The following is a 57671-nucleotide window of genomic DNA, read 5'->3' on the forward strand; positions in this document are numbered from 1 at the left end:
TAAATCCAACAGGCGTTATTCTGTCATTAGGTTCAGCCTTAGTTTATGCTTTGTTCATAGTGATTATTAACCGAAGTAAAATTATCAAAGACATATCAAATACTCTTCTTACATTTTATGCTCTTAGTGTTGGTGCAATTATTTTTATGGGTAAAATAATGATTTCTGACACGGGAATAACCAATGGATTGACAGGGAATATGGCATGGCTTAATTTAATAGGTCTCGCAATACTTCCAACTATTGTTTCAACTGCCACTCTAGCTATTGCTACACGAAATATCGGAGCAACAAAGGCTTCGGTTTTAGGAGTGTTCGAACCGGTTACTGCAATCCTTATCGGTACTGTAGTATTCGGTGAACCTCTGACTACAAATATCATAGTCGGTATTCTGCTTTCGGTTGCTGCTATTACATTTATGATTGCAAAAACGAAAAGATAAATTCAGGAGAAAAACATGCCGATGTTTTCTCTGAAATACCCTTTGTTTCGTTCGAAATGTCAAATATTTTCAGGGGAATAACAGGTGTTTTGTTTTTACAAGTTTCACAACTCCTGTATAATATTAATATCCAGAGATATCATGTGATTTAAGAACATATTTTCACACTATTGTTTTTAATAAATAAACTATATATATGTTCATGAAAATGCATCCGTATGTATGTGGAAATATATACGGATGTAAATTGAAATATATACGGAAGTAATCCGAATTACATTCGGATGTATTTTCAGCATAAAAAACAGAAAGGCACAAAGCTCAGAGAATTTATTTTAACTCTGTGGCTTTGTGCCTTTTATATTCAAGTCACTCTAAAATATACGAAACTTAAATTACAAATTATTTCTGCAATTTGCAATCTGAGCAACGAGACTGAATCTGCTTGAAGAAGTCGTTACCCTTATTATCTACAAGGATAAATGCAGGGAAGTCTTCAACTTCAATTTTCCAGATTGCTTCCATTCCCAATTCCGGATATTCAACGCATTCAATGCTCTTGATATTGTTCTGAGCCAAAATAGCAGCAGGACCACCAATTGAACCCAAATAGAAACCACCGTGTTTCTTACAAGCATCTGTTACCTGCTGGCTACGGTTACCTTTTGCCAACATAATCATGCTACCGCCGTGGCTCTGGAACAAATCAACATACGGGTCCATACGACCTGCAGTTGTCGGGCCCATAGAACCACAAGCCATTCCAGCAGGAGTCTTAGCAGGACCAGCATAATAAATAGGATGATCCTTGATATACTGTGGTAAGTCTTCACCACGATCCAAACGTTCTTTCAATTTTGCGTGAGCGATATCACGGCCAACAATGATTGTTCCGTTCAAAGACAAACGTGTTGCAACAGGATATTTATCCAATTCTGCAAGGATTTCATTCATCGGACGATTCAAGTCAATCTTAACAGCATTGCCTTCACCTGCCTTGCGCAATTCTTCAGGAATCAATTCACCTGGATTTGAATCAAGTTTTTCAATCCAAATACCATCCTTGTTAATCTTACAACGGATGTTACGGTCTGCAGAGCAAGAAACGCCCAAACCTACAGGACAAGAAGCACCGTGACGAGGCAAACGGATGATACGTACGTCATGAGCATAATATTTACCACCGAACTGTGCACCCAAACCAATCTTGTGAGCTTCTTCAAGAACTTGTTTTTCCAATTCGATATCACGGAAAGCACGTCCACCTTCATTACCTGTTGTAGGCAAATTATCATAGAAGCGAGTTGAAGCCAACTTAACTGTCAACAAGTTCTTTTCAGCAGAAGTACCACCAATAACGAAAGCAATATGATAAGGAGGACAAGCTGCAGTTCCAAGAGTTTTCATCTTTTCAACCAAGAAAGGAACCAAAGTTGCAGGATTAAGGATAGCTTTTGTTTCCTGATACAAATATGTTTTGTTAGCAGAACCACCACCTTTAGTTACGCAAAGGAAGTTATATTCCATACCTTCAGTTGCTTCGATGTCAATCTGAGCAGGCAAGTTACATTTAGTGTTGACTTCTTCATACATTGTCAACGGAGCGTTCTGTGAATAGCGAAGATTTTCTTCAGTATATGTTTTGAAAACACCTTCTGACAAAGCTTCTTCATCGCAATATCCAGTCCAAACCTGCTGACCTTTTTCACCGTGAATAATTGCAGTACCAGTATCCTGGCAGAAAGGAAGCAAACCTTTGCTTGCAACTTCAGCATTGCGCAAGAAAGTCAAAGCTACATATTTATCATTGTCGCTAGCTTCCGGATCGCTAAGGATTTTTGCTACCTGCTCATTGTGAGAACGGCGAAGCATGAAAGAAACATCACGGAAAGCCGCATTTGCCATCGCTGTAAGACCTTCTTTTGCGATCTTCAGGATTGGTTTTCCTTCGAATTCAGAAACAGACACATAGTCTTTTGTAAGCAAATAATACTCAGTTGTATCATGTCCGTGTTCGAACATCGGCTGATACTTGAATGAAGGTGTTGCCATATTCTTTATATTTTTATGATATATTATTGGTTTAAATACAATGCTATTTTCATGGCAAACTTAACGAAAAAAGCTGAGATAGACATAAAAAAAATGGGAAATCAATATACTTTCACTATATTCGCAACATTATGGAAAAGTACAGATTTATATTGACGTTAAGTCTTGTTATCCTGTTTATCGGAAAAGTCACTGCACAAGTCAGTCATGGAGGTTCGCCTCTTCCTTTGACTTCATTGCGAAGTACTCAGAATATTGTTTATGAACAGATGCCATATTTTGATGTGGCAGAAGAACTCCGTATTGACTCGCTGAACGAGTCAGACCACAGGAGCGGATTTCGTTTTGCCTATAAATTTATGACAAACTTCAACAGAAGTAATTCTGGAAGTTCATTTATCCTGGAAGACGGGACAAAAGTTTGGCGACTTGGCATTTATTCTCCCGGCGCATTGTCAATCAATGTTTTGTTCAGTGAATATGAATTACCTGCAGGTGCAAAACTTTTCTTATATGACGAAACCCAAACACAAATACTTGGCTCATTCACCAATGAAAATAATTCTGAACTCGACATATTGCCTGTTGCACCAATTACCGGCGAAAGAATAATAATTGAGTATCAGGAACCCAGACTGGCAGAATTTCCGGGAAGACTAACAGTTGGAGAGGTAAATCATGGTTACCGTGATTTCAAAGGAAAAGAACCGGAAGAAGGAAAAGAATCACTTGATGAAATTCCTCCTCTTAGCTGTTATGCAGACAGTTCAAGCAGTTATAATGAACTAGGTCACAGTGTCGTTCTGATGATAATTGACGGAACGACAGGCTGTACAGGTACATTAATAAATAATACACAAAAAGATGGAAAGCCTTATTTGTTGACAGCATCGCATTGCCTGAACAAATCATTTACTATTACTAATCCAGATTACGAGAAAGTTGCTAACTCCATAGTTTGTTTTTACAATTATAACAGTCCGTTGTGTAAAACTATACTCAGAGGAACGGAGGAAATGACAACAGCTTCGGCACATTATAGAGCCGTATCTGAAGGGAATGACATGGCTCTACTAGAGCTTTTAGAGCTTCCTCCTGTTTATTATCAACCTTATCTTGCAGGTTGGAATATCGAAAATGCAGGGAAATCTCCTTTCTTTTGCATACAGCATCCGTCATATTCTACAAAACGAATTAGTCTGACATATAATAATGTAGAACTAAAGACCTTCACAAGCAGTAGCTTTCCTTTTTTTGCCCAATCACATTGGTATATTGAGAAATGGGATATAGGATACACAGCCGGAGGTTCATCCGGTTCTGCCCTATTCAACTCAAATAATAGGATAATTGGGGCACTGAGTGGAGGACAATCAAAAAAAGGTTCACCATATAATGACTATTTTTATTCTCTTTCTAAAATCTGGGACCAGCAAAAAGAAGAAAACAAACAGTTAAAACACTGGCTTGACCCACAAAATACTGGAGCTAAAGACTGCGAAGGGATGAATCCATATTCAAACACGTCATGTTTCAGACTGAGTAATGTTGGAGATTCAGGTCAAAAAGAGAAAATAGAGTGTTCAGCTTATTCTTCAACTGATTCTAGACCTTTGTTTGGAAATAATTCTTCAGGAAATTCCGAATATCTTGAGGAATATTCTCTATCAGGAGATGCGATTCTTCATGGTACTTATATTGTGACTCCAGAAATAGGTAAATCTACTGAGAATTTGAATGTGGAAATTGTTGTTTATGACAGCAACAATAATTCTCCCTATACATTATTATATAGTGAAACTTTCAAGCCTAGTTATCTTAACTTGGAGAATGACTCATTTATTGAAACAAACAAACCACTTGGACGAGCGCAAGAACATTTTATCCGATTTGAAACTCCCGTTAAAGTCAATAATAGATTTTATATAGGTTACAAAATTCAACAAGCATCTGATGAAGTATCTTTTGCAGCGTACAATCTTCCCAAAGGTTGTATAAGTGGAGCTACTACATGGATAAAAGAAAAAGATATTTGGAAAAAATCAACAGAATATGCAGCAGCAGGTTTTGCCACATCATTATATTTGGATCCTGTGATAGAATACAAGACTTTAGTTTCAAACGAAGATGTCACCTCTCCAGCTTCGGAAGATATAATAATCTATGTTGAGAATTCAACAAAAGAAATACGGATAATTTTCCCGGATGAAGAGACTGCAAAAGATTCTTATTTCAGGATTTATTCAATGAAAGGTGAGCTGGTAGAATATTCCAGCAATCTTCAGAAAGAAAACATAATCAATCCTAAAAATATCAACCAAGGCATTTATATTATAAAAGTCGAGGGGAAAAATCAGTCTGTGACAAAGAAAATAGTATTATAGTATCTGTTTTCACCTTGATATTTACATAAAAAGCACTTTTCCTTAAATATTTTAAAGCAAGTTTGATATCCAAATTAAAAAAATGCTGTACTTTTGTCACTTGGTTATGTGTTAGGTAGAAAAGATTAAAAAATATATACAAACATTTTATTTAAACTTACAACAATTATGAACAGAAAGTTTTTATTGCCTTTCTTAGTATTGGCAGCAATTTTGACTTTTTCTTCTTGTTCTAACAAATTGAAACCGTTAGCAGAAGAATACGTTAAAGCAGAACCACAGCCGATGGAAGCTATCGGTGGTAAAGTTCCTGTTACTATCAACGCTACATTCCCAGCAAAATGGTTCAACAAAAAAGCTGTAGTAACTGTTACTCCGGTAATCCGTTATGAAGGCGGCGAAGCTTGGGGAACTTCTTACACTTACCAGGGTGAAAAAGTTCAGGGTAACAACCAAGTTATTGCTTACAAACAGGGCGGCAATGTTACAATGAAATCTAATTTCACTTACAAACCAGAAATGAAAAAATCTGAATTGTATTTGACATTCGACGCTAAAATCAAAAACAAAACTGTTAAATTGCCTGATTTGAAAATCGGTGAAGGTGTAATCGCTACCTCAGAATTGGCAGACGCTGCTACAGCTAACGCTGCTATCGCTGCTGATAAATTCCAGCGCATCATCAAAGAAGCTCACGATGCAAACATCATGTTCTTAATCCAGCAGGCTGAACTTCGCTCTAAAGAGTTGAAGAAAGATGAAATCGCTGACTGGAAAGACTTGGTTAAGAATGCAGACGAAGCTCCTAACCAGAACGTAGCAATCGAAATCCAGGCTTACGCTTCTCCTGATGGTGGTTTGAAATTGAATGAAGGTTTGGCTGAAAGACGTGAAGGTAACACTTCTAAATATTTGGCTAAAGAATTGAAGAAGATGAAAGTTGACGTTCCAGTTGACGCTAAATATACTGCTCAGGACTGGGAAGGCTTCCAGGAATTGGTTTCTAAATCAAACATCCAGGATAAAGACTTGGTATTGCGTGTTCTTTCAATGTACAAAGATTCTGAACAGCGCGAACAGGAAATCAAAAACATTTCTTCTGTATTCAGCACATTGGCTGAAGAAATCTTGCCTCAGTTGCGTCGTTCACGCTTGATCGCTAACATCGAAATCATCGGTAAATCTGACGACGAAATCTCTGCTTTGGCTAAGAGCAATCCTAAAGAATTGAACGTTGAAGAAATCCTTTACGCTGCTACATTGACTAACAATGATGCAGAAAAAGCTACTATCTATAACAAAGCTTCTGAATTGTATCCTAACGACTACCGTACATGGAACAACATCGGTATGATGGCATTCCGTGCTGGTGACTTGGCTAAGGCTGAACAGATGTTCAACAAAGCTAACTCAGTTAAGAACAATCCTGAATCTAACATGAACTTAGGTTTGATCGCTTTGACTAAGGGTGACCAGGCTAAAGCTCAGCAGTTGTTCGGTAGCGCTTCTGGCGTTGCAGAATTGAGCGAAGCTCTTGGTGTTCTTTACTTGAAACAGGGCGAATATGCTAAGGCTGTTAACTCATTCGGTTCAATCAAATCTAACAATGCTGCTTTGGCTCAGATCTTGACAAAAGATTACAGCAAAGCTTCTCAGACTTTGAACGGTGTTGCTAAAGCTGACGCTACAACTTCTTACTTGAAAGCTATCGTTGCTGCTCGTACTAACGATGCAAACGGCGTAATCAGCAACTTGAAAGACGCTATTGCTAAAGACAGCAACATGAAGAAAGAAGCTGCTATCGATTTGGAATTTGCTAAATATGCTACTAACTCAGATTTCACTGCATTGGTAAAATAATAAGATTCCAATAAGATAAAAATAATAAACCCCGGCTGTCCAGAACAGTCGGGGTTCTTTTTTATTATATCCTTATTATTAGAATGCTGCAACTTCCTGAACTTTATACACCATTTCCATCCATACCCAATATCTCAAGGCTTTGCCCAAAAACATTGAAATAGCAACAATCCATACATTACCACGAAGGAAACCAAGAGCAACAGCAATAAAATCACCAATGCCAGGTAAAAAAACGAAGAATGCCATCCATGAACCTTTTCCCTCAATCCAATTTTGCACTTTCTGCAATTTTACCTTATCCAATTTGAGGTATTTCTCAATCCACTCCACTTTTCCCAACATTCCTAACCAATAGCAACTCATTCCGCCAAGGAAATTGCCTAAAGTGGCAGCAATCATACATGGCCAATAAGAAGCGCCGGCAAGAAGCACACCGGTCAAAACTACCTCACTACTGAATGGTAAAATTGTCGCAGCAAGGAAAGAGGCGATAAAAACACCTATGTATCCAAAATCTATAAGAAATTCCATATACGAAGAATGAAGAATATAAAATAAGCAATTAATGACACATTAAACATCCAAAACACATATTTCCCTTTTACAACGGTAAAGAAATGAGCTATGAGAATAGAAGCCGGCAAACCTATAACTTGCAAGAACTCTTCTGAAGACTGCTCGTAAAGGAAGAAAAGGCCAAAAGACCATACAGTCATCAATATAAGGAACGAAAGAAATTGACGTGTTCGCAAATTATCTTCATGCTCATGGGTAATTATATTTATTGAAGCTATAGAAATAAGTATCACTCCATATATTATACCAATCCAATCTGTCCACTCAGAATTAAAAATCTGTAATGGTTGTATCTTAAATAATGTATGATAAGGAATGCTTAATGCTGAATAATCGCTTTGCCAAACACACCAGCCGAATACAAACCAATATATCGTAATAACTCCCATAACTGAAGCCACAAACGAACGTATATTCAGTGAGCGGAATTTATACATTCCAAACCAGAATAATGGCAGAAAACACAATATATAAGTCCAAAGCAAACTTCCCACTCCTATAATAAAAGAAGCATTGAATGCCCTGTATGTATTGTAAGGATTATGATATGAAATAAAAAGCTGATAAATTGCCAACACAAGGCAAAAAACTCCAAACGAAGCTGACTTAATTGGGAAAAAATCCGGATTTGTACTACTAAGGAGCATATAAAAGAGAACTGGCAACAGCGTTTTCTCTCTAATCAGCATTAGTGAATAATTTGCCCTATGAACCAAAAACGCTCCGCCAACCATAAGAAAGAAACCTATCATAAATGTTATTCCTTTCTCTGGCATTATCTGGCAAATATAATTCCACAATGGAGGAGCTGATATTTCTCCATAAACAGGATAACCTATCGAGAAAATATATCCGGCAATCCAACACAAAATACAAGCAATATTAATGAAAAGGAAAATCGAAAGCTTGCCGGTCGTATATCGGGAAGAAAACATAAAAACAAGAGAATTTTATGCAATAAATACTATAAAAAAGAGCTGGGGAAAGACTGGCCATAAGCCATATATTTCCTCCCCAACTCTTTATCTGGTTTATTTCTTACAGGTCAAATCCGATATCACTGCGGAAATATTTCTTATCGAAATCAATCGCTTTTGCTCCGGCAAATGATTTGGCAAGTGCTTCTTCCTTATCTTTTCCGTATGAGCTGACTGCGATAACACGTCCGCCGTTTGTCAGAATCTTTCCGTCTTCTTCTTTTGTTCCTGCGTGGAAAAGAATACTGTCAGTAACGTTTTCCATTCCTGTCATTACTTTTCCTTTTTCATAAGCTTCAGGATAACCACCGCTAACCAACATTACTGTAACTGCAGCGCGTTCGTCCTCTACAAGAGTCTTAGATGCAAGATTTCCGGCAGCAACACCTTCAAGAAGCTCAACCAAATCACTCTTGATACGCAACATTACAACTTCTGTTTCCGGGTCACCCATGCGACAGTTGTATTCTATAACCATCGGTTCGTTCTTGACATTGATAAGTCCAAGGAAAATAAAACCTTTATAATCCAAGCCTTCTGACTTCAGACCTTCAACTGTCGGACGGATAATTCTTTCGTCAACTTTCTGCATGAACACAGTATCAGCAAACGGAACAGGAGAAACTGCACCCATACCGCCAGTGTTAAGTCCTGTATTGCCTTCGCCGATACGTTTATAATCTTTTGCAACTGGCAATACTTTATAATCGTTTCCGTCAGTAATTACGAATACAGAACATTCAATACCATCAAGGAACTCCTCGATTACAACAGTCTTGCTGGCATCACCAAACATTCCGCCCAACATATCGCCAAGTTCTTTTTTGGCTTCTTCCAAAGAATCTATAATCAATACACCCTTTCCTGCAGCCAAACCATCTGCTTTAAGAACATAAGGAGCTTCAAGCTGTTCAAGGAAAGCATATCCTTCCTCCAGATTCTCTGCAGAAATACTCTTATATCTTGCAGTAGGAATATTATGACGCATCATAAATGCTTTTGCAAAGTCCTTGCTACCTTCAAGCTGTGCACCGGCTTTGCTTGGACCGATAACAGGAATTCCAGCAAGTTCTGCATCGTTCTTGAAGAAATCATATACACCTTTAACAAGTGGGTCTTCAGGACCGACTACAACCATATTCACGTCATTTGCCAAAGCAAATTCCTTGATTGCAGGAAAGTCGTCAGCTTTGATATTTACATTTGTTCCAGCCTGAGCTGTTCCTGCATTTCCCGGAGCAATAAATAATTTATCTACTTTCGGGCTTTGTGCTATTTTCCAAGCAATGGCGTGTTCTCTACCGCCTGAACCTAATAATAAGATGTTCATATTTTGAGTTTTTAAGTTTTTGAGTTTATAAGTTGACAAGGGAACGAGGGAACGAGTTAACAAGGAACTATATTAAGAATATATTCAACTCTACTACTTAACTCCTTGGTTCCTTAACTTCTCAATCCCCTATCCTTATTTCAAATAATCATCGAAATAACGAGTTATTTTCTCATGCAAATGAGGTCTGTCCTTGCCTATTACATTGTGCTCATGTCCCGGATATACGAAATAATCAGGATAAGTATTTGCTTCAACACAAGCTTTCAGGAAGCCGAGGCTGTGCTGCCATACTACAACCGGGTCGATATCTCCATGAATCATCAGCAAATGACCTTTCAGGTTTCCGGCTTTCAACTTAAGATTTGCATTCTTGTAACCTTCCGGATTCTCCTGAGGACGGTCCATATATCTTTCACCATACATGATTTCATATTTACTCCAGTCAATAACCGGACCACCAGCAACTCCAACCTTGAATATATCAGGATATGTAAGCATAAGGTTTGTTGTCATGAAACCACCATAGCTCCATCCATGAACTCCGATACGGTCAGCATCAACATAAGATTTCGTTTTCAGGAATTCCACACCTTTCACCTGGTCTGCCATTTCATTCACTCCAAGATTTCGGTGAATTACACTTTCAAAATCAAAACCTCTGTTTGCCGAACCACGGCTATCAACTGTGAATACAACATATCCGCGATTAGCCATATAAATATCCCAACCGCTAACGCCGCCCATCCAGTTTCCTGTTACCAGCTGAGCATGCGGACCACCATATACATACACAATTGTCGGATATTTCTTTCCAGGAACCATATTTCCCGGTTTTACAATGAAATAATTCAAATCTGTTGTGCCATCGGCAGCCTTTATTGTGCCACGTTCCACTTCCGGCATTACATAACCTTCATAAGGATTCTTTGCCGTAAGAATATTCTTCAGAGTCTTGCCCTTTTTAGTTTCGATAATATCAATGTTACGAGGAACATTCCAAGATGAATAATTGTCAATAAGATATTTTCCGTCGTGGCTTAACATTGTGTTGTGAACACCAACTTTCTGTTCGCTTGGCGACATACACAACAATGCTCCTTTCTTGATATTAAGCTTCCATGTCTTTACTGACAAAGGATTGTTAGATTCAGGCAAATCAGCTGAAATAGGTTTAGTTGCCGATATAAACAAGTTGTCACCTTTTTCGTCGAATCCCAAAACATCACTTACAATCCATCTGCCTTCTGTCAGCTGACGGACAAGAGTTCCATCTGTGTTATAAAGATACAAATGGTTGAAACCATCACGCTGGCTCTGCCAAATGAATTGCTCAGGATTCTCAGGCAAGAACAATACCGGCTGTTGCGGCTCAACGTAATGTTCATTCTTCTCTGTAAACAAATCTGCGTCCTTACTTCCTGTTTCAGCAGAATAACGAACCAAATGCATTTCATTCTGTTCACGGTTAAGCTCCGCTATATAGACGTATTTGCTATCCGGACTCCAAGCTACATTTGTTAGGAATTTCTCTTTAGGTGTTCCAGTCTTCAACCATGTTATCTTTCCTGATTCAACATTATATATTCCGACTGTTACATGATGACTCTTCATCCCTGCCATCGGATAACGGCGAGGATTCACAGTGGCACATCTAGCTGTTATATCAACCAGCGGATAAGGTGTAACCATTGACTCGTCCATTCTGTAGAATGCAAGCTGTGAACCGTCAGGCGACCAGAACAATCCTTTGTGAATACCAAATTCGTTCTGATGAACGGACTGACCACAGACAATACCTTCGCCTTTCTCATCAGTAACAACGCTTACTTTATTCTCAGGAGAAAGAACTCGGACGTTGTTGCCTTCAGTAAAAGCAAAATAGCCGGTAGCCGGACAATATTCATAGTTTGCACCACCTTTGTCCATATTATAAGAACGTTCCACCTTGTTTTCCTTGTAATTATAATGTACAAGTACATTATGGGCACGGAAACTCAGAATTTCCTCTTCTTCCTGATCCGGAACGGAAATTCTTGGCATATTGCCGATAGTTTTCAGACCGGCATCTTCCAAAGCCTTATTCATTGTCTGCAAAGTGGTGACACACTTCAAGGAATTCTTACCCTGGCGAACTGCGTCGCCCATAATTACAGAATCACCTTTGGTGTAAAGATAACTATCACCACACCATTGAAGCTGAGGAACAGATTTCGGCACAAAACGGCTATAATTCTTGCCGCCCGGAATCAAGTCCTGCAAGCCCAAATCCTTACTCTGAGCCACAGCTATCGAAGCACAAGCTATGGCACAGAGACAAACCAAACCACTTTTTCTTAGTTCCATCTTCTTTTCTTATCCTTTCTATCTTCTCTTTCCTTATATTTCATCTTGCCCGGTCCGGAATTTCCCATTCTCTTGACTCCAGGGCGTGAAGAACGGCGAACTTCTTCATCTTCAGAATACAATGCTGCAAAACGACGTTCAGGACGGTCTGGCTTCTGGTTTCTGAAATTAGACGCACCTTTTGATTCTCTGCGATCCTTACGTCTGTCATCATCATCAGAATTGCGATTACCTTTCTTAGCTTCATTTTCAGCCTTGTTTTTCTTGAATTCTTTGTTTGTTCCTTCAAATATTTCGTAGCAGCGATATTCGCATTCCAACGAACCGTTCATAAGTTTGCAACGCTCAGACGGGCGAAGTCCAATTTTGTCGAAACACTCATCCTTATATGAAAGAATCCATGCCTTATAACCCATGAACACATGTTTCAGACGCTCGCCAATCATAGAATATAAACCAAGAAGGTCGCGGCTCGAAATACGTTCACCATAAGGAGGATTTGTCACCAAAATACCTGGCTGCGGAGCCGAAGTCATCTGCTGGAACGGCAAAGTTTTCAGGCAAACATATTTAGTAAGACCTGCACTGCGGACATTCTCCATTGCAATGTCGATAGCCTGCTGAGAAATATCAGAGCCATAACACATAAAGTTGAATTCTCTTTCCTGAGAATCGTCGTTATAAATTCTGTCGAAAAGTTCACGGTCAAAATCAACCCATTTTTCAAAAGCAAATTCTTTGCGGTGAACACCTGGAGCAATATTCAAAGCAATCATCGCAGCTTCAATAAGCAATGTTCCAGAACCACACATAGGGTCAACAAAGTTTGACTCGCCTTTCCATCCGGTTTTCAGAATCATACCGGCAGCCAAAACCTCGTTAAGAGGAGCTTCAGTCTGGTCAACTCTGTAACCACGTTTGTGAAGACTCTCACCAGAACTGTCGATAGACAACGTACAATCATTGTGAGATATATGAATATTGATAAGCAAATCAGGATTATTGACTCTCACTGACGGTCTTTTCTGTCCGTTTTCAACGAAATAATCCACAATAGCATCCTTAGTTCTGTATGCTACGAATTTAGAGTGGTTGAAATCTTCGGAATAAATAACCGAATCGATAGCAAAAGTCTTGTCGTTGGTTATATAATTTTCCCATTTGATTTTTTTCACCTCTTTATATACAGTGTCCGCGTCCTTCGCTTTAAACTTATATATCGGCATAAGTATTCTTAGAGCCGTGCGGCAATAGAAATTAGCCTTGTAAAGAAGTTCTTTGTCGCCATAGAAAGAGACCATGCGTCGGCCTGTCTGTACATCGGTTGCGCCAAGTTGAATCAACTCTTGTGCTAGCACATCTTCCAACCCGTAAAGGGTTTTAGCAACCATTTCAAATGAATTCATGTTTTGTTTTTGAATTTGTTAATATATATACTTAAGTCTATAATCTCAATTTCTTAGTTACCACATAAGAGCCACGCGGAATTCCATTGTCGGAGGATTCACATCAACAAAGAAATCACTGAATGTTGAATAGAAAGCTATTGAACCCGGAGAATAGTCGTAGGTGTAAGTTTCAGTCCAGAAAACTAGATTTCCCTGATCATCCATAGCTTCCTGATGCAAGACATAAGGAAGTGGAGTCTGAGTTTCAATACCAACATTTGTGTACAGATATGCTGAAACCAAACCGTCTGTATAAATAAACTCATCAATTTCCGGAACTTCAAACTCATAAAAGAATCTTGGGTTGGAGCCATCCTCGTTCTGCATAATCTTCCAATCTCTGGAATCAACAGTGAAAGTCAGAATTTTCCAGTTGGTTCCCGGTCCGGCAGGACCTTCAGGTCCCATCGGCCCTTCACACGATGCAAAAGTCATCAGAAGGGCAAACAAAAAGAATACTATTTTTTTCATATATATCAATAACTGTATGTATTATCTGCAAAGATAAAATTTTATCCCGTTATTTTATTTATAAATGGTAAGCTTAAACCAAAAAATGTCAGCAATAAGTTCAAGTCACATGCATAAAACCTTTCTTATTCGCAAAATAAAGGAAGCAGCGATAAAAGCTGTTTTAATAATCATCACACAATCAACCATTTGCATTTTCAGCATTTTTCAGCTGCATGGAAAAGTTTTTTCATAATATATGAAACAAAAATTTCACAATATATGAAAATAAAATTCCACAATATATGGAAAAACTTTTTCATAATATATGGAATTTTGAGAAACAAAAAACATCAGAATGCCAACTCTATATATCAAAAACTAACATAAAATAGAAAAACGATATTTATTACTGAAAAATTTCCTTAATAAGACATTTGCAAACGAAAAAAATATTACATTTGTGACGTGAAAAAAGGAAAGGTTAATAAATACCATTCACGCTATCTTTTACTTAGGTGGAAAAATAGAGAAATAAATAATAGTCAATCATTTTTTAATTATTAATCAAGATGGCAAATTTAGATTTAAGCAAGTACGGTATTACCGATGTGAAGGAAATCGTTCATAATCCTTCTTATGATGTACTGTTCGCTGAAGAAACAAAAGCAGGTTTGGAAGGTTTCGAAAAAGGACAGGTTACAGAATTGGGTGCTGTTAACGTGATGACTGGTATCTACACAGGTCGTTCTCCTAAAGATAAATTCTTTGTAAAGAACGAAGCTAGCGAAGATACTGTATGGTGGACTTCAGAAGAATACAAAAACGATAACAAGCCTTGTTCAGAAGAAGCATGGGCTGATTTGAAAGCTAAAGCAGTAAAAGAATTGTCAGGCAAACGTTTGTTCGTTGTTGATACATTCTGCGGTGCAAACGAAGCAACTCGTTTGAAAGTTCGTTTCATCATGGAAGTAGCTTGGCAGGCACACTTCGTAACTAACATGTTCATCCGCCCAACAGCTGAAGAATTGGCTAACTATGGCGAACCTGATTTCGTATCTTTCAACGCTGCTAAAGCAAAAGTTGAAAACTACAAAGAATTAGGTTTGAACTCTGAAACTGCTACAGTATTCAACTTGAAGACTAAAGAACAGGTTATCCTTAACACTTGGTACGGTGGTGAAATGAAGAAAGGTATCTTCTCTATCATGAACTACTTGAACCCATTGCGCGGTATCGCTTCAATGCACTGTTCTGCTAACACAGACAAAGAAGGTAAGAGCTCAGCTATCTTCTTCGGTTTGTCAGGTACAGGTAAGACAACTTTGTCAACAGATCCAAAACGTTTGTTGATCGGTGACGACGAACACGGATGGGATGACGAAGGTGTATTCAACTACGAAGGCGGTTGCTACGCTAAAGTTATCAACTTGGATAAAGAATCTGAACCAGATATCTACAACGCTATCAAACGTGACGCTTTGTTGGAAAACGTTACAGTTGATGCTAACGGTAAGATTGACTTCGCTGATAAGAGCGTAACTGAAAACACTCGTGTTTCTTACCCAATCTACCACATCGAAAACATCGTTAAACCAGTTTCTAAAGGTCCTCACGCTAAACAAGTTATCTTCTTGTCAGCTGATGCATTCGGTGTATTGCCTCCAGTATCTATCTTGACTCCAGAACAGACTCAGTACTACTTCTTGTCTGGTTTCACAGCTAAATTGGCTGGTACAGAACGTGGTATCACTGAACCAACTCCAACATTCTCTGCTTGCTTCGGTGCTGCATTCTTGTCATTGCACCCAACAAAATACGGCGAAGAATTGGTTAAGAAGATGGAAATGACTGGTGCTAAGGCTTACTTGGTTAACACTGGTTGGAACGGTACAGGTAAACGTATCTCTATCCGCGATACTCGTGGTATCATCGATGCTATCCTTGACGGTTCTATCAACAGCGCTCCAACTAAGAAGATCCCTTACTTCGATTTCGAAGTTCCAACTGCATTGCCAGGTGTTGATCCAGCTATCTTGGATCCTCGCGACACTTATGCTGACGCTGCTCAGTGGGAAGAAAAAGCTAAGGATTTGGCTGGTCGCTTCATCAAGAACTTTACTAAGTTCACAGGTAACGAAGCTGGTAAGGCTTTGGTTGCTGCTGGTCCAAAATTGTAATTACAATAAACCAGAATATAAAAAGCGTAGGGTTTTACCTTACGCTTTTTTTATGCACTATTTTTTATACCTAATTTAGATTTTTTATAAATATTAAGGTTGTTTCATTAATTCTTATTATATTTGCAGCATAAAATATCTTAAACTGATAAAAACAGACCTGATGCTATATAGATTATTTTTGATAATAAGCTTGATTTTCAGTTTGTCTTCCTGTGGAGACGACGTTGCTTATCGGATAAAAGGAAAATTCTCCAATCTTGATAATCAGACAATTTATGCTGTTTTTGAAAATGATAAAGAAAATGTCGTTGACACTGTGGTTTGTGACAAACCTGGTGTTTTTAAAATAGAGCATAAATCCGGCGATTTTGACCGCGTTACGCTCATGTGGGAAAATAAAAGTTATTGGATAACCGCATTTATTGAAAAGGGAGAAAAAATTGAGATTGAGGGTAATGCCTTGTATCCTGCATTACTTAAAGTTAAAGGAGGCAAACTGAATAATGAACTGACCAAAGTCAGACAAAAAGATAGTGCCTTGTGGCGTGAACAAGCTGATATAAAACGTTCACTTGAAAATACTGGAATAAGTTCTATTGACAAAGCGGACCTGATGGCTCGCCTTGCAAACGTAAACTTGCAGATAAACGAATCGGTGATGGAATATATCACTAAAAATCCTGATTCGGACGCAGCACTTATACTTATACAATTCCTGTATATGAATCCGGAACATTTGCGTTATCTGGACAAAGCACTGTCTCTTATCCCGACAGAACACAGGGAGAACCGTATTTATAAAGAACTTGAAGAATACAGTATACGTTCTAAAAGAGCTATGCCTGGTTCGACAGCTCCAAATTTCTCTGTTAAAAACATTCATGGGGAAATAGTTTCTCTCGATTCAATCGAGAATAAATATACTATGCTTATTTTTACAGCACCTTGGATGGATATATATCTTGCAAAACAAGATTTATTGAAAGAACTTGCCAATCATTTTCCAAAAGAGCAGCTTGAAGTTGTTATGATTAGTTTGGATAATGATGTCAAAAAACTAAGAGAGCTTCTTGAGCATAGTAATGTCCATTGGAATCTGGTAACCGACTCAGCAGGTCAGGCAACACAATTGCTGGACTTGTATAACATAAGCTCTTTGCCCCGTTGTTTTCTTATTGACAAGCAACACAAAATACAGGTTAAGACAGACTCGGGTCCGGATATGCAAAAAGAACTGGAAAAGTTCTTAAAATAAAGATATTGCTTATTTAAGACATAGGAACCACAAATCCTATGTCTCTGTATTTATTTTGTTAACTTGATTACTAACTAAAAACCAGACTTAACTATGTTAGTAAAAACTTTTGCCGCTGCTCTGCAAGGTGTATCAGCTATTATCGTAACAATAGAAGTGAACTGCACAAAAGGTATCCAGTTCATGCTTGTAGGATTGCCGGATGTCGCAGTCCGTGAGAGTCACGAACGTATCATATCCGCACTTCAGGAAAGTGGATACAAATTTCCCAGACACAGAATAACCATAAATATGGCTCCGGCTGATATCAGAAAAGAGGGAACAGCCTATGACTTGCCTCTGGCAGTCGGTATTCTTGCTGCTGCCGAACAAATAGACTCCTCACGGTTGGAACAATATATGCTGATGGGCGAGCTCTCTCTAGATGGCAGCCTGAAGCCAATAAAAGGGGCATTGCCAATAGCAATAAAAGCCCGCGAAGCTGGTTTCAAAGGACTTATCCTTCCATACCAGAACGTAATGGAGGCAGCAGTGGTAAACAAACTTGAAGTTTATGGAGCACACAATGTTAAGGAAGTATTGGAATTTATGTCCGGCAACGATGTGCTGGAACCTACGATAATTGATACACGAAAAGTATTCTACGAGCATCAGCTCATTTTTGAAAATGATTTCTCTGAAGTTCGCGGACAGGAGAATGTAAAACGAGCATTGGAAGTGGCTGCAGCAGGTGGTCACAATGTTATTATGATTGGTCCTCCAGGCAGTGGCAAATCTATGCTTGCCAAGCGTCTGCCTTCAATCCTCCCTCCTTTCACTTTGGCTGAATCTTTGGAAACTACAAAGATTCACTCTGTTGCTGGGAAGTTAAGCCGTGAAACATCACTGATGACTTCCCGACCGTTCCGTGCTCCTCATCACACAATTTCCAATGTTGCAATGGTTGGAGGCGGCACTTATCCTCAACCGGGAGAAATAAGTCTTGCCCATAATGGAATATTATTCCTCGATGAATTACCGGAATTCAGCAGGAATGTTCTGGAGGTTATGCGTCAGCCTTTGGAGGACAGAATGATAAACATTTCCAGAGCACGATTCTCTGTGGACTATCCGGCAAGTTTTATGCTTATAGCCTCCATGAATCCTTGCCCGTGCGGATATTATAATCACCCCACACGGCAATGTGTATGTACTCAAGGAGCAGTGCAGAAGTATATGAACCGCATTTCCGGTCCGTTGCTGGACAGAATCGATATCCAAGTAGAAATAGTTCCTGTACCGTTCGAAAAAATATCAGAGCAGCAACCAGGAGAACCAAGTTCTGCCATACGAGAAAGAGTGATGAAAGCTCGCGCAATACAGGAAGCTCGGTTTAAAGATTGTCCGAATGTGCATTGCAACGCACAAATGACAACAAAACATCTGCATGAATATGCTGTTCCTGATGCAGCAGGACTAAGCCTTCTTAAAAATGCAATGCAACGACTCAATCTCTCAGCAAGAGCTTACGACAGAATTCTGAAAGTTTCCCGAACCATAGCCGACCTCGACGGATGTGAGGATATCGAATCAAGACATTTCGCCGAAGCTATTCATTACAGGAATCTGGACAGGGAGAGTTGGGGAATGTAGTATTAGTTGACGAGGTAACAAGGTGACGAGTTGACAAGATAATAAGTTAGCGAAGGGAACAAGGTTTTATCTTATTTATTCATAAACTTGTATCTGTAGCCTCATCAACTTGTCTCTAAATAATATTATTTAAGCAATTAAACCAAACTTATAACGTTCTGTATAAAGCTAAATGTTTACCTTTGCAATTTGTAATAAAGCACTGAGGTTGCTGTGAAGATACAAGTTAACATGTAAACTTATAAACTCACAAACTTAAAAACTAAATAAATATTAATTACTTTATACAACGTATGAGAAACTATAAACTAATCAACAACGTGCTGGGCTGGATAGTCTGCTTGATAGCATCGGCCGTTTATTTGATGACTATGGAGCCGACAGCCAGCTTCTGGGACTGCGGCGAGTTCATCTCTTCAGCCTACAAACTGGAAGTAGGCCACCCGCCTGGAGCTCCGTTCTTTATGCTGACAGCAAACTTGTTTACACAATTTGCATCAAGTCCGTCAACAGTGGCAATAATGGTTAACACTATGTCTGCTCTGTTCAGTGGTCTTACAATTCTGTTCCTGTTCTGGAGTATTACACATCTTGCCCGAAAGATTATTCTTCAAGGAAAAGAAGAAATGACAACAGCACAGATGATAACAATCTTAGGTTCAGGATTGGTTGGTGCATTGGCATATACATTTACAGATACATTCTGGTTCAGTGCCGTTGAAGGTGAGGTTTATGCTTATTCTTCATTGTTCACTGCCGTAGTATTCTGGCTGATTTTGAAATGGGAATCTGTTGCAGACCAGCCTCATGCAGACCGTTGGATTGTTCTTATAGCATATCTGATGGGATTGAGTATCGGTGTTCACTTGCTGAACTTGCTCTGTATTCCGGCAATAGTTCTTGTTTATTATTACAAGAAATGTGCAAACCCTACAATGAAAGGAACCATCATTGCATTGCTTGTTTCATTTGCAATCATTGCTTTGATGATGTTCGGTGTTGTTCAGGGATTGGTTGAAATATGCGGTTACTTCGAACTTCTGTTCGTGAATGTTCTTGGTATGCCATATAACACTGGCGTATTTATCTATGCAATTGTTCTGGCAGCAGTTCTTATATGGGCAATCTACGAAACAATGCGTGACAAGGTTAATCCAATGGCGTTGCGCATTTCATTCCTGTTGTCTGTTATACTTACAGGTATTCCGTTCATGGGTAGCGGTTACGTAATTGCTATTATCCTAATTGCAGCTCTTGCTGCTTTCTTGTTCATGAACAAGAATTTGAACCTGAAGATGATCAACACTGTGTTGGTTTGTCTGATGGTTGTTGTTGTTGGTTATTCTTCTTATGCACTAACTTTGATTCGTGCAACAGCCGATACACCAATGAACCAGAACGCACCTCAGGATATTTTCACATTGCGTACATATCTTGCTCGTGAACAATATGGAAAAGTGCCTCTTATTTATGGTCAGACTTATGTTTCTGAAGTAAAACGAGTAAATGAAGGTGGCAATTGCGCTCCTGTTTCAGAACAAGGTGTTCCAACATGGACTAGAGTTATAAAGAAAGATGCAAATGAGAAAGATAAGTATTATATTTCTCGCTACGAAACAGACTATAAATTCGTAGATGAGCTTAATATGCTTTTCCCTCGTATGCACAGTAGTGACCCAAATCATGTAAGCGCATATAAGGAATGGGCTCAGATAAAAGGTCAGCCTGTTAAGTTTACAAACTGCGGTGAGACCAAGACTGTGATGAAGCCGACATTTGCAGAAAATATCCGCTTCTTCCTTTCTTATCAGCTCAACTTTATGTATTGGCGTTATTTCATGTGGAATTTCTCCGGACGTCAGAATGATATCCAGGGACATGGCGAGATAACACACGGTAACTGGATTACTGGTATAAAATTCATTGACGAAGCTCTTGTTGGTCCGCAGGATAATATGCCATCATCTATTGCTGACAACAAAGGACACAATGTTTACTATATGCTTCCTTTGATCCTTGGTTTGCTTGGTCTGCTTTATCAGGCATATTCGGGAGAAAAAGGTATTCAAGGCTTCTGGATTACATTCTGCCTGTTCTTTATGACAGGTATAGCAATTGTGCTTTATCTGAATCAAACTCCATATCAGCCACGTGAACGTGATTATGCTTACGCAGGTTCGTTCTATGCATTCTGTATATGGATTGGCTTCGGTGTAGCAGCTTTGGCAAAAGCTTTGGAGAAATATGGAAAACTTCCGGCTATGGTTGCAGCTTCAGTTGCCACAGTTGCTTCATTGTTTGTTCCGTTGCAGATGGCTGCCCAAAACTGGGACGACCACGACCGTTCAGGCCGTACCGTAGCACGTGATTTCGGAGCGAACTATCTGGAATCTTGCGAGCCGAATGCTGTTATCTTCACTAATGGTGATAATGATACATTCCCTCTTTGGTATGCTCAGGAAGTTGAAGGTATCCGCACAGATGTCCGCGTATGTAACACAAGTTATCTGCAGACAGACTGGTATATCAACCAGATGAAGAAACAGGCATACGAATCTGACGCATTGCCTATATCATGGAATTATGAAGACTATGTTCAGGGAACTCGTGATGCTGCATACATTCTGCCTATCACCGACAAATCTGTAGATTTGGGAACAGCTCTTGGTTTCGTCCGCAGCAATGATCCTAAGTTTAAGAAAGTTCCTGGAATCGATCAGGAATTGGATTACATTCCATCAAACACTTTGACATTGGACATCGACTCTGCGGCAGTTGCCAACAGCCCTGGTTTAAAAGATGCTGATATTCCTTCAATCCAGAAACAGATGGTAATTGACCTTAAAGGTAAGGACTATCTTGGCAAACATGAGCTGATTATTCTTGACATGCTTCAGAACAATAACTGGCAACGCCCGATGTATTATGCAATCACAGTAAGTCCGGAACAGTTTGTCAAGATGGATCCATACTTCCAGCAGACAGGTTTGGCTTATCAGATTGTTCCTCAGAAGGTGAAAGGAACAAATAAAGCTCTGAACACAGAGAAAATGTATGATAACATCATGAACAAGTTCAAATGGGGCGGAGTTGACAAACCTGGTGTTTATTTGGATGAGAATGTTCTTCGAATGTGTAAGACTTACCGTACAGTTCTCTTCGGCAAACTTGCTGCAGCATTGATTAACGAAGGAAAAGACGATAAGGCTCTTAATGTTCTCGACAAATGTATGGAAGTTCTTCCTCCGGAGAATGTTCCTTTGGACTATTATGCTCTGTCTATTGCTGAATTCTATTATGTGCTCGATCAGAAAGAAAAAGGAGCAAATCTATATACAGGAATTGCAGACGAAGCTATGAGAAATCTGAACTGGTATTTCCGTTTGAAACCATCGCAGTTCGCTTCTGTTGCAAATGATGTATATGAAAATCTTGCCGTATTGCAGGAAGTTCTCCGTGTAAACGAGAAATACAATCCTGAATTCTGCAAGAAATATCAGGAAGAATTCGATAATTATAGAATGGCATTCCAGTCTTTGCATCCGGAAGGAAATGAATAGAAGGAGCAGAGGAGTCAAGGAGTTAAGTAAATTACTTCTTGACTCCTTGATTTCTTAACTCCTTAACTTCTCAATTTTCAACTTTCAATTCTCAATTAAAAAATGTTCATCGAGCAACCTCCATTTTTCTATCGTCTTTTGTTTCCAGGTGCTATATGGAGGAAACCAGGAAAAAAGAAATGTGTTTATCTCACATTTGACGACGGACCAATTCCGGAAGTCACGCCTTGGGTTTTGGACATATTGGACAAATACAATGTAAAGGCTACCTTTTTTATGGTAGGCGACAATGTAAGAAAACATCCAGATATTTTCCGTATGGTTGTTGAGCGCGGGCACTCTGTCGGGAATCACACATTCAATCACATTCAAGGTCTACGTTATCTCACACGCAACTACCTTAAGAACGTCGAAAAGGCTTCAGAGTTGATTAATACATCTCTGTTCCGTCCACCTCACGGACATATGCGCATTCCTCAAACATTATTTCTGCAAAGAAAATACAAAATAATCATGTGGGATGTTGTAACGCGCGACTACAATTCAGCGCTTTCTCCAGAACAAGTTCTCAACAATGTGAAACGATATACACGCAACGGTTCAATAATAGTATTCCACGATTCGCTGAAAGCAGAAAAGAATATGCGTGAAGCAATGCCAAAGGCGATTGAATGGCTGAAAAGTGAAGGATATGAATTTTTGAAGTTGACGAGATAACGAAGGTTAAAGTTGACGAGTTAACAAGTTGACAAGGAAACAAGAAAATAAAACTCCTTGAATACTTAACTCCTATACTTCTTAACTACTTAACTCCTTTCCCTCATCTATGTCTCTACTACAACAAATAAAATCAAAAGCACTGGAATTAGGTTTCTCAGCCTGCGGAATTGCTCCATCATATGAAGCAAGCAGCGAAGCAGAATATTTCGACAAATGGATTGCAGCCGGTAATAATGCCGGTATGGAATATATGAGAAATCATCGAGAAATACGCCTTAATCCGGACGGTCTTGTTCCCGGAGCCAAAAGCGTTATATCCGTCGCATTGAATTATTATCCTAAAACCAGACGACCGGAAGAAGAACCTCATATCGCATATTATGCTTATGGGAAAGATTATCATATTGTAGTTAAAGATATGCTTCGCCAGCTATGGAAAGAGATTCTCCCTCTTTATACGGGCGACAACACCCCAGAAGCTAGAGTATTTACTGATTCAGCCCCGATATTAGAAAGATATTGGGCATGGCGTGCAGGCCTCGGTTGGATTGGTAAGAATACAAATCTGATAATTCCGGGGAAAGGCTCTTTCTTCTTTCTCGGTGAAATCGTCACGACATGGGAAATTGATGAATACGACAGTCCAATCCCTTCCAAATGTGAGAACTGCCAACGCTGCCTGGATGCATGCCCAACAAATGCATTAACTAAAGAACGAGTATTAAACGCTAATCGTTGCCTTTCTTATCTTACTATCGAACATCGGGGAGAATTTCCTTCCGAAATATCCAATTTACTTGGAAACCGAATTTACGGTTGTGACACTTGCCAGAAAGTTTGTCCGTGGAACCGCTTCGCTTCTCCAACCAACATTGATGATTTTTCCCCATCTGAAGAACTTCTATCATTATCAAAAGAAAACCTTCAGTCATTTTCCAAAGAAGATTACAACAGAGTATTTGCAAAATCTGCTGTAAAAAGGGCAAAGTATGAGGGGTTGATGAGGACGATAGGGGTTTATTTGAGGAATTATAATGATAAAAATTCTTGAATATAAAATGTAATTTATATTCATTTTATAATATATCCACAAAGAAAACCAACAACCTTTCGCAAAAGAAGAATATAATTGTATATTTGCCAAGCTCGCATACAAGAGTAAAAACAACTTTATATAACTTGCGAACATATAAAATTATAATCTCATAAATTCAAAATTAATATCATGAAAAAAGTCCTTTCCATTTGGCTTTTAGCCTTCCTATGTGTGCTTACAGCCACAGCCAGCGACCTGAAAGGGAAACTTGAATCCCTGAAAGGAATAAGCGGTATTGAGAAACTCGAAACAGAGTTGTATCCGGAGAAATATCTTGTACGGATTGAGCAGCAAACAGACCATGATAATCCTTCTGCCGGAACATTCAAACAGCGTGTAGTAGTTTTCCATGCCGGATTCGACAGACCAACAGTACTTGTAACAGAAGGTTATGGCGGTGCTTATGCCTTGAATCCTAAATATCAGGAGGAACTTTCAAAGTTATTCAACACTAATGTTATCTTCGTTGAATATCGCTATTTCCTTGAATCAACTCCTGAACCTAAAAATTGGGATTATCTGACAGTTGAAAATTCTCTTTACGACCTTCATAACGTGGTAAATACTTTCAAGCAAATTTATAAAGGTAAATGGATTAGTACTGGTATCAGTAAAGGAGGACAGACAACTATGTTCTTCCGTACTTATTTTCCTGACGATGTTGACTTCTCCGTTCCTTATGTCGCTCCATTGAACAGGGCTGTTGAAGACGGACGCCACGAGATATTCCTTCAGAAAGTCGGAACTGCTGAAGAAAGAAAAAAAATAGAAGATTTCCAGATTGAAATCTTGAAACGTAGAGATAATATCGTTCCAATGCTTGAAGCATATACAAAAGAAAAGGGTTATGAATATAGAATACCTATGGATGAAGTTCTGGATTTTGCTGTTCTGGAATATCCTTTCGCTTTGTGGCAATGGGGAACGCCTGTTTCTACTATTCCTGACTTAAAATCAGATGACAAGACATTGTTCAACCATCTGATGAAAATAAGCGAGCCTTCATATTTTGCCGAAGGACAATCAACCATTTCTTTCAATGTTCAGGCAGCTCGTGAACTTGGATATTATGGTTATGACATCGAACCGTTCAAAAAATACTTATCCATCAAGTCTGCCAAAGGATATCTAAATAGGATAATGCTTCCTAAAGAACTTGTTGACAAAGTTGAATTCCGTCCGGAATTATATAACAAAGTAAGCAAATTCCTCAAGGAGAATGACCCTAAAATGATTTATATCTATGGCGAAGTTGACCCTTGGAGTGCAACAAGAATTCCTGATTTTGAAGGTAAGAAGAATCTCCAAATTTATATCCAGCCAGGCGGAAGCCATCGCGCACGTATAAGCAATATGCCGGATGATATGAAAGAGAAAATAATGAATCAGATTGAGGAATGGCTGGCAGAATAAAATAACAAACAATGAATTTCCAAATTCATTTTCTTCATCCAGTTAACACAATAATTTAAACCGAATATAGTATTCAAAATATCGGCTCACCTAGGTGGATTAATTTACCCACCTGGATGAGCCGATATTTTTATAAGCATTAGTTAGGGATTTTATTATATTGATAAGAATAAATTATTACTTAAAACCAACCATCATAATACTTCTCCCCAGCCTCATCCCCAGCCTTCAACGGCTGAATTATAAAACTATATTCCCAAGCATGTGGAGTTATCGTATATTCCGAATGAACATGAGCGCCCCAAGTATTATCACCACCAACGCCCATCTGTAAATGGTCGATATTGAGCCAAACCATATCTTGCTTGGTTACACTTCCACCATGATGTCTTTCAACATTAAACGGACGATATTCTATATCTGACTGCGGGAAATTCCATGCACTTACATTAAGTAAATCAGAACCGGAAATCATAATTCCTTCACCGTCTTTATTTCTCAGGGAAACCCAGCGGACATCTGTTTTATTTCCGGTTTCCTGTGCACGGACATATGGATGATACTGCTCCCAGACTTTGGAAGAATATATTCCGACCAAAGCACTGCTCTTACGGTCCCAATAATTCTCATGCGGTCCTCTTCCATACCAAGTCATTTCTTCATATTCAGGAAGAAGAATCATACGCATACCAAGACGTGGCATTTCAGGCAATTCCTTATCTCCAGGAATAAAGCTGTTGGTAACTTTTATTACTCCTTCAGGACGGATTTCATATGTCACCTTCATCTTTGAAGCCTGTTCTTCCAATGTATATAAAGCTGAGACTACGGCATTGCCGGATTCGTTCTTTTCCAGCAGAATCAAATCATCCAAATGCGCATTCTTTCCGGCATCTTTCCACGTGCGACAACGCTCTGGTGTTCCGTTTGCTACATCATTGTCCGTAAGTCCACGCCAGAAATTAGCCTGCAAACCTTCTTTTATAATATTCTTACCATTATATTCCAACATTGTAATTTCACCATTTGCAGATGAAAATGCAACCTTGAAGTCTTTTCCGGAAATAAGGACTCCGTCATTATTCTGCTGTGAAACCAGTTCTCCCACACTCGGTTTCACAACCGTAGTTCCTTCTTCATAAGGCAATCTCCACTGTTCATAAGCAGCAAGATGGTTTGCCGGTATCATCGGTTTGCTATTCTTATATTTAGCCTCTATTTTCAAGAAATATTCTTTACCTTTCTCAGGTGTGAATTTGAATGGAATAAGAACTTCCTTACTTTGACGTGCGGCAATTTCCGGGAAATCCATAACTCCTTCATCTATACATTTTCCGTCAGACTCAACCGCCCATCTCATACTATAATCAGACAATCCGATAAAATCATGCCAGTTAGTTATCTTAACCTTATTGGCAGAGAAAGGAACAGGCTCGAAATGAATATACTGATATATTTTCTTCACTTCATAAATATGCGGATGAAGCGAGCGGTCAGAAGCAACAAGTCCATTGGCACAGAAATTGGAATCATTAGGCACGCCTACAAAACCCATGTCTCCGCCAAATGCCCATATATCATTGCCTTTGTCATCTTTCTTGGCAAAGGTCTGGTCAACCCAGTCCCAGATAAATCCGCCTTGCAACTGGTCATATTTATATATCAATTCCCAATAGTCATTCAAATTACCCACGCTGTTACCCATAGCATGTGCATATTCACACAATATCAAAGGACGTGCATCACGCTGGTTTATATGGCGGCGCAAAGCCCAAACACGTGCATACATCGGGCAATAGATATCAGACTTTCCTTCATATCCTCCACCTTCGTATTGCACAGGACGAGTCGGGTCTGTCTTCTTAGTCCAGTCATATATAGTTTCGAAATGTTTTCCATATCCTGATTCATTGCCCAATGACCAAGTCACAATTGAAGTAAAGTTTCTGTCACGATGAACCATACGACCCATTCTTTGCATAAACGCTCCTTCCCAATCCGGATAATTGGCAAGAGTTTTATCCTTATGACTCATCATTCCGTGACTTTCAATATTGGCTTCGTCAACAAGATACAAACCATATTTGTCGCATAAGCTATACCACTGATAATTGTTGGGATAATGACAGTTGCGGACAGAATTGATATTGAACTGCTTCATAAGCCTTATGTCTGTCAACATACTTTCCACATCTATCGTACGTCCTTTCACATTATTATGCTCATGTCTGTTCACTCCTTTAAACAGAACCGGAACACCATTTATCAATTGCTGGCCATTCTTCATTTCAACCTCACGGAAACCAAAAGGATGAGCGAAAGATTCAAGCGGTTGTCCTGATTTGTCAAACATATTGACAACCAATGTGTACAGATATGGAGTTTCTGCTGTCCAAGCCGATACATTCTCCAATGTTTTACTTCCGCTAAAGACAGTGTCGTTCTCCGATTTTATATTCTTTTCTTCAGTAAACAAAACTTTCCCTTTATCGTCGAGAAGTTTCATTTCCACTTTCTGTCCGGACTGAGGATTGGCAATAAATATCTCAGTGTTGAAAACTCCATCCTTATATGCGTTTTCCAATCCTGCCGTAAGAATAAAGTCTTTAACTCTGCTCTCCGGACGAGCATATAAATAAACATTACGTTCTATGCCGCTATATTTCCAATAGTCCTGGTCTTCCATATAAGAGCCATCGCTATATCTGAAAACCTTAACCGCTAATTTGTTCTTTCCTTTCTTCAGCAATTTAGCGATATTGAAATGAGCCGGTAAACGGCTGTCCTCACTATAACCTGCAAGTTCACCGTTAATCCAGCAATAGAATGCTGATTCAACTCCTTCAAAATCGATGAATATATCCATACCTTTCCAACTCTGAGGCACTTCAAATTCACGCACATAAGCACCAACAGGATTATAGTCGGCAGGGACAAACGGTGGATTCGTCGGGAAAGGATAAGATACATCTGTATAAATAGGAGCATCAAAGCCCTGAAGTTCCCAGCTTCCCGGAACTTCTATATTTTTCCACTTCTTTACATTATATCCGGGTTTATGGAAATCTTCCGGACAAGAAGCATTATTCCTTGAATAAAGGAATTTCCATGTGCCATTTAATGATATACGCCTTTCAGTTGCCGTATTAACTTCAAATCGCTCAACATCGGGCAAACTTTGCTGAGCCAAAGCCGCATCCTCGTTCACAAACGGGATGAAATGGGCATTCATAGGCTCACGGTTAATTGCATTGATTTTAGGATTTTGCCAAGGTTCGTTCTCCGCAAACAGATGGGAAGAAAAAACAGTTAACAAAGCCAGAATACTAATCTTCAGTTTATTCATAATCATATCGAAATAAGTGTGTTTACATTTAGCTGACTATTTATGTTTTACAAAGTTAAGTAATGGAAATATAAGATACAAGACGACAAAAAAAGAGCCGCAAAAAAATTTGCGGCTCTACATTATATTAAGCTTGTTTGTTTGCTCGTTTACGTTCGTTTTCGTCAAGAATTATCTTACGCATACGCATATAATTCGGAGTAATCTCAACGTATTCGTCACCCTTGATATATTCAAGAGCATCTTCAAGACTGAATATTACAGGAGGAGCCAACGAAACTTTATCGTCAGAACCTGAAGCACGCATGTTTGTCAGTTTCTTTGATTTTGTTACGTTCACAACCAAGTCGTTGTCTTTTGTATGCTCACCAACAACCTGACCTGCATAAACCTCATCACCAGGAGCGATGAAGAAACGTCCGCGAGACTGAAGGTTATTCAAAGCATAAGCAAAGGCTGTACCTGTTTCCATTGCAATGATTGAACCGTTCACACGGCGTTCGATTTCACCTTTCCAAGGCTGATATTCCAAGAAACGGTGTGCAATGATAGCCTCACCGGCAGAAGCAGTAAGAACGGCATTGTTCAAACCGATAATACCACGTGAAGGAATATTGAATTCAAGGTGCATACGTCCGTTCTTGCTTTCCATCATTGTCATCTCACCCTTGCGCTTTGTAACCATATCAATAATACGGCTTGAGCATTCTTCAGGCAAGTTTACTGTAAGCTGTTCAATAGGTTCGCACTTCTCTCCGTTGATTTCCTTGATGATTACCTGTGGCTGACCAACCTGCAACTCATATCCTTCGCGGCGCATAGTTTCAATCAACACAGACAAGTGAAGCACACCACGACCATAAACCAACCAAGAATCAGCTGAATCTGTAGGAAGAACACGCAAAGCAAGGTTCTTGTCCAATTCTTTTGTCAAACGGTCAAAGATATGGCGTGAAGTCACAAACTTACCATCTTTACCGAAGAACGGAGAGTTGTTGATTGTGAATAGCATTGACATTGTAGGCTCATCAATTGCAATTGTAGGAAGAGCTTCCGGTTCTGCAGCATCAGCAATTGTTTCACCAATTTCAAAACCTTCGATACCGATTATTGCACAGATATCTCCAGATTTAACTGACTCAACTTTTGCACGTCCAAGACCTTCGAAAACATTCAATTCCTTAATCTTAGACTTAACCATAGAACCGTCGCGCTTACAAAGCATAATATCCTGTCCTTCGCGCAATTCACCACGATGAACACGGCCGATTGCAATACGGCCAACATATTTTGAATAGTCCAAAGAAGTGATAAGCATCTGTGACGGACCTTCAATAACTTCAGGTTCAGGAATATATTCTATGATTGCATCCAAAAGAGCAGTGATGTCTTCTTTAGGCTCTTTCCAGTCTGTTGACATCCATCCCTGCTTTGCCGAACCATAGATTGTAGGGAAATCAAGCTGTTCCTCAGTAGCATCCAAATTGAACATCAAGTCGAACACCATTTCCTGCACTTCGTCAGGGCGGCAATTCGGTTTGTCAACCTTGTTTATCACTACTATAGGCTTCAGACCAATCTGAATAGCTTTCTGCAACACAAAGCGTGTCTGCGGCATAGGACCTTCAAAAGCATCCACCAAAAGCAAACAGCCGTCGGCCATATTCAATACACGTTCCACCTCGCCACCGAAATCGGCGTGTCCCGGAGTATCAATGATATTGATTTTATAACCCTTATAATTGATAGACACATTTTTGGCAAGGATTGTAATACCTCTTTCTCGTTCCAAGTCATTGTTGTCAAGGAACTGGTCCGGCTCTGCCTGTCCTTCACGGAAAAGCTTTCCGGCTAATAACATCTTATCCACGAGTGTTGTCTTACCGTGGTCTACGTGTGCGATAATCGCGATGTTTCTTATCTTTTGCATTGAAGACTAATTTATTGACTACAAAGGTACGAATATTTGACGAAAATCTGAAAAGTGTTTTGAAAAAAGAGTGATATACAACATATAAATTAGTTGAGTTTCGCTTGTGGGTATTGCAAAACAAAATGCTAAATACAAAAATTACAATTTGAAATTTATCAATAAGTTTCAGACAATCACGAACATCTTTTGGCTGAAAGCCTTTAATTTTACAGCACAGGGCAACGCCCTGTGGTTCAATGTATATTCCATACGTAAGCCCTGGAGGGGCGGAACTGAGTGAAGTTATGCCCTTTCAGGGCGCTTAAGTATGTGACGGTCAAAAACGTAGGGCGCTGCCCTACGCTGTAAAATTAAAGGCTTTCAGCCAATATTTAGATAACAATAGGTAACTATATATTCTTAAAACTAAATCTCAGTTCTTACAAACTAAGCTTAAGTTTTTATAAACTAAGATTGAGATTTTAAAAACTAAGGCTTAGTTTTAAGATTGGGGAAGGATATTCAAAACATAAAGTGCTGTCCTACGCTTTAAAATCCAAAGCTTTCAGCCAAATGTTTGTCCATTAAAGGCGACTTTATATATAAAATCTGTATTGAAGCGCTTATCATATAATCATTATATAAATCACAACAGTTCCTAAAAACAAAGGCATTTTATGGAAAAATCACTGATTTAGCACTACCTTTGCATTTAGAACTAAAAAAAACGAACAAACTATGTCACAATTATTTTCTTCAGACCTGCCTTATAAGGTGGCAGATATGAGTTTGGCTGATTTCGGTCGTAAAGAAATAGAAATTTCTGAACACGAAATGCCTGGATTGATGGCTTTGCGCCAAAAGTATGGAAAAGAAAAGCCATTGAAGGGAGCACGTATCACTGGCTCACTGCATATGACTATTCAGACAGCCATCTTGATTGAAACATTGGTTGAATTAGGTGCTGATGTACGTTGGGCAAGCTGTAATATTTTCTCAACTCAGGACCATGCTGCTGCCGCAATTGCTGCAGCCGGAGTTCCGGTGTTTGCTTGGAAAGGCGAGAGTTTGGAAGAATACTGGTGGTGCACTGAAATGGCATTGCGTTTCCCTGGCGGAAAAGGTCCTCATTTGATTGTTGATGACGGTGGCGATGCTTCATTGCTTGTTCACATGGGTTATCGTGCTGAGGACGATGCTGAAACTATCAACCGCAAAGGCAGCAATCACGAAGAACAGTGCATTCTGGACACACTGAACCGCATATTGAAAGAAGATCCGACTCGTTGGCATCGCACTGTTGCCGAAATGAAAGGTGTTTCTGAAGAAACAACTACTGGTGTTCACCGTTTGTATCAGATGATGGAAAAAGGTGAATTGCTTGTTCCGGCAATCAACGTCAATGACTCTGTAACTAAATCAAAATTCGACAATCTTTACGGTTGCCGTGAATCTTTGGCTGATGGTATCAAACGTGCAACAGATGTTATGATTGCAGGTAAAGTTGTTGTTGTTGCCGGTTATGGTGATGTGGGTAAAGGTTGCTCTCACTCAATGCGTTCATACGGAGCACGCGTTTTGGTAACTGAAATCGACCCAATCTGCGCATTGCAGGCTGCAATGGAAGGCTTTGAAGTTACAACAATGGAAGAAGCTGTAAAGGAAGGAAATATTTTCGTTACTACAACCGGTAACTGTGATATTATCACAATCGAACATATGGCTGCAATGAAAGACCAGGCTATCGTCTGCAACATCGGCCATTTCGACAACGAAATTCAGGTTGACAAACTTATCAACTATCCGGGTATTAAGCATTTGAACATCAAACCTCAGGTTGACAAATATACTTTCCCTGACGGTCACTCAATCTTCCTTCTTGCTGAAGGTCGTTTGGTGAACCTTGGTTGTGCTACCGGTCACCCATCATTCGTGATGAGTAACTCATTCACAAACCAGGTTTTGGCTCAGATGGATTTGTGGCAGAAGCCATACGAAGTTGGTGTTTACCGCTTGCCTAAGTATCTTGACGAAGAAGTGGCTCGCCTTCATTTGGAACGTATCGGTGTCAAGTTGTCAAAACTTACACAGAAACAGGCTGATTATATAGGAGTTCCGGTTGAGGGACCTTATAAGGCTGAGCATTATAGATATTAATTAAAGAGACAAGTGAACAAGTTGACAAGAGAATCAGATAAAAAATCCTTTCTTGTCAACTCGTCAACTTGTTACCTGATTTGCATCTTTACTTTCAAACCTTTCTCATAATGAAATACGCAATCCTCTCCCCTTTCTACCCCTATCGTGGCGGTATTGCCCAATTCAGCGCAATGCTATACAAGACTTTGGAAAAAGACGGACACGAAGTGAAGGCTTTTAACTTCAGCAGACTTTATCCGGATACTTTGTTCCCGGGCAAAACACAATATGTGGAAAAAGGAGATAATGCGATTGTGATAGAAAGCGAGCGTGTACTCGACAGCGTAAATCCTCTTTCTTATTTCAAGGCTGTTGAGGCTATAAAGAGATTCAATCCGGATGTTCTGATTATTAGTTATTGGATGTCGTTCTTTGTTCCCGGATATGCTCATATAGCAAACAGAATGAAAAAGCATTGCAAGGTTGTTGCCCTTATTCATAATGCTATACCTCATGAACCTAGATTCTTTGACAAGCCAATGGCAAAACTTCTGTTCAGTCAGTGCCACAGTTTTATTGTTCTCAGCGAAGCTGTTGCTGACGATTTGAAGAGTTTATGTCCTAAAGCAAAATATATCTTGAATCCTCATCCGCTATATAATCATTTCGGAGATAAAATCAGTAAAGACGAGGCTTGCGAAAAACTTAATATAAGTAAGGAAAAGAAAACTTTGCTGTTCTTCGGATTGATACGCGACTATAAAGGTCTGGACCTTCTGATTGAAGCTATGCACAATCTTGGTGACGACTTCCAGCTTGTAATTGCAGGAGAATGCTATGGCAGTTTCGACAAATATCAGAAAATGATAGATAATTCACCGGCAAAAGAAAGGATTCATGTTTATAACCAATATATTGCTGATGATGATATTCCTCAGTTCTTTTCAGCTGCTGATGCTCTGATATTGCCTTATCGTTCGGCAACTCAAAGTGGAGTTGTATCTATTGCATATCATTATAATATTCCTATGATTAGTACACCGGTTGGAGATTTTGGTCAAAGTATCGGGAAACCGCAAACAGGAATAGTTGTCACTGATATTAACTCTGATTCTATAAGGAAAGGTATTGAAGAATTATTCAGTAATGATAAATACAATCTTTGTCTTGAGAATATAGGGAAAGAAAAAGTTTCTCTATCTTGGGAAAAGCTTACGGAGAAGATTGAAGTAATGGTTAGGTAAAAAACAGAGGAGTCAAGGAGTTAAGAAGTCAAGGAGTCAAGAAGTTTTTTATTAATCTACTTAACTACTTGACTCCTTAACTACTTGACTCCTTATTTACTTTTCTTCAACTCCATATAAACTGAATACACCGCAGCCGCAATCACCATAATCAATATCAGGAAGCTACTGTAAGCCTCAACATTTGCAGCAACAATATATCCTTCAGGACGGAATTCAAATACAATTTCGTGTTCTCCAGCAGGAATACGCATCGCACGCAGAATCCAGTCTGCACGGAAATGTTCGGCAGGTTTACCGTCAATTGTAGCTTTCCAGCCTGGCTGATAATATATTTCAGAGAAAACAGCAAGCTGTTCTTTTTCGGCAGAAGTCAAATATGTAAGCTTATTAGGACGATAAGATTCCAGCTCAATCATCGCAGTTGAATCAGATTGTGGAGTGAAGCCTTCGAGAGCTGAAGCAAATCTCTTATCCACAATTGCTGTTGTATAAGGCTGATATTCATCCAATGCTGTTATTTCCTCATCTGCATTCTCAACAATCTTTACAGAAGAAACAAACCAGGCATTTCCATACGAGAAATTATTAACCAAAGGCGGCTGCTGAGGATTATAGATTATATATTTAGTATTCAGCATATTCAAGACCTTACATTTTGCGAATGTAGGATTGAAATCCGCCATTGTCTTCACATGCTGGAATGCACCAATAACAGAATCTATTTCCGACTGCAGTCTGTGGTCAATCAATTCCTGATAACGGCGCAATTTGGCTGCATGATAACCTCCGATTGAATGATGATAATATGATGTAGAGGTTTCGAGGAACGGATTGTTAAGATTCAATACTCTATAGTTAGTCTTATCTTCCAGAATAGCTTTATCGGCAGCCGACATTGCAAAGTGTTCCTTAATCTGCTGAGGATTTACATAATTTGAATCGTTCAGATAACGGCGGTCAACAGTCCATAAGTCAACCAACACCAAAACAGCTATAAGAGCAGAAACAACAAAGCCTACAGTCTTCTTATTTGCTGCTTTATTGTACCAGAACAACAAGGCTGCAGCAGCCACAATAAACAACAGCGAACGCAATGCATCGGCAGAAGCAAGCGAAGCTCTGTCTGCAATCAAGGCATAAAGGAACTGCTCCGGCAATTTATACAGAGAATCATAATCCGACTGGAAATCCAACAGCGCTGTAGGAGCAAGCCACAATATAAGTGACAAACCACCAGTAATAGCCAATGCGCCTATCATTCCTTTCTTGAACAATTTATCCTCAACTTTTCCTTCCATTATCTCCTTCAATCCCCAGAAACCAACCAAAGGAGCAACAAGTCCAGGAATAACCAATGCCATTTCTACAGTTCTGAACTTATTATACATCGGCAGATGATGGAACATAAAGTCGTTGAACCAATCCAAATTTCTACCCAAAGCCAGTAAAGTCAGGAAGAATGCTCCGGCAAACATCCACCATTTCATAGGATTGCTGATAACAAACATTCCAAGGACGAAAAGGAAACATACGATAGCACCGAAATAAACAGGTCCGGAAGTGAATGATTTGTCTCCCCAATATGTTGGAGCCTGTATTTCTTTTCCTACCTGTGCACCCGCAGCTTTTGCTGCCTGATAAAATTCAGAATCCTGTCCTAATTTTCCACCAGAGCCACCGCCGTAAGCATTAGGAACAAGAAGTGTAAGCAACTCGCCTTTTCCATAGCTCCAGGCAAATGCATAATCTTTGTCCAAACCTGAAGAGGCTTTTCCTTCTTTCTTTGTGTTGTCTGAATTTATTGTAAGTTCTGAAGCTCCACGAATTGAATGTTTACTCAAATCCCACATTGCATACATATTTTTGGCTCCAGGAAGAACTGCAAGAATTGAGCAGGCAATAAATATTGCCGTTACTTTTCCCAATTCTGCCAATTCCTTGCTTTTCACCTTTGCCACAACAAAGCCTGCATAAATAAATACACAGAGAAGCATCAGATAATATGTAATCTGTGGATGTGAATTATTTACTGACAAAGCAACGCCTAACAGGAATAATACAGAACCCCAAAGATATTTACGTTTGAAAAGAAGTGCCATACCGGCAAGAGTAACCGGCATATAAGCTATTACATAAGCCTTTGTTATATGACCGGCTTCAATTATAATAATGTTATATGAGGCCAATGCAAATGCAATAGCTCCGGCAAGCGAAAGCCACCAACTTGCTCCCATAACACACATCAGAAGATAGAAACTAAGCAAACCAACGAAAACCATGCTGGCATCGAAATAGCCCAACGATTTCAATGGAGCTTCCAAAGATTTGTACTTAGGAAGATCCGGAGCCGGATTTCCATATCCTGAGACATACGGCATTCCGCCAAACATTGCATCAGACCAAGCAGAGAATTCTCCAGGTGATGCTGTTTTCTCATATTGTTCCATTTGGCTGTTTCCCATTCCGTCCGCCTTCAGCATATCGCCTTGCTGAATAACTTTTCCGTCAAGGACAGCCGGAGAAAAATAAACAACTGTCAACACTAGCAATACAAGGATGGCAGCCAGATGTTTTCCCCAAGTCTTTAGTAATTGTTGCATATTGTTTGTTTTTAATTAATTGCTTTTATTATATGACCTTCTTCGTCACCCATTTCGCATAATAGAAACGAACGGCAAACCAAAGATGCATAAGCATGGTTGCAAATGTACCATAATAATTACACATAATTGCATAACGTTCTTTCAAAGAAGCCTTTCTTTGCTGACTGCTTAGTCCGGCTTCCAGGAAATTACTTAAAGTAAGACGAGTGTTGAACACTCTTTTCGAAGCTTTCAACACGCGGATACACCAGTCATAATCGGCGCAAAGCGGATAAGACAGGTTATATGAATCCGTAACTGCCTTTCTTGCTATAAAAGATTGATGGCAAACCAGCATTCCCCAACGGAACTTCTGCCAGGTAAGACGTCTCGGAGCCTTCAAACGGCGCATTCCTATTATTTTTCCGTCTTTATCGGCTATTGCAGTCTCTCCATATATTACATCAGGCAGATTCTTCAACTTTGACATTTTCTGTACCATAAGCTGGATTATGTCAGCACTAGGCAGATTGTCGCCGGCATTCAGAAACCATACATAATCACCTGTGGCATTTTGCAAGCCTTTATTCATGGCGTCGTACAAACCTTTATCCGGTTCGGATATCCAATAGGTAATTCCAGATTCATATTGACGGATAATATCCAATGTCTTATCCTTGGATTTTCCGTCTATTATTATGTATTCAATATTTGGATACGACTGACTGAGAACACTCAATATAGTTCTCTCAAGCCATTGCTCTGCGTTATATGTTACAGTAATTATGGAAAACTTTGGTGATATATTATTCATAATATTCAATTATACAAAAGTTTGAGTGGCGAAGATAATCAAAATTACTCTTCCATATCAGGCAAGGAAGGCAGTTTTGTTCCGCAATTCTGACAATAATGAGCTTCTATATCATGACCGACACGGCCACAGCCGGGACATTTCCTGTTCCGTAGCTTTTTCTGTTGGCTCACCATTGTTGCCGATACAATTCCTGTTGGTACAGCGATAATCGTATAACCAATAAGCATTATAATAGCAGAAATAAAACGTCCTATTGGTGTTACTGGTGTTATATCTCCATATCCAACAGTTGTCATCGTTACTATTGCCCAATAAATACTATTCGGAATATTATTAAACTGCGAATTTGGTTCTGTTCCTTCAAATATATACATAATCGTTCCCATGGATGTCACAAGAATAAGCACGAAGAAAAAGAAAACCGAAATCTTCGGTGCACTAATCCACAAAGAACGTAAGAGCAGATTTCCCTCATTTATAAAGTTAAACAGCTTGAATATTCGGAATATTCTTATCAGTCGGAAAGCACGTATAACCAAAAGATATTGCGCTCCGGTAAATATCAGACTTAAATAAACCGGTAATATCGACAATAAATCCACTATCCCGAAAAAACTGAGGATATATTTCCTAGGTTTGGGCGAACAATATATTCGTACAAGATATTCGAAAGTAAAAAAAGCCGTGAACAAATATTCCAAGGCACGCAAAATCCAAAACGAAGTGGAAGTGAACCAGTTCATACTGTCCAATATAATCACAAGGACACTGGCTATAATAAAACATACAAGAACCAGGTCGAACAACCGTCCTTTCTTGGTATCAGACTGGAATATTATTGTATATAATTTCTTCTTTAATGCCTGATTACCTAAAAATCCCAAGCACTTAGCTTTACATTTCAAAATAAAACCAAACATAAATTGCGAACCTTAAAATATTTATCGTTTGCCTGCAAGCAAACGCTCATACAAAGCTATATATTTCTGCGCAACAATATCTTCAGAATAACAAGAATTTACCTTATCAACACAAGCCGTAGATATTCCTTCTCTGTCCGGATTATCCAAAATCCATCTTATACCTTCAGCCAAATCCTCTGCAGATTTATACTTAGCCACATATCCGTTCTTTTTATGGTCTATCATTTCAGGAATTCCTCCAATCTCAAAACCTACGCATGGAGTTCCGCATGCCATGGATTCCATGATGGTGTTGGGGAGATTTTCCTCCAACGATGAAGTTACAAACAAATCAACAGCATTATATAAATCTGCAATTACCGTTTCTTCGGTTAAATATCCCATTGGATGAATTGGTACAGGTATTAACTGCTTAATCTCAGACTTTATATTACCAAATACCACCAATTCTAAATCATCTTTACGAATAAACGATAAAGCTTTCAACAAATAATCTACACCTTTTCTGGTATCAGTAATATTCAATGCTCCAAACAAAAGTAATTTCTTGTCTAAAGGCAAATTAAACTTACGTCTGGATTCATATTTATCCTTTCTCTTGAAAATACTTTGATCCACAGTATTTGGTATATCCAATACATTCTTATTGATTAATAAAGCACTTTCTTTTGCTCTCCCAGTAAGCCACTTACTACAACCAACAAAAGTGATATCCGCATCCTTATATATTTCTGCTTTATTCAAGAATATTTTAGTTGACAAATCATTACCTGATTTATTACCTAAATAAAAACAAGAATTGCATTTCTTATGATACTTATTACAGTCACGTGCATGATGACAAATACCAGTGCAAGGCCACATATCATGCATTGTCCAAACTATAGGTTTACCTAATGCTGATAATTTTCTTATATCTGACAAAGAAAGAAATCCCTGATTTATCCAATGTAAATGAATAATATCAGCATTTCTCACTTCCTCCATCTTACTGATATCTGTTCCTGTATTTGCTATTGAAACACGAAACAAATCAGCTCTATTTAACTTATTGAACAGAAATATTATAATACGCTCAAAATAAAAACGGAATTTGTTTATTTTCCGCCTAAGCCAAGTATTATTTACCGTAATATATTTATCATCTCCCTCCGATTTGTCTCTTACAAGCATAGATGTGTCTATACCATTCCTGATAAGGGATGATCTTAGACGATCGGCGGCAACGGCGGCTCCGCCGGTGCGGGATGAGGTGTTAAGGAGTAATATTTTCATTATTTACTTTCGATAATTCTTTGACATATATCTAAAATAATCACTACAAGATATAGGGAAAAATAATGCTCTCATAACTGATAGAAAAACATTCTTTTCTACAGTATGAAAAATTCTATTTCTTAGTTTAACACATTTTATTTGAAGCAACACAAAATATAATATTGAAGATTTACTATGATATTTTGCTAATGCTTTTGCGTTTCTTAAAGATTTAGTATCCGTTTCAATCTCATTCAGAAAAATAGATAATGTAGTAAAGTATTCTCTAATTATAGGATATAATTCTACATAAAACAAAAATGTTCTTCTTATAGAATAAAAAATATTCAATAAAGTTTTATTATAATTTTGTGCAGGGCAATAAGTTGCAGCCAATATATGACGTCTATTATTAACTAGCACTTTATCACAAAATTGTACTTTTTCATAAGCTGCAGCAACTATCTGAATAAGCTTATCATAAGTATAATAATTCATCCATTTATCCAAATTTGGTATCTTATCTAATAAAGATCTTTTTATTAACAAAGTGTGTCCAGGAGTCATCCCTACATACATCATTCTTTCTATGGTAAAATTCGGAATTCTAGAATCAAAATGAACTTTTATATTTTCACCAGTAGCAAATGGCCTTGAAAATCCTGAAGACAACCAATTCTCTCCAATAGAATTTAATTGTGTTTCTATTTTATCTAATTCCCAAATATCATCTTGATCTGATATTGCGATATATTCTCCTTTTGCCAAAAGCATAGCTGAAAAGAAATTTCCATTTATACCTTTTTTCTCTTTATTAATATTTAAACGTATATATGGATATTTTACCAAATATTCCTCTATAATCTTAATAGTATCATCTGTAGAACCATCATCTTGAATAATTATTTCATATAAAGGATACGTTTGATTAACAATAGAATCAAGTTGTTCTCTAATATATTTAGCACCATTATAAGTACACATTACAACAGACACTTTCTCCATAGTAATAAATATCTTACCAACCTCTTATAAGAAAAGAAGTTATTTTTAACTGCCTTGTTATTAATCTCTTTATTATTTAGAATATATTCCGGATGATTCAAAGGAAACTTCATTTCCTCAGATTCCACGTACAACTTATCAGCCTTTTTGGTTGTGTGTGTTGCATTAGGATCACCCAATCCTATATTCGTCACCATATTAACAGACGGATATATTGAAAGTTGGTTTTGTAATCTCAAACTATAATAATAGAAAACTCCCCAAGGGTTCAAACCTCCTTTATGAGACAATGCATCAGGTATAAAACTTGAGAAATATATCTCTTCTAATTTATTAGAGAAGAGTGATGAATGTCTTTGAGGATACTTGTTCCAAAATGGAAAATCAACATTTACATTTTTCCAAACCCTGCGCCAAGTTGCCCATCCCCAAATATGAGTTATATTACAAAAGTCATAACTATATCCATCTTTTACTATTCCTGGTAAAAAACAATTACCTCCTATATGCCCAATTCTTTCATCGTCTTTATATTTTATCAAAAGCTCCTCACAAAAACGGAAAAACGATAAATCAGGCAAACAGTCATCCTCCAATATAACACCATATTCTTCTTGCTCAAAAAACCATGTAATAGCAGAAGATATAGCCTTTTTACATCCTAAATTTTCGTTCCTAAACAATGTCTTAACCTCACAAGGCCAATCCACAGAATCAATTATACTCCTTGACTGACGACATAATTCTGCCTCTTCATCTTTTCCTGGCCTAGGAGCATCAGCCGCAACATATAACCGGGAAGGTTTTATTTCCCTTATTCGCTCAAATACGACTTTTGTTGTATCCGGGCGATTGAATATTAGGAATAATATTGGAGTGTTGTACATTTTCATTTTCTTTTTCCAAAACGTGACAAGATAAAATCTTTTACACCAGAAAGATACGCAAATAATAAATCATATTGCTTTTCTTTGATGTATTTTAATGAATTATGAGGCACTATCAATAATATATGATATAAAATTGCATAATATCTTTTCCATGCCTCCAGATTTCGTCTGTATAATAATAATCTGTTCCTAGAATTATAATAACAAACCAAAGGAGAATTCTTACCCGTACTACAACTACCTATATGCAAGAGTTCCACATTAGGTTCATATAACAATTCATAACCCGCTTTTTTTAAATGTAAAGACAAATCTATCTCTTCTGAATATAAGAAATACATTTCAGGCCATCCTCCAACAACAGATAATGCTGTTCGTCTTATTAAGACAGCTGCTCCATGAATAAGTGAAGTTTTTTCTTTAACTTTACTATTTTCTCCAAGAATATTAGTTCTATAATGAATTCTCATCAGATACTTATCCAAACTATCACAACCAAGATAGTTATAAGAGCCATCTTTATTAATTATTTTAGGAGATACTGCTCCGATGGAAGAATCCTCTTCCATATCTTCTAATAACAGAGAAAAACAATCTTCTTTTATTATTACGTCATTATTAATAAAAAAAAGATATTCTCCACTAGAATGTAAAACACCTAAATTATTTCCACCTGAAAAGCCTAAATTATTATTACTTCGAACAAACTTAACCCATGGATATATATTTTCTAAATATTCTATTTCATTTTTTTCTGATGCATTATCCACAACAATAACTTCCCAATCCTTTTTCTTATAATTAGATAAAGAATCAAGAAAACTCCTAGTAAATAGCCAAGAGTTATAATTTACGGTTATTATTGACAACTTACACATTTACACATCAATTTATCTTTATTATTTCCAAAGGTATACCTTTTAATCGTGATGCCAAAATAGAATAACTACTTCCTTTTGAGCCCAATATTTTAATTGTTGATGCCAACGAATAAAGTTCAACTAAAGCTTCAACAATTCCATCTACAGAACCTCTTTCAACTTTATTGTTTACGGTAAAAATTCTTTCACCAAAATGCTTAACCAACGTATTTTTTTCTTTTTCAGAATCCGAAGCCAGGTAAAACATTATATCAGGGTCTTTGTCTATTTCTTTTTCCATCTTTTCTATAAACAATGACAAAGGACTGTTTTTTATAGAAACAATATTATCCGTTCTTCTAATATGAACACCTATAGTTTTTCCTTTCTTCAAGCATGAAATCCTTTCATCAATTTTCTGTAGATTAGGTTTGGACGGCTCTAGCATATCAAACAGACATTCATATCCTGGTATTTCACCCCAATAAACAAGATAAGGATTTACCGATTCATCCAACCATTTAGGTATAGGTCCAGAGCCTCCATTATCATATATCCTTTTCTCATAAATCAAATTATCAAATAAACATCTTTGAATAATTCCTGGTAACCACAGGTTCCTTTTTCTAGGTCTGTCATATATATAATGATACCATTTGGCATCAATAACCTTTACATTATTAAGAGAATCTGATATATTAAATAAATCATGAAAATTAGCGCCCATTCCCCAATCTCTAAACCAAAGGATTTTAAGATTAAAGTCTTTACGCAGACAATAATTTATAGACGAAGTTATTGCCAACATTCTGTTCCCTAGTCCTCCTATTGGAACCAATGTTAATTCTTTATTATTAGAATTGAATATCATCCTATCTGTTTTTCTTCAACAAATACCACAAACATTCCTTAAACGTCACAGAGCGGCTAAGCCACATTACCATAACATACAACAAAGATGCTACTAGTATTTTGGCAATGATTAATATATATATGTTTTCTATTGCCTTCGTCACATACCACGTTGCCAACATAACAAAAAAAGCAATAACGGCAAAAGCTCCTATATCCTTTAGTGCATGAATCAACGGTAATCGTATTTCCTTAAATAAAAAATAATGCCAAACCAGAAGCCATAGAACATTTAACGCAACATAGGCTTTTATCATCATAGCTATTCCATATGGATAAAGCAGTAAAATCAAAGCAAGTTGTAATAACCCTAAAACAACTGTATTCCATAAATAAATATCTGATTTACCTTTACTCATCAACAAATTGGAATACAAACTGACTATCGGAAAAAAAGCTCCTCCAATAGCCAATACCTGCAATATCAATGCAGAAGGCAGCCATTTGTCAGTAATCATTATTGTTATCATCTCCGGAGCAATCAAGGCTAGGCCAAACATAGCCGGGAAAGAGATAAAAGATGTGAATCGAAGCATTTTGCGAAAAGCTCGTCTTTGACGCTCCGTATCATCAGATATTTGCGAGAACATCGGTAATGCAACACTTCCAACCATCCCTGAAATCAGTGAATGTCCCATATAATTCCATTTGTTTGCCTGATTATATTGTCCGACTTCATTCTCTGTATAATATCGACCAAGCACAATAGAAAATATATTATTGTTCAGATGAATAAAGATATTTGTAAACAACAATTTACTACTGAATCCTATCATTTCTTTTATTGGGGAGAAATCAATATTAAAAGATGGCCTCCAAGGACATAGGAACCAATATATTATTGTCAAAGTCAATATATAAACGATACTCTGAGTTGCAATTCCCCAATATGAAAACCCATTATATGCCAATATTATACCAACCGTTCCAGATACGGCTAAAGCAACAAACGTTGCCAATGCTTTCTGCTTAACCTGCATATTTCGGAACATATAAGCACTGGGCACCATACTTAAACTTGAAATAAAAAAGCCTATAAACAAATATCTTGACAATGGTATAAGTTCTGGTGTTTTATAAAAATCAGCTATTAAAGGAGCTGAGAAAAATAATATCCAATACATGCAAAAACTCAACCCTGAGCTGAACCAAAATACAGCATTATAATCTTTTGATGTAACCTCAGCTTTTTTAGCCAAAGCAACCGTAAACCCACTCTCCTGCAGCGACGCCGCTATCAGCGAGAAGATAGTCAACATCCCCACCATTCCATAGTCCGACGGTTCCAGAAGGCGGGCAAGAAATATACCAAAAAGGAGATTCAACAACTGTTGTGTGCCGTTATTGATAAGTCCCCAAAACAATCCTTGAGCGGTCTTATTTTTTAATGAATCTCCCATTTATACGATATGATGTCTTTTGAATATTTTCAAGATTAATTTGTAGTTGACCAAAGACTATTTAAGTCACACTCGTGACCTAATCAGGTCACAGCCGTGATTTAATTTCGCCACAGCTGTGACTTAAATAAACCACAACTGTAGCAAAACTAGAATATAAAGATATAATTATTGTCTATTTTATTATTTACCAATACAATGGTATTCGAAACCATATTCTTTCATCTCCTCTGCGTCATAAATATTGCGTCCGTCAATAACCAGAGGGTTTGCCATAAGCTTATGTATTGCAGTCCAAGACGGAAGGCGGAACACTTTCCATTCAGTAAGCATCAATAAGGCATCTGCCTCAACTACTGCATCATACATATCTTTGGCATATTGTATGGAATCGCCCAATCGTCTTTGGGCTTCCGGAATAGCAACAGGGTCGAACGCCGTAACAGTGCATCCGGCTTCCAATAGCTTTTCAATTACGACTAATGAAGGAGCTTCGCGCATATCATCTGTTTCCGGCTTGAAAGCCAATCCCCATAGTGCAATCTTTTTACCTTTAAGATTATCGCCAAGCTGTTTCTGCAATTTCTTGAACAAAATAGATTTCTGCTCATTATTAACATCTTCTACGGCTTGAAGGATTCTCATCGGATAGCCATTATCTCTTGCTGTTTTCACCAATGCTTTCACATCCTTAGGGAAACATGAACCGCCGTAACCGCAGCCGGGATAAAGGAAACGCGAACCGATTCGGATATCCGAACCTATTCCCTTTCGGACCATATTTACGTCTGCACCAACAATCTCGCAAAGATTGGCAATATCATTCATAAAGCTTATTCGTGTTGCCAACATTGCATTTGCCGCATATTTAGTCATTTCGGCTGAAGGGACATCCATAAATATGACACGGAAATTGTTAAGCAGGAACGGGCGATAAAGTCGGCTCATCAAATCTTTTGCCTTTTCAGACTCAACACCGACCACGATTCTGTCCGGACTCATAAAGTCCTTTATCGCAGCTCCTTCCTTAAGGAATTCAGGATTTGAAGCTACATCGAAAGTCAAGTCAGAACCACGTTTGTCCAATTCCTCTTGTATTGCTGCGCGGACTTTCTTTGCAGTCCCAACTGGAACTGTACTCTTAGTCACAACCAGCAAATGTTTGTTCATATAGCGGCCCACAGTGCGTGCCACTTCCAGAACATATCTCAAATCGGCACTGCCATCTTCATCCGGAGGCGTACCAACTGCACTAAAAACTACTTCAACCTCATTCAGGCAAGACGATAAATCAGTCAGAAAATGCAAACGTCCGGCTTCCTTGTTGCGCAGCACCATTTCTTCCAATCCGGGTTCGTATATTGGCAAAATACCTTTATTCAGATTATTTATTTTCTCTGAATTTACATCAACACAAAATACTTCCGTTCCCATCTCGGCAAAACATGTGCCGCTGACCAAACCAACATATCCTGTTCCTACTATCGCTATTTTCATTTTCAGTATTTATTTTAGTTGACGAGTTGACAAGATAACTAGTTGACAAGGTGTTTTGATATTATCTCCTGATGTCTTGTCAACTCGTCCCCTCGTATCTGTTATCAATTTTCATTTTTACTCGCCTCATACATGCGAGTAATGATATCCACAACCTTCATTCCTTCAAGAACATTGGTTGTTATAGGCTCGTTATTTCCTTCCGAAAGGACTTCCACCACATTGCGGATAACGAAATTATGATTCTGAGCCGAACCTTTGTAAGGCCCGTAATCATTTCCCGGATTGGTTGGAGCCAGTTCCGGCATTTCATAATCCTTGATATGGCAATATTCCACTTCGTTCATATACTGACCGCCAATTTTCACGCTACCGTTTTCGGCAACAATCAGAATACTGCTTTCCATATTCTTACCCCAAACAGATGTTGAGAAGCAAAGATTTCCCATTCCACCGTTTACGAAATCGAACGATACAATACCTGAATCCTCAAAATCTGTAGTCTCAGAATGATTGAAGTCTCTCATTCTAGACTTGATATTAGTTATATCACCGAAAAGCCAGTACATTATATCAATGAAATGAGAGAATTGGGTGAACAATGTTCCTCCGTCCAAATCCTTCGTTCCATGCCAGCTTTCAGGTTTGTAATAGCGTTCGTCGCGGTTCCAGTAGCAATTAAGCTGAACCATATATATTTTCCCAAGCTTTCCGCTTTCTATCATATTCTTTATCCACACAGAAGGAGGAGAATATCTGTTCTGCATGACACAGAAAGCTTTCTTGTTATATTTTAGAGAAGTAAATATAATCTGCTCAGCATCTTCCTTGTTTAAAGCCATAGGTTTTTCAATCACCACATGATAACCTGCCGACATTGCCTTTATTGCCATCTGTGCATGATATCCGTTAGGCGTACAGATATTAATAACATCAACATCTGGACGCGCTTCAATCAGCGAATCAAAAGAAGAATAAAAATCTGCATTATAAGCCTCTATTCCTAAAGATTCTTTCGGCTTGATATCACATAAAGCTATCAGCTCAGCACCGGAATCACGGGTAATCATTTCAGCATGGCGTTTACCGATGTGACCGCAGCCAACAACAGCAAAACGCACCTTGTTGCTAATTCTGTCCATAACTACAAATAGTTTCAATAATATAATCCACCTCATCGTCTGTCATTTCCGTATGAATAGGCAATGACAACACCTGCTGTGTAAGCTTGTCTGCAATCTGCAGAGAGCTGCCTTTTCTGGCAAATCCATAAAAAGCTTCCTGTTTCTGCAACGGCAGAGGATAATAAATCATAGAAGGAATACCTTTCGATTTAAGATAATCCTGCAATCCGTCTCTCATCCCTTCTTTAACTTTCAATGTATATTGATGATATACATGGGTTGAGTACGAACTTACTGACGGTATTTCCCACATCGGATTTCCGCTCAATGATGCGTTGTAACGCTTCGCCACTGAAATTCGAGCTTCATTAAACTCATCAAGATGCGGCAATTTTGTTCTTAACACAGCAGCCTGCAATGTATCTAAACGAGAATTGCAACCTAATATTTTATGATGATACTTTATTTGTTGTCCGTGCGATGCAATCATCCTCATTCTCTCAGCCAAACGGTCGTCCGAAGTCATCATCGCTCCACCGTCTCCGTAACAAGCCAAAGGCTTTGACGGGAAGAATGATGTTGTTCCGATATGCCCTATTGTTCCTGCCATTTTCCTTGTTCCATCAGGGAACGTATAGAAAGAACCCATTGACTGGGCATTATCTTCAACCACATATAGTCCATACTGTTCAGCAACTGCCATGATAGGTTTCATGTCGCAACACTGGCCAAACAAGTGAACAGCAACTATAGCCTTAGTTCGAGGAGAAATAGCTCCTTCAATAAGATTTGGATTAATATTGAATGTTTCCGGATTTACGTCCACCCAAACAGGAATAAGCCCAAGCAAAGCTACAACTTCTGCTGCTGCCACATAAGTAAAAGCCGGAACAATAACCTCATCACCAGGACGTAAGTCGAGAGCCATCAATGCTATCTGCAAGGCATCCGTTCCGTTTCCACACGGCACGACATGCTTCACACTCATATAATCAGCCAGTTCAGCAGAAAAATCCTTTACTTCCGGGCCGTTTATGAATGCACTGCTGTCAATTACCTTTTGCATTGCTCCGTCAATTTCAGATTTTAATCTGAGATATTGGCGGTGCAAATCAACCATTCGTATTTCCATAATTATAAGGGGAATTAAGGACTCAAGGAGTTAAGAAGTCAAGGAGAGAGTTTTTTGAAAACTTTCTTCCTAAACTTTTTAACTCCTTAATATCCTTCTTGCTTGAGTGATTATATATTATTTCACTTCACTACCCGGTTTAACTTCTTTTTCCGGAGTGATAACAGCAAGTTTACCATCAAAGTTTTCTGCTGAAAGAATCATACCTTCAGATACAATACCTTTCAACTTACGAGGCGCAAGGTTGGCAATGAAACAAACCTGTTTACCAACCAATTCTTCCGGTTTATAATGCTGGGCAATACCTGAAACGATTGTACGTTTTTCCAATCCGTCGTCAATGCGGAACTGCAACAATTTATCTGCCTTCGGAACTTTTGTACATTCCAAAACTGTTCCCACACGGATATCCAATTTCATGAAATCATCAAACTCAATGTTTTCACGAATTGGCTTTGCTTTATAGTTTGCTTCTTCGTTTGCTTTCTTAGTGTCGAGCAATTTCTGAACCTGAGCTTCGATTACGCTATCTTCAATCTTTTCAAACAAAAGTTCAGCTTTTCCCAACTGATGTCCGGCTGGAAGCAAGTCTGTTGAACCAAGTCTGTCCCAACCAAGAGGCTCAACATTAAGCATCTTGTTCAATTTCTCCATGCTGAAAGGCAAGAACGGTTCAAATGCAATAGCGAGATTTGCTGTAATCTGCAATGCAATATTCATGATAGTTGCCACACGAGCCATATCTGTCTTGGCAAGCTTCCAAGGTTCTGTATCTGCAAGATATTTGTTACCGATACGCGCAAGGTTCATAGCTTCCTTCTGTGCGTCACGGAAGTGATATGTATCAAGTAAACGCTCAACATTAGCCTTAACATCTTCGAAATCTTTCAAAGTCTGACGGTCGTAGTCAGTAAGTTCGCCAACTTCAGGAACTTTACCTTCGAAATATTTACCTGTCAACACCAATGCACGGTTTACAAAGTTACCAAGGATAGCAACAAGTTCGTTGTTGTTGCGAGCCTGGAAGTCTTTCCATGTAAAGTCATTATCTTTTGTTTCAGGAGCATTTGCTGTAAGAACATAACGCAAAACATCCTGCTTGCCCGGCATATCAACAAGATATTCATTCAACCACACAGCCCAGTTGCGTGAAGTTGAAATCTTGTCTCCTTCAAGGTTAAGGAATTCGTTTGCCGGAACATTTTCCGGAAGATTATATGAGCCTTCAGCCTTAAGCATTGAAGGGAACACAATACAGTGGAACACAATATTATCTTTACCGATGAAGTGAACCATCTTAGTTTCCGGGTCTTTCCACCATTTTTCCCAGCTGTCTGGCAAAAGCTCTTTTGTATTTGATATATAACCGATAGGAGCATCAAACCATACATAAAGCACTTTACCTTCTGCGCCTTCTACCGGAACAGGAATACCCCAATCCAAGTCACGGCTCACCGCACGTGGCTGCAATCCCATATCCAGCCAGCTCTTGCACTGACCGTAAACATTAGGCTTCCATTCCTTATGATTTTCAAGAATCCATTCACGCAAGAACGGTTCCCATTTATCCAAAGGCAAATACCAGTGTTTTGTTTCTTTCATCACCGGTTTGCTTCCGCTGATAGCAGATTTAGGATTTACAAGTTCAGTAGGGCTCAAAGATGTACCGCAAGCTTCACACTGGTCACCATAAGCCTTTTCGTTTCCGCAATGAGGGCAAGTACCAGTGATATAACGGTCTGCAAGGAACTGTTTTGCTTCTTCGTCATAATACTGTTCGCTTGTTTTCTCAATGAATTCTCCCTTGTCATACAATGTGCGGAAGAAATCAGAAGCCATCTGGCGGTGAGTTTCAGAAGTCGTACGGGAATAGATATCGAAAGAGATACCGAATTCCTCAAAAGACTTTTTGATTATATTGTGATAACGGTCAACTACGTCCTGCGGAGTGATGCCTTCCTTCTTTGCACGCAAAGTGATAGGCACACCGTGTTCATCCGAACCGCCAATCATCAACACTTCCTCTCCTTTCAAACGGAGATAACGGGCATAAATATCGGCGGGCACATAAACACCTGCCAAGTGACCGATATGAACCGGTCCGTTAGCATACGGCAAAGCCGTAGTTATCAATGTTCTCTTAAATTGTTTTTCCATGTGTTATGTTATCTATTTAGTTTACAAAGGTAAGGATTTTCCAGTAAAACGCCGCAGTGTTTTTCCGAAAACACTACGATGTTTTTTTCAAAATGTCAAGTATTTTTGCAAAAATGTCAAATATGTATTTTCAAACACGGAATAGTATGGAATATTCGGCTAAGCAAATTGAAAATGAGCTTAAGGAACTGGGCTCTGATGATAAAGCAAAACATTTGAGCAGATTCTTTAAAACCGGGAAAGGAGAATATGGCGAAGGCGACAAATTCCTGGGAATAACGGTTCCGCAAACTCGAAACATAGCCAAGAAATATATCGGACTGGATTTTGATGGAATATCAGAATTAATCAATAGCGAATGGCACGAAGTCAGGCTATGCGGCTTGATGATTCTGGTTTTACGTTTCAAGAAGAAATCTACAACAGACAATGAGAGAGATGAGATTTACAGTTTTTATCTGAAACATACGAAATGTTGCAACAACTGGGATTTGGTGGATTTGAGTTGTCCGTATATAATCGGCTCATATATTCTGAACCGCGACAGAAGCATTCTTTATCATCTATCCGAAAGCGACAATCTTTGGGAACAACGTATTTCCATTGTTTCAACGTTAACCCTTGTACGTAACGATTCATTCAATGAAGCACTGGATTTATCATTGCGACTTATGAATCATAAGCACGACCTAATACACAAAGCTATCGGATGGGTGTTGAGAGAAGTGGGCAAAAGAGACAGGAAAACCCTTACAGACTTTCTGAACATTCACCGCAAGAATATGCACCGTACAACGCTGAGATATGCCATTGAACATTATAGTCCGGAAGAAAGAAAAGCATTTATGGAATAGGGAACGAGGGAACGAGTTGACAAGGGAACAAGGCTACAGTTTTTTCCTTGTCAACTTAGGAATATTACAAAACTCAAACCAATATTCTAAAAAGTTACAGATTGAAACAATATAATAAGCAAAAGTTCAATATTAGTTTATATCGAAAGCTATATTTCTATCTGAATATTGGCTGAAGGCCTTTAATTTTACAGCGTAGGGCAACGCCCTACGTTTTTGACCGTCACATACTTAAGCGCCCTGGAAGGGCATAACTTCACTCAGTTCCGCCCCTTCAGGGCTTATTATAGGGTATACATATTGAAACACAGGGCGTTGCCCTGTGCTATATAATTTAAGGCCTTCAGCCAAAAAATACCCGTTGTTATCTGAAACTTATTAATAAATTTCTAATTGTAAGTTTTCTAAATTCAATATTTAGTTTTGCAACACCATCCAACTACAACAACCAATGTGAAGGATTAAGCTTCACTTTCTCCTTCCATATCTGGAAGTGCAGGATTGTAGCATTGCCATCCTCCGTATCAACAAATATCTTTCCTAGAGATTGTTTGGTGGTAACTTTATCGCCAGCCTTGACATAAACCTGGCTCAAATTACTATAAACAGTCAGATAATTACCATGACGAACAATTATAGAATTGTTATATCCCGGAACAACAAACACACGTGTCACTTCCCCGTTAAACACAGCCCTAGCATCAGCTCCCGGAGTTGTCTGTATATCAATTCCGCTATTGTTGGTACGCACATATTTCAAATCCTGATGCTGCTGTTCGCCAAATGTAGCCACAACTGTATATCGTCCGGTAACGGGATAAGGCAAACGACCTTTGTTGGACGCAAAACTTCCGGACAATTGGCGCTCTTCTTTTGTCATCGCATAGCCGCCTTTACTTTCGGCAACTCTTTCTTCAGATGCAGAAGTCTGGTTTCCCTGTTTCTTTCTGCGCGCGCGTTCTTCTGCTTCAGCCTTAGCTATTTCCTCAGCTATCTGCTTTTCAATCTGACGGTTCAAAGCCTCAGCCTGTTGGCGTTTCTTACGCAACTGAGCCTGCAAGTCTTTTTTCTTTTTATTGAGGGCGTTTACTTCGTCCTTCTGATTTTTTTCTTCTATCTGTAATTTCTGGTTTTCCTGTTCGCGATTAGCAAGCAAGGTCTGCTTTTCCGAAACAGTTTTCTGAAGCGAAGCTTTTTCTCCTTCAATCTTTTCCTGCTGTTCAACTATTGCGCTAGCCTGCATTTTCTGCCAATCTGCATATTCTTTCAAATAACGCATACGGCGATAGGATTGGGCGAAATCTTCCGCAGAAAGAATAAACAGCAGTTTATCCAGCGAACCTTTACGTCTGTACATATTCTGAACCGACTTGCCATAGTTTTTCTTTCTATCATCAAGTTCCTTTTCAAGACGCTCAATTTCTTTTCCTTTCTCTGCTATCTGGGTATTGATTGCCGAAACCTCCTGACCAAGCAGACTTATCACTTTCTTTCTGGACAATATTTGCTGCGAAAGCAGATTAAGCCTGTTCAACGAGTTTTTTGCAGATGTACTTGTTTCTTTCAACAACTGGTTTGTCATCTCTATTTCTTCAAGCGCTTTTTTCCTTTCATTCTCAAGCTGACGCACTCTTTCCGAGCGCTGTCCGAATGCAGGGCACGCCAAAACAAAACAAAGAATCAACCAACTATATTTCATATCCAAAAACATTACATCAAAACTTCAACATCTTCAGCAACTGCTCCGCAGTAACCCTTTCATATTTGGAAGGTACAGATGTATTAATTTTTAAATCCTTATCAATTTGTATACGTGAATAAGAGAGAGACAAACCTCCCACATTTCTACCGTCAACCACGACTCCTACATTTCCGTTCATCGGGAAAAGTTTATTTCCCTGAACCTGGAAATCCGAATAGTCCCAAGTCAACACAAACTTGTCGCTCGCATCTGATATTCGTGATGAAAGCAGTTTGTTTTCTTTATCAACATTAAAACAATATCTTATATCAGCTCTGTCCTCAGCCACAAATTCAACAGTCTGAGTGTTCTTTTTCATCAGAAAACGGTTATACTGCTTTGGACCGAAAGTTTTCTCTCCGGGAACAAAAATACTGTTTATGAACAATGCCTGTAAATTATAGAAATCAAAATCGACAGTCCACTGTTTCTTCATAGCTGAATAATTCTCAGCCAAATATCTTTTTCCCATTCTGTCGATAAGTCTGATACTGTCTGTTGTCAGTTCAAGTCTGAATACTTCAATACCAAGAAATGGTTGCACAGACAATTGTATCAAACTGTCTTTTATCATCTTCAAATCAACTCTTGAGCTGACTTCCTTATCAGGCATTATCACATCAGCACGCAAGCGTGCCGACATTGTACGGAAATCTAAAGATTGCTCCTGAACTGCTGTCAGAATTTCCTTCTGCTCCTTGAACTGCTTTGAATCTTCGCCGCCAACACCTTTTGAAGAACGACAGCCGGAAAATATCAAAGCAAAACAAATACCGACCAATAAAATATTTAAACGGAATCTGTTCATAATTATTCTTTTTCCTCAATATACTTTTCTTCCTTTATTTTCTTGTCTAGAGTCTTTGACTCTTTACCCATTGAGCGAGCCTTTTTCCACTGTTCAACGGCTTTGTCCTTATCTCCGTTCATGAACAGGATATCACCATAATGGTCAACCAACTCAGCACTGTTTGTCGTATCTTTTGATATGGCACTCTCGATATAAATCTTTGCCAGTTTATAATTTCCCTGAGTAAAGAAAATCCAGGCATAAGTATCAAGATATGTAGCATTGTCCGGTTCCAGTTTTATACACTGCGCACTCATTCGTTCCGCACGTTTCAAATCCTTCTTTTCAAGAGTAAGGAAATAACTGTAGTTATTCAGAACAACCACATTCTTGTCGTTATATTTCAAAGCCTCGTCATACGCCTTATATGCTTCAGGCATATTGTTCATCTGATAATGCAAATCTCCTATCTGTCCGTAGAAATCAGACATAAGTCTTCCGTTTTCCTTCGGAATCACACCCAGTCCTTTACGATAGACATCCAATGCTTCTTCATATTTTTCCTGCTGGAAATAACCAATTCCCAAGTAGAAATAATATTCCGGAGATTCAGGGAACAGTTCGATACATTTATTACAAACACGGACAACCTCGTCTATATCTTCAGTACGCAATGCCATATTCAGCAACTGCTGCCATGCGCTCTGATTCGTCGGTTCCATTTCAGTAACAAGGCTGAACTGGAATTTAGCCTCATCATTCTTTTTCTGAAGCATAAGCAAACTGCCGTACATCAGTTTGAGATTTGTATCCTGAGGATGCTGTTCCAAAAGTGTAAGGAATAAAGTATTAGCCTGCTCAATATCCTGTTTTGTCTGTTGCAGACGTTGGATATATCTGGACAATATTCCGACTTTAGTTTCAACATCAAGTCCTTTGCTCACCAAAGCATTACGCACCTCCTTCTCTGCAGCTTCCTTATTACCGGTTGCCTCATAATAATTCGCCATAGATACTATGTAACGCGAATCTGAAGGATTAATCTCGTGAGCCTTGGTATAAGCTTTCAATGCTTCATCAAAATTGTCCTTTTCCAAATACAAGTCACCGAGCAAAAGCTGGTATCTTGATTCGGCAGGATATTTATCCGCCAGCTTCTGTATTTCAGCAAAAGCCTTATCTTCTTCCTCAAGAGAAGAATACAATTTATATTTCTGCAATGACAAAGCTTCATTCATTCCCATAATGCTTTCCAAAGCATCATATGCTTCGATTGCTTTTGCCAGCTCGCCATCCTGAGCCAAAGCCTCAGCCAGATAATAACGCAACTCGGCTTTGTCTGGATACCTTTCCACCAAAGCCTCATATTCGGCTGCCGCATCGGCGAACATTCCCAGATTTCCGGAAACATTGGCTAGAGCCATTCTATAAGTCATATTATCGGAATCACTATCCACTGCCTTACGTAACATTTCAACTGCCTTGTCTGCCTTGTTCATCTGAACATAAAACAAAGAAAGCTCATACATCACCGGGGCAGCAGTTGAGTCGAGCGACAAACAATAGGAGAACATGTCATACGCAGCGTCATACTTTCCTGCCTGTTTCAACTTCAATCCCTCGTAATAAAAGTAGTCAAATTTCCTGTTGTTTGAAGCCAGCACGGACAATGAAACCAGGAAAAGAGAGATTGTTATTATTTTTCTAAACATATTATCTGTATTTTAAATCACTGAAGTTCGCGATTTACCCAACATTAAGGTCAGACAGTCCGCAGATACACATCATAGAATAAAAAACTTTGTCAAATTGTTTTCTGCCAGCTTCAATGTTGAGCATTTAGCCAATCGCAAAAGTAAGATTTCTTTTTTAATACACAAAAGAAACTAAGTCCTCAATATTTATACAACTACAACTCACACATTAACAGCACAAAAAGCTGTTAAAAGAAGTATGTATATTATAAATTTCTTACAACCTTTTTCCTTGATTATTTCCAAAATAAAAATATAAATTCCAACTTTCAAACCTGCCATATTACAATTCATCCATGATATTTAGCAATTCGTCTAGTTTCTTATTAACAACAAATTAAATAACACTATATTCGTTTGAACTAAAAAATGAAGGCTTATGAAAAGATTGTTAATTATGTTGATAGCAATTATTGCTAATGTAGGGTTGACACAAGCTCAAACAACAGACAAGGAAGAAAGAGCAAGATTACGTCAAGAACGTAAAGCCGAACAGGAAATATTGGATTCTTTACTTTTTGAACAATCCAAACAGTCTATAGAAAACAAAAAATTCGTTTTGGAAGCAGACAGAGTTATGTTCAAATATGGAACAACTGCCTATGTTACATCAAACACAAACTTTGTCATGGTGAACGAAGACAAGGCAACTGTACAGATTGCATTCAATGTTCCTGTTAGTGGACCAAACGGTATTGGTGGTATAACTGTTGACGGACTTATGTCGGACTTCAGTATGAAAGAAGACAAGAAAGGAAATCTTTCTGTCGAATTCAATGTTTCCGGTGTCGGTATATCAGCTCGGATTACTATAAGTCTGCCGAAAGGAAGCAGTACAGCTACAGTAAATGTCTTGCCAACATTCAATTCAAACCGGCTCACATTGTCCGGTCATATATTGCCTCTTGAGCAAAGTACAGTTTTCAAAGGCAGAGCATTATAATCAAGTCTGAAGATTTTCGGCTCGGCTTACAGTAAACAAGTTGACAAGGTTTTTAAACACAAATACTCCTTGTCAACTTGTATCAGAAGCCTTGTCAACTATTAAAATAATAATTAAATACTATGACAATGAATATTAAAAATCTAACAGCACTATTACTCGTATTATTTTCTATAACAGCTTGCGAGAAAAACCCGGATATGAGTGAAATGGACGGAGATTTTACCGTTTACACTCAATACGACCCGGATTTCAAGTTTTCAGAAGCTTCAACCTTCTATCTGGCAGACAGCATACTGGTTGCCGGTCAAGGATTGAAAAATGAATATTGGAAAAATGAAAATGCGCAGGAACTTATTTCCCAAGTTGAAAGTGAAATGGAACAGCGAGGTTATACTCGTTGTATGGAAAAGGATTCTGCAAATGTAGGTATTCAGATGACTTATATTGAAAACGATGTCAATATGACAACATTCGTCGGCAGTTACTGGGACGGATGGTGGAATCCCGGATATTGGGGACCATATTGGGGCGGTGGATGGTATATGTCGTATCCTGTTTCATACCAATATACAACAGGTGCTATAGTAATGGAGATGGTGAACTTGAGTAACGTTGACAAAACAAAAGCCTCAAGTACTAACCGTTTGCCTATTGTATG

The 57671-nt window shown here is 38.6% G+C and carries 40 protein-coding genes (2 of these 40 running past the window's edge); 15 read left to right on the plus strand and 25 right to left on the minus strand.

Annotated elements, in window-relative coordinates; translation table 11 throughout:
• A protein-coding gene (locus ACYIAR_RS08685; protein WP_480328871.1) for an EamA family transporter crosses the window boundary here: on the plus strand, window positions 1–443 show its 3' portion. It extends 448 nt beyond the left edge of the window; only the last 443 of its 891 coding nucleotides appear in the window; the start codon falls outside the window, past its left edge; its stop codon occupies window positions 441–443.
• Between the two features lie 402 nt (window positions 444–845).
• Here ACYIAR_RS08685 and ACYIAR_RS08690 read toward each other — a convergent pair whose 3' ends face one another.
• On the minus strand, window positions 846–2495 hold the full coding sequence (locus ACYIAR_RS08690) for a fumarate hydratase (RefSeq protein WP_480328873.1): 1650 nt from the start codon (window positions 2493–2495) through the stop codon (window positions 846–848).
• A 131-nt stretch (window positions 2496–2626) separates the two neighbouring features.
• On the opposite strand from ACYIAR_RS08690, the gene ACYIAR_RS08695 reads away from it, so the two are divergent.
• Both ACYIAR_RS08695 and ACYIAR_RS08700 read left to right on the plus strand, forming a co-directional pair.
• Window positions 2627–4879: a T9SS type A sorting domain-containing protein gene (locus tag ACYIAR_RS08695; protein ID WP_480328875.1), complete on the plus strand. Its 2253-nt coding sequence runs from the start codon at window positions 2627–2629 to the stop codon at window positions 4877–4879.
• Window positions 4880–5047: 168 nt separating this feature from the next.
• Entirely contained in the window at window positions 5048–6739 is a 1692-nt protein-coding gene (locus tag ACYIAR_RS08700; RefSeq protein WP_480328877.1) for a tetratricopeptide repeat protein, read from the plus strand.
• Between the two features lie 78 nt (window positions 6740–6817).
• On the opposite strand, the gene ACYIAR_RS08705 is transcribed toward ACYIAR_RS08700, so the two are convergent.
• The 6 genes from ACYIAR_RS08705 to ACYIAR_RS08730 form a co-directional block, all read right to left on the minus strand.
• The gene (locus ACYIAR_RS08705; RefSeq protein WP_480328879.1) at window positions 6818–7273 is read right to left on the minus strand and encodes a YqaA family protein; all 456 of its coding nucleotides are present in this window, start codon (window positions 7271–7273) and stop codon (window positions 6818–6820) included.
• Window positions 7258–8253, minus strand: a complete 996-nt coding sequence (locus tag ACYIAR_RS08710) for a hypothetical protein (protein ID WP_480328881.1) — start codon at window positions 8251–8253, stop codon at window positions 7258–7260. The genes ACYIAR_RS08705 and ACYIAR_RS08710 overlap by 16 nt, the downstream gene beginning before the upstream one ends.
• A 103-nt stretch (window positions 8254–8356) precedes the next feature.
• Window positions 8357–9625 (minus strand): phosphoribosylamine--glycine ligase, encoded by a 1269-nt coding sequence (gene purD, locus ACYIAR_RS08715; protein ID WP_480328883.1) that lies wholly within the window; start codon window positions 9623–9625, stop codon window positions 8357–8359.
• A gap of 135 nt (window positions 9626–9760) precedes the next feature.
• On the minus strand, window positions 9761–11971 hold the full coding sequence (locus tag ACYIAR_RS08720) for a S9 family peptidase (protein ID WP_480328885.1): 2211 nt from the start codon (window positions 11969–11971) through the stop codon (window positions 9761–9763).
• The gene (locus ACYIAR_RS08725; RefSeq protein WP_480333597.1) at window positions 11962–13362 is read right to left on the minus strand and encodes a THUMP domain-containing class I SAM-dependent RNA methyltransferase; all 1401 of its coding nucleotides are present in this window, start codon (window positions 13360–13362) and stop codon (window positions 11962–11964) included. The genes ACYIAR_RS08720 and ACYIAR_RS08725 overlap by 10 nt, the downstream gene beginning before the upstream one ends.
• Window positions 13363–13434: 72 nt before the next feature.
• Window positions 13435–13890, minus strand: a complete 456-nt coding sequence (locus tag ACYIAR_RS08730; protein ID WP_480328887.1) for a hypothetical protein — start codon at window positions 13888–13890, stop codon at window positions 13435–13437.
• Between the two features lie 551 nt (window positions 13891–14441).
• Here ACYIAR_RS08730 and pckA point away from each other — a divergent pair.
• From pckA to ACYIAR_RS08765, 7 genes are all read left to right on the plus strand, one after another.
• Entirely contained in the window at window positions 14442–16049 is a 1608-nt protein-coding gene (gene pckA, locus ACYIAR_RS08735) for a phosphoenolpyruvate carboxykinase (ATP) (RefSeq protein ID WP_480328889.1), read from the plus strand.
• Window positions 16050–16212: 163 nt separating this feature from the next.
• Entirely contained in the window at window positions 16213–17307 is a 1095-nt protein-coding gene (locus ACYIAR_RS08740) for a redoxin domain-containing protein (protein WP_480328891.1), read from the plus strand.
• Window positions 17308–17400: 93 nt separating this feature from the next.
• Window positions 17401–18939: a YifB family Mg chelatase-like AAA ATPase gene (locus tag ACYIAR_RS08745; protein ID WP_480328893.1), complete on the plus strand. Its 1539-nt coding sequence runs from the start codon at window positions 17401–17403 to the stop codon at window positions 18937–18939.
• Between the two features lie 293 nt (window positions 18940–19232).
• Window positions 19233–22499, plus strand: a complete 3267-nt coding sequence (locus ACYIAR_RS08750; protein ID WP_480328895.1) for a glycosyltransferase family 117 protein — start codon at window positions 19233–19235, stop codon at window positions 22497–22499.
• Between the two features lie 102 nt (window positions 22500–22601).
• Window positions 22602–23216, plus strand: coding sequence for a polysaccharide deacetylase family protein (locus tag ACYIAR_RS08755; RefSeq protein ID WP_480328897.1), 615 nt, complete (start codon window positions 22602–22604; stop codon window positions 23214–23216).
• A 109-nt stretch (window positions 23217–23325) separates the two neighbouring features.
• Window positions 23326–24270 (plus strand): tRNA epoxyqueuosine(34) reductase QueG, encoded by a 945-nt coding sequence (queG, locus tag ACYIAR_RS08760; protein ID WP_480328899.1) that lies wholly within the window; start codon window positions 23326–23328, stop codon window positions 24268–24270.
• A 174-nt stretch (window positions 24271–24444) separates the two neighbouring features.
• Window positions 24445–25728 carry a S28 family serine protease gene (locus ACYIAR_RS08765; protein WP_480328901.1) on the plus strand — a complete coding sequence of 428 codons (1284 nt, stop codon included), beginning with the start codon at window positions 24445–24447 and terminating at the stop codon, window positions 25726–25728.
• A gap of 181 nt (window positions 25729–25909) precedes the next feature.
• Here ACYIAR_RS08765 and lacZ read toward each other — a convergent pair whose 3' ends face one another.
• Window positions 25910–29065, minus strand: a complete 3156-nt coding sequence (gene lacZ, locus ACYIAR_RS08770) for a beta-galactosidase, LacZ type (protein WP_480333599.1) — start codon at window positions 29063–29065, stop codon at window positions 25910–25912.
• A 136-nt stretch (window positions 29066–29201) separates the two neighbouring features.
• The gene (gene typA / locus ACYIAR_RS08775; RefSeq protein WP_480328903.1) at window positions 29202–31004 is read right to left on the minus strand and encodes a translational GTPase TypA; all 1803 of its coding nucleotides are present in this window, start codon (window positions 31002–31004) and stop codon (window positions 29202–29204) included.
• 720 nt (window positions 31005–31724) lie between these two features.
• On the opposite strand from typA, the gene ahcY reads away from it, so the two are divergent.
• A complete protein-coding gene (ahcY, locus tag ACYIAR_RS08780; protein ID WP_480328905.1) occupies window positions 31725–33143 on the plus strand; it encodes an adenosylhomocysteinase in 1419 nt (472 codons plus the stop codon).
• Window positions 33144–33253: 110 nt separating this feature from the next.
• Window positions 33254–34369, plus strand: a complete 1116-nt coding sequence (locus ACYIAR_RS08785; RefSeq protein ID WP_480328907.1) for a glycosyltransferase — start codon at window positions 33254–33256, stop codon at window positions 34367–34369.
• A 92-nt stretch (window positions 34370–34461) separates the two neighbouring features.
• On the opposite strand, the gene ACYIAR_RS08790 is transcribed toward ACYIAR_RS08785, so the two are convergent.
• The 13 genes from ACYIAR_RS08790 to metG form a co-directional block, all read right to left on the minus strand.
• Window positions 34462–36972, minus strand: coding sequence for a YfhO family protein (locus ACYIAR_RS08790; RefSeq protein WP_480328909.1), 2511 nt, complete (start codon window positions 36970–36972; stop codon window positions 34462–34464).
• Between the two features lie 28 nt (window positions 36973–37000).
• Window positions 37001–37768: a glycosyltransferase family 2 protein gene (locus tag ACYIAR_RS08795; protein WP_480328911.1), complete on the minus strand. Its 768-nt coding sequence runs from the start codon at window positions 37766–37768 to the stop codon at window positions 37001–37003.
• A gap of 44 nt (window positions 37769–37812) precedes the next feature.
• Window positions 37813–38676: an ion transporter gene (locus tag ACYIAR_RS08800; RefSeq protein WP_480333601.1), complete on the minus strand. Its 864-nt coding sequence runs from the start codon at window positions 38674–38676 to the stop codon at window positions 37813–37815.
• 36 nt (window positions 38677–38712) lie between these two features.
• Window positions 38713–39969: a glycosyltransferase family 4 protein gene (locus tag ACYIAR_RS08805; RefSeq protein WP_480328913.1), complete on the minus strand. Its 1257-nt coding sequence runs from the start codon at window positions 39967–39969 to the stop codon at window positions 38713–38715.
• A 3-nt stretch (window positions 39970–39972) separates the two neighbouring features.
• Window positions 39973–40956, minus strand: coding sequence for a glycosyltransferase (locus tag ACYIAR_RS08810; RefSeq protein ID WP_480328915.1), 984 nt, complete (start codon window positions 40954–40956; stop codon window positions 39973–39975).
• Window positions 40935–41849, minus strand: a complete 915-nt coding sequence (locus ACYIAR_RS08815; RefSeq protein ID WP_480328917.1) for a hypothetical protein — start codon at window positions 41847–41849, stop codon at window positions 40935–40937. Before ACYIAR_RS08815 ends, ACYIAR_RS08810 begins: the two co-directional genes overlap by 22 nt.
• Window positions 41846–42724, minus strand: a complete 879-nt coding sequence (locus tag ACYIAR_RS08820; protein ID WP_480328919.1) for a glycosyltransferase family 2 protein — start codon at window positions 42722–42724, stop codon at window positions 41846–41848. The genes ACYIAR_RS08815 and ACYIAR_RS08820 overlap by 4 nt, the downstream gene beginning before the upstream one ends.
• Window positions 42725–42731: 7 nt before the next feature.
• Complete coding sequence (locus ACYIAR_RS08825) at window positions 42732–43577, minus strand: O-fucosyltransferase family protein (protein WP_480328921.1); 846 nt, start codon at window positions 43575–43577, stop codon at window positions 42732–42734.
• Between the two features lies 1 nt (window position 43578).
• Complete coding sequence (locus tag ACYIAR_RS08830) at window positions 43579–45018, minus strand: lipopolysaccharide biosynthesis protein (RefSeq protein WP_480328923.1); 1440 nt, start codon at window positions 45016–45018, stop codon at window positions 43579–43581.
• A 183-nt stretch (window positions 45019–45201) separates the two neighbouring features.
• The gene (locus ACYIAR_RS08835; protein ID WP_480328925.1) at window positions 45202–46515 is read right to left on the minus strand and encodes a UDP-glucose dehydrogenase family protein; all 1314 of its coding nucleotides are present in this window, start codon (window positions 46513–46515) and stop codon (window positions 45202–45204) included.
• A gap of 104 nt (window positions 46516–46619) precedes the next feature.
• The gene (locus ACYIAR_RS08840; protein ID WP_480333603.1) at window positions 46620–47648 is read right to left on the minus strand and encodes a Gfo/Idh/MocA family protein; all 1029 of its coding nucleotides are present in this window, start codon (window positions 47646–47648) and stop codon (window positions 46620–46622) included.
• The gene (locus tag ACYIAR_RS08845) at window positions 47644–48771 is read right to left on the minus strand and encodes a DegT/DnrJ/EryC1/StrS family aminotransferase (RefSeq protein ID WP_480328927.1); all 1128 of its coding nucleotides are present in this window, start codon (window positions 48769–48771) and stop codon (window positions 47644–47646) included. The genes ACYIAR_RS08840 and ACYIAR_RS08845 overlap by 5 nt, the downstream gene beginning before the upstream one ends.
• A 117-nt stretch (window positions 48772–48888) precedes the next feature.
• Window positions 48889–50928: a methionine--tRNA ligase gene (gene metG / locus ACYIAR_RS08850; protein WP_480328929.1), complete on the minus strand. Its 2040-nt coding sequence runs from the start codon at window positions 50926–50928 to the stop codon at window positions 48889–48891.
• A gap of 146 nt (window positions 50929–51074) precedes the next feature.
• Here metG and ACYIAR_RS08855 point away from each other — a divergent pair, with 146 nt between their 5' ends.
• Window positions 51075–51782, plus strand: coding sequence for a DNA alkylation repair protein (locus ACYIAR_RS08855; RefSeq protein ID WP_480328931.1), 708 nt, complete (start codon window positions 51075–51077; stop codon window positions 51780–51782).
• A gap of 439 nt (window positions 51783–52221) precedes the next feature.
• Here the strand turns inward: ACYIAR_RS08855 and ACYIAR_RS08860 are convergent, their stop codons facing one another.
• Genes ACYIAR_RS08860 through ACYIAR_RS08870 form a run of 3 tightly spaced genes read right to left on the minus strand, consistent with a single transcriptional unit; the run spans window position 52222 to window position 56025 of the window.
• On the minus strand, window positions 52222–53481 hold the full coding sequence (locus ACYIAR_RS08860; RefSeq protein ID WP_480328933.1) for a murein hydrolase activator EnvC family protein: 1260 nt from the start codon (window positions 53479–53481) through the stop codon (window positions 52222–52224).
• A gap of 16 nt (window positions 53482–53497) precedes the next feature.
• Window positions 53498–54331 (minus strand): lipoprotein insertase outer membrane protein LolB1, encoded by an 834-nt coding sequence (gene lolB1, locus ACYIAR_RS08865; protein WP_480328935.1) that lies wholly within the window; start codon window positions 54329–54331, stop codon window positions 53498–53500.
• Between the two features lie 2 nt (window positions 54332–54333).
• The gene (locus ACYIAR_RS08870) at window positions 54334–56025 is read right to left on the minus strand and encodes a tetratricopeptide repeat protein (RefSeq protein ID WP_480328937.1); all 1692 of its coding nucleotides are present in this window, start codon (window positions 56023–56025) and stop codon (window positions 54334–54336) included.
• A gap of 421 nt (window positions 56026–56446) precedes the next feature.
• Here ACYIAR_RS08870 and ACYIAR_RS08875 point away from each other — a divergent pair, with 421 nt between their 5' ends.
• Together ACYIAR_RS08875 and ACYIAR_RS08880 are read left to right on the plus strand one after the other, a co-directional pair.
• Window positions 56447–57010: a DUF4251 domain-containing protein gene (locus ACYIAR_RS08875; protein ID WP_480328939.1), complete on the plus strand. Its 564-nt coding sequence runs from the start codon at window positions 56447–56449 to the stop codon at window positions 57008–57010.
• Between the two features lie 128 nt (window positions 57011–57138).
• On the plus strand, window positions 57139–57671 hold the 5' portion of the coding sequence (locus ACYIAR_RS08880) for a DUF4136 domain-containing protein (RefSeq protein ID WP_480328941.1). Its footprint extends 109 nt past the window's final position; 533 of the gene's 642 nt are visible here — the first part of the coding sequence; its start codon is at window positions 57139–57141; its stop codon lies beyond the right edge, outside the window.

The sequence above is a fragment of the Parabacteroides sp. KHUB-01 genome (assembly GCF_056640935.1).

What these genes read in the sequence shown, in the direction of transcription:
- ACYIAR_RS08795 (WP_480328911.1), bottom strand. Translation starts at nt 37,768, where the DNA reads ATGAATAATATATCACCAAAGTTTTCCATAATTACTGTAACATATAAC.
- ACYIAR_RS08765 (WP_480328901.1), top strand. Translation starts at nt 24,445, where the DNA reads ATGAAAAAAGTCCTTTCCATTTGGCTTTTAGCCTTCCTATGTGTGCTT.
- ACYIAR_RS08870 (WP_480328937.1), bottom strand. Translation starts at nt 56,025, where the DNA reads ATGTTTAGAAAAATAATAACAATCTCTCTTTTCCTGGTTTCATTGTCC.
- ACYIAR_RS08875 (WP_480328939.1), top strand. Translation starts at nt 56,447, where the DNA reads ATGAAAAGATTGTTAATTATGTTGATAGCAATTATTGCTAATGTAGGG.
- ACYIAR_RS08730 (WP_480328887.1), bottom strand. Translation starts at nt 13,890, where the DNA reads ATGAAAAAAATAGTATTCTTTTTGTTTGCCCTTCTGATGACTTTTGCA.
- ahcY (WP_480328905.1), top strand. Translation starts at nt 31,725, where the DNA reads ATGTCACAATTATTTTCTTCAGACCTGCCTTATAAGGTGGCAGATATG.
- typA (WP_480328903.1), bottom strand. Translation starts at nt 31,004, where the DNA reads ATGCAAAAGATAAGAAACATCGCGATTATCGCACACGTAGACCACGGT.
- ACYIAR_RS08785 (WP_480328907.1), top strand. Translation starts at nt 33,254, where the DNA reads ATGAAATACGCAATCCTCTCCCCTTTCTACCCCTATCGTGGCGGTATT.
- ACYIAR_RS08710 (WP_480328881.1), bottom strand. Translation starts at nt 8,253, where the DNA reads ATGTTTTCTTCCCGATATACGACCGGCAAGCTTTCGATTTTCCTTTTC.
- ACYIAR_RS08755 (WP_480328897.1), top strand. Translation starts at nt 22,602, where the DNA reads ATGTTCATCGAGCAACCTCCATTTTTCTATCGTCTTTTGTTTCCAGGT.
- ACYIAR_RS08725 (WP_480333597.1), bottom strand. Translation starts at nt 13,362, where the DNA reads ATGGTTGCTAAAACCCTTTACGGGTTGGAAGATGTGCTAGCACAAGAG.
- lolB1 (WP_480328935.1), bottom strand. Translation starts at nt 54,331, where the DNA reads ATGAACAGATTCCGTTTAAATATTTTATTGGTCGGTATTTGTTTTGCT.
- ACYIAR_RS08750 (WP_480328895.1), top strand. Translation starts at nt 19,233, where the DNA reads ATGAGAAACTATAAACTAATCAACAACGTGCTGGGCTGGATAGTCTGC.
- queG (WP_480328899.1), top strand. Translation starts at nt 23,326, where the DNA reads ATGTCTCTACTACAACAAATAAAATCAAAAGCACTGGAATTAGGTTTC.
- ACYIAR_RS08700 (WP_480328877.1), top strand. Translation starts at nt 5,048, where the DNA reads ATGAACAGAAAGTTTTTATTGCCTTTCTTAGTATTGGCAGCAATTTTG.
- ACYIAR_RS08740 (WP_480328891.1), top strand. Translation starts at nt 16,213, where the DNA reads ATGCTATATAGATTATTTTTGATAATAAGCTTGATTTTCAGTTTGTCT.
- ACYIAR_RS08830 (WP_480328923.1), bottom strand. Translation starts at nt 45,018, where the DNA reads ATGGGAGATTCATTAAAAAATAAGACCGCTCAAGGATTGTTTTGGGGA.
- ACYIAR_RS08790 (WP_480328909.1), bottom strand. Translation starts at nt 36,972, where the DNA reads ATGCAACAATTACTAAAGACTTGGGGAAAACATCTGGCTGCCATCCTT.
- ACYIAR_RS08695 (WP_480328875.1), top strand. Translation starts at nt 2,627, where the DNA reads ATGGAAAAGTACAGATTTATATTGACGTTAAGTCTTGTTATCCTGTTT.
- ACYIAR_RS08835 (WP_480328925.1), bottom strand. Translation starts at nt 46,515, where the DNA reads ATGAAAATAGCGATAGTAGGAACAGGATATGTTGGTTTGGTCAGCGGC.
- ACYIAR_RS08810 (WP_480328915.1), bottom strand. Translation starts at nt 40,956, where the DNA reads ATGGAGAAAGTGTCTGTTGTAATGTGTACTTATAATGGTGCTAAATAT.
- purD (WP_480328883.1), bottom strand. Translation starts at nt 9,625, where the DNA reads ATGAACATCTTATTATTAGGTTCAGGCGGTAGAGAACACGCCATTGCT.
- ACYIAR_RS08820 (WP_480328919.1), bottom strand. Translation starts at nt 42,724, where the DNA reads ATGTGTAAGTTGTCAATAATAACCGTAAATTATAACTCTTGGCTATTT.
- ACYIAR_RS08825 (WP_480328921.1), bottom strand. Translation starts at nt 43,577, where the DNA reads ATGATATTCAATTCTAATAATAAAGAATTAACATTGGTTCCAATAGGA.
- ACYIAR_RS08745 (WP_480328893.1), top strand. Translation starts at nt 17,401, where the DNA reads ATGTTAGTAAAAACTTTTGCCGCTGCTCTGCAAGGTGTATCAGCTATT.
- ACYIAR_RS08845 (WP_480328927.1), bottom strand. Translation starts at nt 48,771, where the DNA reads ATGGAAATACGAATGGTTGATTTGCACCGCCAATATCTCAGATTAAAA.
- ACYIAR_RS08720 (WP_480328885.1), bottom strand. Translation starts at nt 11,971, where the DNA reads ATGGAACTAAGAAAAAGTGGTTTGGTTTGTCTCTGTGCCATAGCTTGT.
- ACYIAR_RS08690 (WP_480328873.1), bottom strand. Translation starts at nt 2,495, where the DNA reads ATGGCAACACCTTCATTCAAGTATCAGCCGATGTTCGAACACGGACAT.
- ACYIAR_RS08815 (WP_480328917.1), bottom strand. Translation starts at nt 41,849, where the DNA reads ATGAAAATGTACAACACTCCAATATTATTCCTAATATTCAATCGCCCG.
- ACYIAR_RS08860 (WP_480328933.1), bottom strand. Translation starts at nt 53,481, where the DNA reads ATGAAATATAGTTGGTTGATTCTTTGTTTTGTTTTGGCGTGCCCTGCA.
- ACYIAR_RS08855 (WP_480328931.1), top strand. Translation starts at nt 51,075, where the DNA reads ATGGAATATTCGGCTAAGCAAATTGAAAATGAGCTTAAGGAACTGGGC.
- ACYIAR_RS08805 (WP_480328913.1), bottom strand. Translation starts at nt 39,969, where the DNA reads ATGAAAATATTACTCCTTAACACCTCATCCCGCACCGGCGGAGCCGCC.
- ACYIAR_RS08705 (WP_480328879.1), bottom strand. Translation starts at nt 7,273, where the DNA reads ATGGAATTTCTTATAGATTTTGGATACATAGGTGTTTTTATCGCCTCT.
- pckA (WP_480328889.1), top strand. Translation starts at nt 14,442, where the DNA reads ATGGCAAATTTAGATTTAAGCAAGTACGGTATTACCGATGTGAAGGAA.
- metG (WP_480328929.1), bottom strand. Translation starts at nt 50,928, where the DNA reads ATGGAAAAACAATTTAAGAGAACATTGATAACTACGGCTTTGCCGTAT.